The following is a 57,671-nucleotide window of genomic DNA, read 5'->3' as shown; positions in this document are numbered from 1 at the left end:
GGTTCTCGCTCCGCGAGCGGCGCGTCGGCGTCGACCGGGTCGGTTCCCTTCGAGACCGGCGTACTCTCTCCAGTGAGCGCCGCTTCGTCGACCTCCAGAGACAGACAGTCGATCAGTCGACCGTCGGCCGGAACGACGTCGCCACTTTCCAGTTCGATAACGTCGCCCGGAACGAGTTCGGTCGCGTCGACCTCGACGGACTGCCCATCGCGTCTGACTGTCGCGGTTGGGGCGGTCAGTTCCCGCAAGGATTCGAGCGTCCCCTCTGCGCGGTAGTCCTGGACGAAGCCGAACAGGCCGTTCCCGACCACGATCACGGCTATCAGGACTGCGTCGACAGCGTGTCCCGCCCACACGGACAGTATCGCGGCCGCAACGAGAACCCAGATAAGGGCGCTGTCGAACTGGGCGATAGCGATGTCGAGTGGTGTCCGTTTGCTCCCCTGCGTGATCTCGTTCTCGCCATGTCTGTCACGCCGCGTTCGGGCTTCCGACGCCGACAGCCCATCAGGCTCGCTGTCGAGCCCCGAAATGACGTCGGCAGTCGGTTGTGTGTGGGCGGCTTCGGACATGGAGGGTGATCTGCCGCTATGTTGATATGAGTTCCCTTATCCAGTACAGTGGTTCTTCTTCGAGTCGGTACTGCGGAGAACCGTCCGCCCTAGGATTCGGTCCGTCCGGTTAGCTCATTCGGTACGAGGCGGTAGAATTCGAAGTCAACCTCGCGGAGGGGGCGTTCGAAGATGTCGACCATGGGCATATCGACGTGTTCCAGTCCTTCCAGTGTTTCCGTCTCGATTCCCTCCCGTTCGACGTCTTCGAGCCGACCGTTCGCGACCACGCTTTGCCATCCCGAATCCGTCTCGTCATAAGTCACGAACGTCGCCGCGCGGTCGTCGAGTTCGCCCTTCGACCGCTCTACACCGACCGCTAGCCGGAAGTAAAATGTGGTGGTGGGCGCGTCGTACCCGTACGAAACCGGGACTGAATGCGGGGGCGCGTCGCCGGCGGCGAGCGAAAGGATGCCCGTCCCCCCGTTGTCCAGAAACGCGTCCCGTTCCTCGTCCGTCATCGTAACCGGGTTGTCCGCAGCCATAGGTAGTGTCACGACAGGAACAGTAATAAGTGCATGGTCGTGTCGGTCTGACTGCCGCCTCGCCGGGGACACGACGGGCCCCGCACGCAGTCGGACGCTGACAGACAGGAAGACGCGTGCCTGTCTTCAGGCTTCGTCACCGCGCTGGTCTCGGGCGTTGACTGCGAGGACAGGCATATCGGCGTGTCTGATGATCCGTTCTGTCGTACTTCCCACGAGGAACCGATTGAGACCGGTCCGACCGGCCGTCCCCATGGCGATCAGATCGATGTCGTTCTCGTCAGCGTACTCAAGGATATCTGCCGCCGGGAATCCACTGACGACTCGTGTGACAGTTTCCACTCCGGATTCGCGTGCCCGTGCCGCAATCCGCTCTGTCACTTTCTCCCCTTGCGACTCCAGGGACTCGATCAGGTCTTTCGGTAGCGTGTATTCGGAGCCGGTTGCGATATTGCTGAGATTGACGACGTTCAGGGCATGAACGCGGGCATCGAACTGCGCCGCAATCTCGCATGCGGGCTCGATTGCGGCCGCTGCGGGCGCGCTTCCATCTGTCGGGACAAGGATATCGTCGTAGGGAGCGGTGTCGCGACTCCGGTCGGTTGCGCGCACGGTGAGAACAGGGACGTCAGCCTGCCGAACGACGCTCTCTGTCACGCTCCCGGCGAGATATCGCCCGACGCCTGTGCGGCCGTGCGTTCCCATCGCAATCAGGTCCACATCGTGGTCGTCGCGGTATGCGCAAATCTCGTCAACTGGATCTCCCTTGCGGATAGTCGTCTGTATCGCTCCGGCGGCGTCCACCGCATCCGTGATAGCCGCGACTGTGTCTTCGGCGTCGGCCGTCATGCGGTCGAGTGTCTCGTCTTCGAGATCGTCGCCGCTGAACGGCCCGCCTGCTGTTCGCGTATCGATGACAGCGATGACGTGCAGGCTCGCGCCGAATGCACGAGCCAGCGCTGCCCCGTGCTCGGCGGCCCGGGTCGCGTGTTCGCTGCCGTCAGTCGGGACCAGTATTGAATCGAACATTGCTGTGTTTACGAATTGTTGCTGTCAGTAAATAAACTGTAGTCGCGATTCTCACACTATTAGAAATCCGGCGGCTGAGATCGGCGTCTCGAATAGTTAGACTGCGTTGCCAGCAGTCCTCGCCGGACACCCCCAAAGTATGAGGGGAGAGCGTAACAATCGTACAGTTATTACCATATTATGTCAAGGCATATTCGTTTGAAAACGACATGAGAGCTGCTACTGATTGTCCCACTGAGGGGCTTCAGCAGACTTTTGTGGACCACCGCCGGTTTGCGCCTCTTCCGCCTCGCCCCAGCCACCGGCATCGACTATGCTGAAGAGTTCGCGCCAGTTTTCTTCGTCCGCACTTTCGGGGAGTTGGCCGCGGAGGTCCTGAAAATCGGCGGCCGGGACCGCCGTATGCATCAGGTCAACAACGACGCGTGCGTGGTACGCTGCGTCCGACGGTTCAACGCCTTCTATTTCGGCGACACGGTCGACGAACTCCGTCCAGTCAAACCGCTGCCCGTGGTCGCGGACGGCGCCGGTCATATACCACTTGATTTCCATCGGGAGGGAGGCAGCGAAGTCCGCGGCGTTCTCCGCGAGTATGCGCTGTCCCAGGGGTAGCAGTGTCGCGCGGGTCGCCCGAACGGCCTCACCAGTACCGGGTAGTTCAAGCCTGTGCTGTATCTCGCCGGTGAACTCATCGAAGTCCATGTACTCTTGTTGGCAGTGCAACAATATAGCGTCCGGTGGGACTTCTCACTGGCTGAAAACCAGCAGGCATACGTACTACCGTCCGACGAGTATCGGCAGATTTCATAGATATAACAGTATCTGTGCCGTATTGTGAACAGCCACACCCTCTGAGAAGTCCGCTCTACTTTTTTTAGCGTGGGGTTGCATTCGTGATACGTAACTGGATGATCAGACGCGACCTATGACACTCGACCAATTAGAAGAGTACGGACTCGAACAGATGGACGACGAAGCGATTCGGGAATTCCTCGCCACACACTCGACCGGAGTCTTGGGGCTGCCGACGACAGACGTCCCGTACCTGCTACCACTATCGTACGGCTTTGACGACGGAGCCTGCCTCTATTTCACCTACCTCCTCGGCGAATCGAGCCGGAAAGCGGAACTGACTGAGCGAGCCGGCCGTGGCCGGTTTCTCGTCTACGACATCGACACCGCGTTCGAGTGGCAGAGCGTGATGCTCGCCGGCGATATCAGCAGTGTGCCTGAGGACGACTGGTCGGATATCACGGCGATGACACAGAACGCCTGGCGACCCAACACGCTCCAGACTGCCACCACCTCCGGCGGAGTCGCACTCTACGAGTTCGAGATAACGGATCTTGCCGGGATCCGACAGACCGGACTGGCACCCGACTTCCGGGAGAACATCGAACCGTGATTGCCACCGACTTTGGACGGGAATGACGTTTTAGCCGTTGTAAATACGATACGCGACACCTCCAAAAATCGAACGGATCGATATGTGGACGGGTACCCAATACAACAATAGATTATTAGCTTTTGATAATGGTCAGCGGATTGAAATAGGAAGCGGTGCATTCTTTTAGTATGTACGACACGATTGTGGTCGCGACCGACGGCAGTGCTGACGCGAACCGCGCAGCGACACACGCGCTCGAACAGGCCGAGCAACACGGTGCCGAGCTTCACGCCGTCTTTGTTGTCGATACGGACCGACACGCCGAGCCAGCCCTCAGTAGTATGGAACTGGAGACCATCGAAATCGAGGAATGGGGGAACGATGAACTCGCAGAGGTCGCCGAGAGGGGTGACGCGCTCGGCGTCGAGGTCACCACTCGCTGCTGTCACGGGAAACCGTACGTGGAGATCATCAGCTATGCCGACGAGGTCGACGCCGACCTGATCGTGCTCGGATACCACGGCCATTCTCACACGAAAACTGGCCAAATGGGAAGCGTGACCGACCGAGTCGTCCAGAACGCGGGACGACCGGTGCTGGTGGCTACCTGAGAGAGTTACACAGAGACCCTTTCAAACGGTCATACACCGGCGGAACTGTCTCAGAGCACTCACCTCGGCGTCAGGTACGGGCACAGCTACGACTGCGACCGAAACCGATTCCAGTGTCACCGTCTGATCTATGATCTGAGCGATGCTCCAACCGACGGCTGACTGGATTAGTCCCGGTCAATCCGCAATGTTAATCGCCGTGCTGGGACTCGCTACGCTCGGAACGCTGGCGCTGTTTTTCGTCGCGGCGGCCAGTACACACCGACGCCGGTCGCGGCCGTACGTTCTGTTGACTGTCGCTATCGGGTTGCTGGTCCTTCGGTCCGTGGTCGGCATCGGGACTGTCCTCGGGGCTGTCCCGATGGTAGTACATCACCTCACCGAACACGGGTTCGACTTCCTCATCGCGCTGCTGGTGCTGAGTGCGATCTACTCGGTCGCGCCGCCGAGCGTCCCCGACTGACCGGCGTTTCGACGGTCGCACCACGAACCATTTGGTGTCGTCTAGTGTACTATCTAGTATGTCTGACTATGCACCAGCGCTGACACGCCGGCACTTCATCGTCGGGACCGCGACAGTCGTGTCGCTCTCGGGGTGTCTGGGGACCAGTGAAGAGCTGGAACCGGTCGCCATCGAGAGCGGACAGAACTGTGACCAGTGTGGGATGGTCATCGACCAGCACCCGGGTCCAGTCGGCCAAACGTACTATCAGGACAACACGCCCGAGGGGCACGACCCACCAGCACGGTTCTGCAGTACGACCTGCACGTATCGGCATCGGTTCGCCAAAGAACAGTCGGGGTGGACGCCTGCGGAGACGTTCCTGACCGACTACAGTACAACCGACTACGATGTTCGGACTGATGGGGGCAAGACCATCATCTCCCGGCACTTGGAGTCAGAGGCGTTCGCTTCGACTGAAGAGCTCACAGTCGTCGCAAATTCGGAGATAGAGGGGGCAATGGGACCCGCTATCGTCCCGTTCAGCGACAGCACGGACGCCGAGTCGTTCGCCGAGGAGTACGGCGGCCAGACCCTCCCTGCCGAGGACATAACGCGAGAACTGGTGGGCGGGATGTAGGCGAGTTCCCGCGCAGTGAGAACGTCCGATACCCTGTTGTCCCGGAGGCTGGAAAGCCGTACTGAAGACTATGTCCACGGTTACTGAGCAAGTGCGTTCCCACGTCGAGTCCAAACCGGGGGTCCATTTCAACGCGCTTGCGGCAGATCTCGATATCGCGACTGGGCAGGCACAGTATCACCTGCGGAAACTGCGTCGTGCCGGCGACGTGGTTGCCGAGGAAATCCAGGGCAAGACGCACTATTACAGCCGGGAGTACGACCCCTGGGAGCGACGTGTGCTCGCGTTTGCCCGGCGCGAGACTGCGCGCACGATTCTCCTGCATCTGCTTGAAGCGGAGTCCCTGTCGGCAGACGAACTGACCGACCGGCTGGGAGTCGCCCGGAGTACGGTCTCCTGGCACGTTTCGGCACTGGCCGACGCGGGGATACTCGAAAAGTCGTACGGCGAACGGGGGCGTGTCGTCGTGGCCCTGGCCGACCCGGACGAGACGCGGCGGCTGCTCGCTGCAGTCCGTCCATCGCTCACGGACCGTCTCATCGACCGGTTCACGCGGCTGGTCGACGGCGGACTCGCGGCCGCAACGGACGACGGCTGAAATCAGGCCGCATCCGTCGCAAGCATCGCCCCCACGAACGTGAGTCCCCACCAGAATAGGAGCGAGAGGGCGGCGACCCACGTCGGGACGAACGCTGACCGGCCCGGAACAGCGACGTACAGGACCTGATCGAACACGAGTCCGCGATACGCACCCGCCGGAGTCATGGAGAGCGCGCCGCCGAGTGTGCCCGTCGTGACGCCGGTGTCGAGCGCTGCAAACACCGCGAGGTCACTGCCGACGGTGAGGACAAGCAGCCCGGCGAGTGCGAGCACGAGTGCTCGGCCCCGGCTTCGGGCGAGCGCCGACAACAGGAACGCGATAGTCAAGGACGTGAGCGCGTACAGGACCGTCAGTGCGATGAATCGGATGAACAGGAACGGGGAATCGACACCGCGGTGGCTCGCAAACACCGTCGTCTCCGGTCCTGCAGTCGTCGCTACGTTGATGCCCAGCGCCAGCAACGGGACGACAACAATAGTGATCAACAGCAGGGCACGGCCCGCGTACACCCCGCCGACGTACGACCACGTCGAAAGCGGGTAGGTGTCAAGTATGTCGAGTTCTCCCCGGACGGCGGGGTCGGCGATGGCGCGATAGCCGACAGCGAAGGCAAGCGTCGGTACGAGGACTTCGACGGCAACGAGTGTATCAACGACGGTGGGAACGTAGCCGCCGGCGGGGCCGCCACCGGCATGAGCGAGCCCGAACAGGACAATCCCCGTGACCAGCCCGAGCGCAAGATAGGTGCGTGTCCTGACCGCACTGCGGACTTCCCGCACGAAAACGGTCCAGAACCGGTTGCCCTCCGTCATGCCTGCTCTCCCTCCGGTGCAGCGATAGTGGCTCGGTCCTGTTCCAGAAGCGCTGTGAACGTCTCGTGGAGCGGCCCGCCGGTCTGTTCTCGCAGAGAGTCAACCGACCCGGTCCGCACGAGGCGGCCGGATTCGAGCACTACCAGTCGATCAGCTGTCTCCTCGACGAGCGGCAGTTCGTGCGAGCAAAGAACCACGGCACGACCGGCGTCGGCAATCGACTCGATGATGTCGAATATCAGTCGGCTCATTGCCGGGTCGAGACCGCTTGCCGGTTCGTCGAGCATCACGATGGGTGGGTCACCGGCCAGTGCCTGTGCGATTCCCAGGAGGCGCGTCATCCCCCCGGAGAGCCCGGACACGGGACGGCCGGCCACTTCTTCGAGGCCGACACGTTCCAGGAGCCGGTCCGGGTCGTCGTCGACGAGGTCCGCGTAGAACGCGGCGGTCTCCCGGACGCTAAAGCCCGGCCGGAAGGTCGGCCGCTGGGGCAGGTAGCCCAACTGTCGTTCGGCCTCCGGCCCGCTGTACGAGACGGTGCCGCTGGTCGGTCGCTCGACGCCCAGAAGCACGCGCAGGAGCGTCGATTTCCCGGACCCGTTCGGGCCGATGAACCCAGTCACGGCGTCGGACGGCACGTCGAGTGACACCTCCGAGACGGCTGTGACATCGCCGTACTTCTTCGTGACCTCGTCCGCCGTGAGGTACGTCTCCCCGGTCATGCTGCCTCCTCCATCGAGGTCTCGTTTCGAAGATGCCTGACGGCCCCGGGGTTAGCAGGGTCTGTCAGGGGTGCCCTGTCGACGATGCTTCCCCGGCGAAAGCCGGGCGTGGTGCCGCGGAGCGCCCGGAGCCCCCGGACACTCGGTGCCGCCCTGAGGACGACCGCAGCGTCGGTCTGGTGGAGACGGCGGTCGACAGAATCGGTGGGCGAGTAGGACTGGGCCAACACCGGGCCAGTCCCGCCAGTGAGATCGTACGCGCCGCTCCAGTAGTTCCCCCTGCCGTCGTGCGTGTACACGCGCAGCGGCCCCGGTCCCGAGACGGCGTGGCGGTCGTTGGCGATGAAATCGTTCTCGGTGACGATGTTCGACGGGACGACCGTCGATGCTCGCACGCCGATGTCGTTCCCGTAGAGCACGTTGTGCTCGTACAGGGACCGGTCGGCGTTTGTCGACATCGCCTGGTCGGTGTCGACTACCACGTTGTGCGCGATATAGCTCCGGGACCCAGCTAACATGACGCCACTGCCGGAGTGGCGCACGTCGTTGCCGACGATGGCGTTGGCCACAGGGTTCGTCATGACGACGACGCCAGCGTACTCCTGTCCCCGGGCGACGTTGTCCGCAACGAGCGACCGGGAGGTGTACATCAGGTGGACGCCGAAGCGATTGTCCCTGAACGTGTTGTTCCGGACAGCGGTCCCGTCGGCCCGGTGGAGGTAGACGCCGTCACGCCCGCCGTTGAACACCGAGTCCTGCACGACAATCGGGCCGTGCATCCCGATAACGCCCATGAACCCGTCTTGCCAGTCTGCCGTCCCGTTGACCGTGACATTCTCGACAACCGCACCGGGTGTCCGCCGCAGAACGACGCCGCTTGCGGGCGTCTCGGCGCTGAGGTTCGCGACGTACAGTCCGGACGCGTTGCGACCGGTAACGGCGGCGTCGCTGTTGCCGTAGGCGGTCGTCACGGTTGCGTCCCAGGCGCTATCGCTGGCGTTCGTCGGATCACCGACCGTCGTGTTTCCGACACCGACGATGTCGAACCCGGTGACACCGACCCGGTCGGCAGTCACGGTCACGACGGTGCCGCTCCCACCCCCGTCGAGCGTCGCTCCGGGGCCGCTGAGGGTGAGTGGCTTGTCTATCGTCACCTGCTCGTCGTAGGTCCCTGCCGGGACGACGACCGTCGTGTTCGGCGGGGCCGCATCGACGGCCGCCTGAACCGTCGGAGCGTCAGTTCCAACTTCGACCGAGACAGGCCGGTTTCGGCGTTCTCGCGCCGCCTGCACAGTGGCATCGGCATTGCTTCGGCGCGGGCCGACCTGCTTTCGGACCGCCGCCGCTTGCTTGAGGTCGAACGAACGAGTCTTGAGCGTCTCCCAGTCGATAATTCGTCCGCCGCACGTCTCCGCGAACGCCGCAGCGTCGTCCCGGTCGGCGAAGGGAACCACCGCCGGACCGGACGGCACCCTCGCTGGCCCGTCGACGACGTAGTGGGCCTGATTGGCCTCGACCCAGTCCGGCGGTGTGGCGGTCCGGAGAGAGCCGTCATCGCCACACCTGACCGGCCGGTCACTGTAGTCGGAAACGTACACCACGAGTGGATACCCGAACTGCTGCTCGTGTCCCGGCTCCGTGAGCGCTGTCACAGCCTGACTGAGGCCGACGTAGCCGACGACGTAGCGGTACTGCGAGTAGAAGACTTGCGCGCGCGGGACGCTGATACTCCGATTCCGGGCAATCTGTTCGTCGGCCGCCGTAACACCGCGTTGCACGGTGTTGTCGAACGCCACCGGTTCGGGGCGGGCGCTGGTGGTGTCGACGGCAAACGACGCAGCGAAAACCAGTGTACTGAGAACTACCGCGAGTAGCGCGAAGATTTGCACAGTCGTCAGGGCTGGTCGCATCTACTGATACTACGATCGACATCCCATTACAGTATGTGGTGTGGCTCTCGAAACTGGCGGCGCACCCGCAAGCACGGTCAGCCGCGACAGCCCGAAAACAGGTCTGGCACTGTTCCAAAAGTGAAGTTATTGACACACTAATAAACTCGCACAGGTTTTACCGGTCGGCTACTTGTATCTGCGTTCCGTTTGTTCGAAAGAGTAATGAGTGACAGTCAGGATCAAAACCCCCGGGCCGAGCAGACAGTCTGTCCGTACTGTGGCGTCGGCTGTACGATAGAATACGCGGGCAACGGGAAGGCGACCGGCACAGCGGGGCCAGTGAACACGAAAGGAGAGATCTGTCCCAAGGGCGGAGCCGCGTTCGACGTAGTCGAACACGAGGACCGACTGACCGAGCCACTGGTCCGTGAGAGCGGTCACTTCGTCACTGCTCCCTGGGAAACCGCCCTATCTCGCGTGGCCAACCGACTCGGGGAAATCATCGACCAGCACGGGCCAGACGCAGTCGAATTCTTCGCCTCGTCGAACTGCACGAACGAGGAGAACTACGTCTTTCAAAAGATTGCGCGGATGCTCGGCACCAACAACGTCGACAACTGTGCTCGCCTCTGTCATTCGTCGACGGTCGCCGCGATGAGCGGGCGCCTCGGTGCCGGGGCGATGACGAACACGCTCGATGATCTCGCAGAAACCGACTGTCTGCTCGTCACCGGCGCGAATCCGGCCGAACAGCACCCTGTCATTTTCCGTTCGTACTTTCTGCCGGCGATTCGCAACGGAGCTACGCTCATTCATATCGACCCGCGCGAGACGGACACGACCGATGCCGCCGACATCCACCTCGATGTCCGTCCCGGATACGACATCCAGCTCCTCAATTCGATGGCGAAAGTCGTCGTTGAGGAGGGACTCGTCGACGAGTCGTTCATCGAGGATCGAACGACCAGCTATACAGATCTGACAGCACATCTCGACGACGCCGACATCGAATCGGGTGCCGACGCAGCCGGTGTTGCCCCGGAAACCGTCCGGGAAGCCGCCAGAGCGTACGCCGAAGCCGACAGGGCGGCGATTGTCACCGGGATGGGGATGAGCCAGCACACGTCCGGGACCGACAACGTGCACGCGCTGTTGAATCTCGCGCTGCTGACCGGCAACGTCGGACGTCCGGGCACCGGCGTGAACCCGCTCCGCGGCCAGAACAACGTCCAGGGAGCCGGCGACGTCGGCGCGCTTCCCAACGTGCTCCCCGGATACGAGCCCGTTACTGATGCGGATGCACGACAGCGGCTCGCCGACGAATGGGGCGTCGAGCCGCCGAACGAACCCGGCCTGACGGAGACCACTGCGACACACCAGTTCGGTGACGCCGTCAAGGCTGCGGTCGTGTTCGGCGAGAACCCAGCCGTCACGGAACCGAACGCCAGTTCTGTCAGGGCCGGCTTCGGTGAACTCGATTTCTGCGTCGTCATAGACCTCTTCGAAACGGCGACCGTCGACCACGCAGACGTCGTGCTTCCGGGGAGCAGTTGGGCGGAGAAAGCGGGGACCGTGACTAACACGGACCGGCGAGTGATGCGGATGCGACCGAACGCTGACCTGCCCGGGAACGCCCGCCGTGACCTCGATATCCTCACGGACCTCGGCCGGCGGCTGGTCGGCCAGTCGGATGCGTTCGACTACGACGGCCCGGAAGCGGTGTTCGAGGAGCTAACGCGGGTCAATCCGCTGTACGCCGGCATGAGTTACGACGGCATCGGAGACAGCTACCAGCGGTGGCCGTTCCCGGCGGACGCCGATTCCGGCACCGACGTTCTCCATGCGGAGACGTTCGCCTCTGGCGAGCAGACGGCACCGCTGCTTCCGGTCTCGCCGACACCGCCGGCCGATGCCGTCGCCGAGGAGCAACTCGTTCTCACGACGGGGCGTGCGCTCCAGCACTTCAACAGCGGCGCGCTCACCCGCCGGTCGGAGACACTTATGCGAATGCGCGGAGAGGACGTGCTCGAAATCCATCCGGACGACGCTGCCGCTCGCGGTATCGAGGACGGCGATACTGTCGTCGTCGAGAACGGCCGGGGCAGCGTGACAGTGTCGGCGGCTGTGACGGCGGCCATCCGGCCCGGGGTCGTGTTCTGTACGTTCCACTATCTGGACCCGCTCGCAAACGCCCTGACCGGCGATGCTCTCGACCCCGTCGCCGAGATTCCCGAGTACAAGCACTCGGCGGTGACAGTGCGAAAGGCAGGGTAGTGGCACCAGTGAGAGACTGCTCGTACAGGTGGCCAATTCAAGCGGCTTGCGGAGCGTAGTCGACGCGCTCTAGTCACCAATAAAACAGTTTCTACGTTTCTCAATGCAGTGGATTAGTCGCAATAGTAATTCCTGTCCGACGCGTAGGTAAACGTATGTTAGATAGTCGAAACAGCCGCAAACTCAGTGCAGCAGTCGTACTTCTCCAAGGCGTCGTGACTGCGCTCTTCCCGCAGATAAGTGTCAAATTTATCAAAGCCATGATCGGGAAGAACTTCGACAATGCGTCCGAGTTGCAGGTGAAGCCAGCGTATCGCCGGCAGTTGCGCGCGGTTGGCGTTGGTATGGTCGCCGCAGCCGGTACGGATCTCCTGTTGCAGAGTGCTGGGGAGACAGACGACGACCTCCCCGCAGCTGACGGGGGCGACGAGTAACACGGTCAACAATACGGTTAAATCTGGGTAGTCGCGGTCCTAAAGACAGCAATTCAAATCCGCCACACAGCCAGGCCTCGCAACTTCTGTCTAAAGGTACTGCTGTGTACACACTGGCCGTCGCCGAAGCAGGTGTTGGCGGCTGTGACGAAACAGCCGTCAGTGGTCGTGTCCCTCCATCACCATCGGGTGTCCGGTGGCGTACGCGCCCGGGTTCGAATCGAAGGCGTCTCTGCAGGTCTGTGAGCAGAAATAATACGTCGTCCCCTCGTGGGACGCGCTCGATCCCGCCTCGTCGGTCCGCATCCCACACACCGGGTCGCGGTACTGCCCGGGCGCACCGAGGCCGCGGCGGTACACGTACAGGAGAAACCCAGAGAGCGCGAAGGCGATGAGGTTAAGGTAGAACGTGTAGTTGAGCTGGAAGTACGTCTGCTCGGTCGCCGTCTCCCCGCCGGCCAGATCCGGGACGATGCCGAAGGCGTCGAACAGCAGTTCCATGAGGAAGCCGGTGAACGCCATCGTCACGAAGAAGACACAAAGGATGTACAGCATGACCTTCCAGCCGTAGTACTTCCGGTAGACGTTCAACACGGGGATCGTGATGAGGTCGGCGTAGACGAACGCGATGACGCCGGCGAAGCTGATGCCGCCGCCCCAGAGTGCGACGGCGAAGGGGACGTTACCCATACTGCCGACGAAGCTGACGACGGCGATGGCGACGCCCATGATCGCGTTCTCGGCGGTTACGAGCAGGCCATCACCCTGGACGAACAGCGTGTTCCACACCCACTGCGGGACGAAGACGATGACGAACCCGGAGACGAGAAAGCCCGCGATGACGTCCTTCCAGATCATCGACCACTCCTTGCGGTACTGGTTCCCGATCTTGTACCAGCCGCCCCAGGACAGCAACTCCTCGCGCCACCCGCCGCGACTGGACGTCGTCTGCAGGTAGGTCTCCATACAGCCCTCCGAGCAGAACTGCAGCGTCTCCCCGCCGTCGGTCGTGAGTGTGTACTCGTCTGTGCCCTCCATCCCGCATGTGGGGTCCTCAGTTGCGCCCGACGCTCGGTCACGCTCGTTGAGCGTCGTACGCACTTCGTCGAACAGGGTCTCGGGGAGTGTGAAGTGGACGATGACGGCCATGACAGCGATGAGGATGAGGCCGCCGAGGAGTTCGGCGACGAGGAACTCCCAGCCCAGCAGAATCAGTATCATCAACCCGAGTTCGACGATGAGGTTCGTCGACGCGAACATGAACGCCAGGAAGTTCACCGCGTGAGCACCTTTCTTGAACAACCCCTTCCCGATGGCGACGGCCCCGAAACTGCACCCACTGCTCGCTGCCCCGAACGCGGTCGCTTTGGTGAGGCCGGTCAGATCACCGTCGCCCAGCACGTCTGCCATTCGCTCTTTCGAGACGTAGACCTGAACGAGACTCGTAATCGTGAGGCCCATGATGATCGCCCACGCGGCTGTCCAGAGGAATCCGACACCGATACGGAGGGCTTCAACCACCCCGTCGATCATCGTGGCCTGCATAACGGTACTATCGTAGGGGTCGTCTTTTGCAGTTTCCCTTAAGATATCGTGCCCTATAGCCGGCTTCAGCTGTGGAAACAAAAATATAGGGGTTCGATTCACATGAATCTAAGGCGCAACCGCATTGAACTATGACCACGTACGTAACAGTAGAGGCGGACCCACGGAGTGAACATATATGCCTGAAACTACGGACGACACACGGCTGGTCACGATCCTGCTCCTCATCATTGGTGCCTTCGTCATCGTTCCGATGGTCTTCATGGGCTTCGGGATGATGGGGTTCGGGCCGATGATGGGCGGTATGTGGGGCAGTGGAATGTGGGGCGGCGGAACGATGCCGGGCTGGATGTTCGTCGTCGGAATCGTGATGCGACTCCTGTTCCTAGCCGCCATTATCGGCGGTGGTTACCTCGTTTACAGGGCCGTAGTCGGCAGTGAGAATGACTCGGACCAAGCGTTCGAAGAACTCAAGCTCGCCTACGCCCGCGGAGAGCTGACTGACGAGGAATACGAACAGCGACGGGCGACACTCGAACGCGATACGGAGTGATTTACCGTCTCTTTTTGATGCCCTCGATAGGCAGCTAGCCTGTCCAGTCGTTGCTATCAGTTCAGTCGTCACTGTCGACAGTTGCTTCGGTGCCGGCGTCGCGGACCTGTGTGGCTTCACTCTCCACGTTGACGCCTTCCCAGTCGTGGTCCGTGTGGAACCCCTCGCGTTCTTTCGCGCTCTGGGCGACACGGATGAACTCCGCCTTGTCGCGGGCCGCAGCGATGGTGTGCCCGCCACAGTAGGAGAGCCCGGAACGGATGCCGGCACAGAACTCCTCGGCCACGGCAGCCACAGAGCCTTTGTACGGGGTCAGTGCTTCGACTCCTTCGTCGGCGCTGACGTTGTTCTGTTTGTCATCACGGTCCTCGGCCGCGGCGGTGGTCGCCATCCCTCGTGATCGCTTGTACCGCGTGCCATCGACTTCGACGACTGCACCGGGGGCCTCCTCCGTACCGGCAAAGAGGCTCCCGAGCATCACGGTGTCTGCCCCAGCCATCAGGGCTTTCACCGCATCACCGGACGTGCGAATGCCGCCATCCGCGCAGATAGTGACGTCCAGATCCTCGGCGGCTGTAGCACAGTCATCGACAGCGGTCAACTGGGGGACGCCGGCACCCGCCACTTTCCGGGTGGTGCAGTGCGACCCCGGCCCGATACCGACTTTGACACAGTCGGCCCCGGCGGCGGCGAGGTCTTCGACACCTGCGGGCGTCGCGACGTTGCCGGCGATGATGTCGGTGTCGGGGAATTCGTCGGCGAGGGTTTCGACGGCATTGAGCGTCCGGTCCAGGTGTCCGTGGGCCACGTCGACGACGAGCGCATCGACACCGGCCGCAATCACGGAAGCGCTCCGTGCGACGTAATCTTCGTTGATGCCGACGGCCGCACCGACCTGTTCGTCCGCTGCTTTCACCTGCTTTACTTGCTCGGCCTGTTCTTCGGGCGTAAGGAACCGGTGCAGCACCCCGAACCCACCTGAGCGCGCAAGCTCGGTTGCCAGTTCTGCCTCCGTGACGGTGTCCATCGCGGCGGAGACGAGCGGCGTGTCTAGCTCAACAGCGGGAGTAAGCGGCGTCGAGAGGTCGATGTCGCTCCGACTGTCGACCGGTGATCGTTTCGGGACGAGAAGAACGTCGCCGTAACTCAACCCAGTACGTAAGTCGTTCATACCCCGCTAACGGAGCCCCTCCTAGCACAAAAGCATCTCGGATTGTAGATGCCCTGCACGTGCGCGGCCACGACTCGTTCCGCGTGGCTGGGTTGCCATTATTTTTAGGCTGGGCTAAAAATCGAAGGTTATTTGTTACTTTAGGCTGGGCTAAAATCCATGGCGAAGACAGATCCGGACGAAACGTGGTCGACACGGAGGGAGTGCGTAAAGTACGGGACCACGCTGCTGACCGCTGGCTCGCTCGCGGGTTGTTCTGGGGCTTCGAGTGAGGCCACCGAGTCAGGGGAAACCAAGGCAGGACCCGACCGGTCTTTTTCAGGGACGATGGCACCGGTCGGCGAACTCAGACTCGAGTCGAACCCGGAGACTATCGTCGGCGGGTGGGGATTCGAGGAGGACATCCTGACTGCACTGGGGGAGGCCGACAAACTCATCGCCGCCGAAGGCAACCAGTTCTGGTTTACCGGGTTTTACGACCAGCTTCCCGGCGTAGACGTGCCCGACCCCGAGTCACTGGAGTTGGTCCGGACAGACGACTGGTCGCTCCGAACGGAGATGCTCTACGAACTCGACCCGGACCTGTTCGCTACTGACCCGAACCGGTTCATTTCGTACTACGGTGCTGACGAGGGCGATATCTCCGAAATTACCGATTCGATTGGGCCGTTCTTTGGGAACGCCAGCCGCCGCAAGCGCGGCGACGACTGGCCCACATGGCCCAGTGGTGAGTCCTATCCCTACTACGATATCCCCGAATTCGTCAGCAGGTACGGGGCACTGCTCGGAAAGCCCGAGACAGCCGCTGCTATCAACACTCTCTACGAGCAGGCGCTACAGGAAATGCGGTCCCGGGTTCCACCGGAGTCCGACCGTCCGAGCGTCGGATTGCTCAACGCACAGATAAACCCCGACAACGAGGGGTTCTTCCGTGCCTACAACCCCAGAACCGAGATCGACAAGGCGTACGGGAAAAAACAGTACAGAGATCTCGGCGTTGTCGACGCGTTCGAGGGCGAGTACGGTGGCCAGTCCGGGATTCAGGTCGACTACGAGGCGCTACTCGACATCGATCCCGACGTGCTGGTGTTCCACTTCGGCGTCAATTACCGCGACTGGAACGGCGAGGATGCGCTGAGAAAGACGGTCGAGGGGATGCGTGATAGCTCGCTGGGGCAGGAACTCACCGCCGTTCAGGAGGACGAACTGTACGTCGGCGGGTCAGCCTATCAGGGCCCGATCATCAATCTCTTCCAGACGGAGATGCTTGGAAAACAGCTCTATCCCGACGAGTTCGGGGAGTGGCCGGGCGAGATCACCGCTGGCGAGCTCCCGGCCATTCCCGAGGACGAACAGCTGTTTGACCGCGATGAACTCGCCGACATCCTCGCCGAATCGAGCTGAGGTGCCGACTCACAGTGACGGAGTAACGTGTTGTACCGTTGCCGTCGGTGCTCAAAAACAGTGATCGAGGTACGCAACTGACGAGCGGGACGTTCCTGTTGAAGCTGTCACCACCTGCTCAGCGGTGCTGAAACGGTGCGCTGACTGACGCGGCACACGCTTCTGCGAGAAGTTACTTACCATCGGTAGCGGCCACGACAGAGACAGCAGTTTCACGCTTTCGTAAGCAAGTACGGCCAAACAGGTTTTGGGCTCCTGCGGGAAAGCGGACGGCGGGTGGCAATGGGCACCTTGTGTGCCACCCACTGCAGTCAGAGGCACGGTGGGTTCTGGACCCGTGGGGTGGGGCGAGTGGCTCAAAGTAGGAAAGGCCCAAAACGGGGATCAGAACCCATGTCGATGTAATGCGCCGTTCGGCATATTTTTTGTGGTAACTCCTAACATAGTGGAAATTCCACGGAATACAGTCGTCAACGGGACGCACAACTCAGTCAATCACACGAAAGAATGGTACGTTGCTATGGGGGTGGGAGAAATGGGGTGCAACGTACCATCGGAAGTCGTCGATTTCGACGACGGATTCCAGCCCGAAGCAATCGTGTGGGCGAATCCAACGCGATTGGACAGGGCCCAGAACCCACCTAGCACCGATACGAGTGTATATAAAACGTTTGTGAAATCCCCACGCCGTCTGTTGGTTTTTATCGCAAGCCACTCATTTTTCACTAACTATTCAACCACGCGCGAGACACATCTGCGTTCCAGCAGCAAAGGAATGGTGGGCAGCCGGGGGGAGTGGCGTGCAACGGCACCATTTGGAGTCGTCAACCACGACGACGGGTTCTGGACCCGGACCGTTTGACGAACGTGATCGGATTCAATGGGGGAGCGGATGCGGGGACCAGAACCCTATCGAATGGAACGGACTTGGTATGAAAAATCGTTGTGACGTTTTATCCCATTTCATTAGCTCTGCGATGACTGAGCTTCCGCAATCGCGGCATCGAGAGGTGGACGATACTCCCACACAGCCAGGGAGGAGCCGTTACAATCACCGAAGCGACCGCCGGTTGTTGGCTGTAGCGTTGCGGAGGACCACGGCACTGGCCGTGTTAGCGGAGATCACACGACGGAAACTACCCACTGCCCATGTGTCGTGGGGTCAAGTACAGATCGGACCCGACAGGTAACCCACTGCTAGTCGGGCTGGCATTCGTACTGTCGGCTGTAAGTCTGTGAAGCATTTCGCCACCTCGGGGTGGCGAATATCTTGAAATAGTTACAATCGACAGTATCAGCTAAGCTCCGGATCATTCCGCTTTGCTACAACGGACTATATCACCTCTGCAATCCTACCGAGAGACATGGAACAACAGTTCGTTCTCGTCCCCGGAGCATGGCTCGGTGGATGGTGCTGGAAGTACCTTCACCCACTGCTCCGTGAGGAGGGACACGAAGTATATACACCGACACTCACTGGCCTTGGTGAGCGAGAACACCTTTCACACTGTGAGGTCGACTTAGAAACACATATTACGGACATTGTAAATGTCCTCGAATACAACGACCTCACAGATGTTGTCCTCCTCGGGCATAGCTATGCGGGCCTTGTTGTGACGGGAGTGGCAGAGCGAGTTCCCGAGCGGCTCAAACACATGGTCTACTTGGATGCGCTGATTCCAATGAACGACGATCCGGTTTCAGCAGCTGAATTCTATCCACTGGACGAGTGGAAAACGATGGAGGCAGCGGCCGAAGATCATGCTGGCGGCTGGCCTCTCCCAGATGACCATTCGGGCTGGGTGGGTATCTCGGACGAGGACACAGAGTGGATGCGAGAAAAAGCCGTCCCGCATCCACTGGATACGTTCAGACAGCAAGTGAACGTCGGTACCCCCGACGTATCGTTACCCACCAGCTATATACTTTGTACCCAGAGCGGGATGGACGGCTCCACCCTCGATATGATTCGGCAGTTGTGTGAGCAACGGGAGTGGCAACTCGGTGAACTGGACACGGGTCATTGGCCGATGGTGTCGATACCCCAGCAACTGTCTCATCAGCTTCTTGAGGTTCATTAGCGAGCAAAGAGGCCCACATATGTTCCTGTGTAAGGTAAGGGTAGATTCGTATCAGCATCGCATGGCAAAGAAATGAGGAATCGTACCCACCCTGGCCGAGCCAAGAAATCTCGTCGAGGCGGGTACTCCAAACTGCAAGGAGACCGGTGCCGATGCGAAACAGTGAGTCATTCGATGATTTCGAGGCCAGTAATCTCAAATCGTGTCCCACCCATCGAGCTCTCGGTTACGCGAATATCCCAGCCATGTGCGTCAGCGACTCGTTTGACGATATTGAGGCCCAGACCAGTCCCCGATTCGGAAGTCGAGTAGCCAGCCTCAAACACCTTTTCGCGGTCCTCGACGGGGATTCCAGGGCCGTCGTCTTCGATGTAGAATCCGTTGGTGTCATCGAAGATACCGCCGACAACGACAGTGACATCCAGCCCAGCGTGATCGATCGTGTTCCTGAACAGGTTTTCCAGCAGATGCCGGAATTGGTCGGTATCCGCTTTTATCAGTGGCTGGGTATCGGCCTCGCAATCGCAGTGCAGTTCGGCTTCATCTGCAGGATCAGATACAAGTTTCCACGCCGCCTCGGCAGCGACTTCGATCGCAACAGGTTCCAGTGACCCGATTTCCCGTTGCTCCCGCGCTAGCCAGAGGAGGTCCTCCACAATGCGTTCCATCCGTTCAGTCGCTGTCTCGATCACAGCAAGGTGATCGCTCGAATGCGTTTCCTGAACGAGATCCAGCCGACCTCGGATGACGTTTAGCGGGTTCCGAAGGTCGTGGCTGACAGTAGCGGCAAACTGCTCTAGCTGTTCTTTTTGATCCTGCAGTTCCCGTTCACGCTTTGTCCGTGCGGATATATTTCGACCGGTGCCGACAAGCCCTATCAGGTTACCGTCCTGATCAGTCAAGCGGTCACCGGTGAACTCGTGGGGAATACGCTTCCCCGCTCCGGTAAGGAACTCCGCTTCGATGGTCGAGTGGCCCGTTGTGAGCGCCTCCTCAATCGCCTCGGAGACTCCCTCTCGTTCTTCTTCCGGAAAAAGACTGAGTGCGTCGAGATCAGAGATCTCCTCGTCGGCGTACCCGGCCAGCCTTTCGAATTGTTCGTTACAGCGCTGGACGTTGCCTTCGGAATCGAGCACGTAGAATATGTCGGCAAGCGAATCGAGCGCCTGATCGATAAATGTCCGCTCTGCACGCAGTTCGTCTCGGATCTTCAGCGAGTGCATGGCGTGTGAGATGCTATCCCCGAGTTCGTCGAGTAACTCCTGTTCGTCCTCACTAAAGGCAAACGAACGGGACGAATAGACGCACAGGAGACCGTACAGAGTGCTATTGTATTCCAGCGGAACCGCAGCGGTGCTTCGATAGCCGCGGTCGAGTGCCTCCTCTCGCCAGACCTCGAACGCCGGGTCATCTTGAATATTCTGTGACGTCGCAATACGTCGTTCTCGAACGGCCGTGCCCGCGGGACCTCGTCCGGTCGGGGAGTCGTCCGCAGTGACAACGATAGTATCGAGGTACTCGTCCTCGACGCCGGCCCAGGCCTGTGGCTCGATTCGGTCTGTGTCAGGCTCCTGCTCGCCGATCCATGCGAACAGGTAGGGCTCAGAGTCGCTAATGATCTCACAGACACGAGTTTTGATCTCCGAGAGCGAACTCGCCCGGATGAGCGCCTGGTCGATACTGCTTACGAGGTCGCGAACCCGTTCAAGTTCAGCAGCGCGCTGATTGGTGCGGTATTGTTCGACGGCGTTTTCGACACGGTTTGCGAGGAGTTCGTATCGTTCCATGCCGTGCCCTTTCCGCAGATAATCGGTTGCACCGGCGGCGATGGCGTCGCTAGCGACCGCTTCGCTCCCCTCACCGGTAAAAAGAATAAACGGGAGATCAGGGTACTCCTCACGGACGGTTTTGAGGAGTTCAATACCGTCTTTCCCGGGCATTCGGTAGTCGCTGATAAGACAGTCAACGCGAGTTGTAGCAAGGCAGTCGAGCGCTTCAGTAGCACTTGCTGCAGTTATAACATTGAGTTTACTGGATTGCTGTTCGAGTATTTCGGTTGCTACATCTAGAAAATCCGGTTCGTCATCGACATGCAGCACAGCAATACTCGACATCTCTGGCACAATATCGGATCTACCTAATTTCGGTTCATAAAGTTGCGGACCCAAATCTCAGAATATATACTCCGATACCGGCGGTGCCTGATTTGTGGTACCCGATGAACGAATAGGTGGCATCTGTGCCATCTAAAATCTGATTGGGATCTGCATCAGAAAGCCGGCTGTATCGTACTCGGGATATCACAGATAAGAACTGGTGCGCTCGATTCTTAAAAGCACGCTGCGTAGGTGTGATAATGACTTATACAGGTGGTGAGACGTCCGATTGTATTCACGTTCTGTATGTAAACGACGATAGTGACTTTGCTGAGTTGGCGGAGACGAAACTCGTGAATATCTCATCGGGCTTTGAAGTCACAGCTGTCGGGGCTGTGGAGGCTGCGCTCGACTTGCTTGTAACTTCGACTGTCGATTGTGTAGTCACGTCGTACTCGCTGCCGGACGGGACGGGAATTGATCTCTTAGATCGGCTCCAAGCTGAACAATACGAAATACCGACAATACTATTCACTGGCCGGGGAAGCGAGCGAATCGCGAGCGAGGCAACGCAGGCGGGCGTCTCCGATTACATTCCGCTCCATGCGGGCGAGAACAGTTTCGAGTTGCTCGGGCGCCGCATACAGACGCTCGTCGAGGCCGCTCGCAAACAAGCGGTCGCCGAACGACTGTCCGACCGCTTCCAGCGAACGCTGGAACGGGCAACTGACGGGATCTACGCCGTCAACGACGAGTGGCGTATCGAATACATAAACGAGAAGATGGCCAGACGTGTCGACCGCAATCCCGACGATATCATCGGTGCCAGTATCTGGGAAGAATTCCCCTCGATAGTTGGGACGGAACTCGAAGACAAATACCGAACCGCGATGGAGACCGGGGAACCGGTGTCGTTCGAACAGTACCTTGGCGAGCCGTTCGATTATTGGGTCGAAGTGCGAGTGTTCCCGGACGATGACGGTCTCACCATTTTTTCACGCGAAACTACAGCCGAGCGGGAGCGAGAGCTGGAACTGGAGCGCAGTGAGACGATCCTCGAAAACATCCACGACGCCGTGTTCGTCCTCGACGATGAAGGGACGATCGAATTCGCGAATGCGGCTTCGAAACGGCTGATCGCCGGGGACCAGTCAACGCAGATCGCAGGGCAGCAGTTGGAGACAGTTGTGGGCAACCGTATTTCTACGTCTGATACAGAGCAGTTTACATCTGCGGTCCGTTCGACGCTCAATGACATAGAAGGCGACGGAGGCGTCACGGGATTGTACGACGCGGACCTGCAACTCGATATCACGGCCGAGGGCGATAAACGGACGTTTGATGTTCGAGTGACACCGTTTCAGAGCAACAAGAGCAATCAAGCGCTCGTCGTTGCTCGGGACATCACGGAACAAAGCGACGTCAAGCGACAGTTGGAGCGCGAGCGTGACGCGCTCCGGGAACTCCAGACTGTCATGGCAAAGAGTGATGTCTCGGCCGAGACACGGCTTCAGGAACTGCTTGAGCTGGGGTGTCGAATGCTCGATCTCGAGATCGGAATCGTCTCACGCGTTCAGGGCGACGATTACACGGTCAAGGCGGTGCACGCACCGGAGTCCGAAATCGAATCCGGTGATCAGTTCGATCTCGAATCGACGTACTGCGAGGCAGTTATCGGGACAGACTCGGTCTGTTCGTTCGCAGACGCAGTTGCCGATGGGAGAGAAACCCACCCGGCATATCGTGAGTTCGAGTTAGAGTCGTACATCGGCGTGCCACTCGTTGTCGACGGGACCCGGTACGGGACGGTCAATTTTTCGAGTCCGACGACGCGAGTCGATTCCTTTGGAGCGCTAGAGCGAACGTTCGTGAAACTACTCTCAGAGCTCGTGAGTGCCGAGATATCGCGGGGGCGGGACCACGCCGACCTCCAGCGCCAGGAGTTCCTGTTCGAACGCGTGCAGGACATCGCAGACATCGGCGTCTGGGAGTACTTCCCGTCGACCGGGGCCCTCGACTGGTCTGACGGGGTCCGCCGGATTCACGGTGTTGACGACGATTACGACCCGGTGCTCGACGACGCGATCGAGTTCTACCATCCTGACGACAGGGAGACGATTACGACTGCCGTCGAGCGGGCAATTGCGGACCGAGAACCGTACGATCTCGATCTCCGAATCGTCCGGACTGGCGGTGACGTGCGCGATGTTCGGGCGTGGGGGGAACGCGTCGACGAGCCGCAGGATGACGAGCCAGTGATTCGGGGCGTATTTCAGGATATCACCGAGCGAAAAGCCGAGGAGCGCGCACACCGAGAGCTCGCCGAGGAGTACGAGGCACTGCTCGACACCTCCGGTGACGCCATCTTCATGCTAGATGTCGATACAGCCGGTGACGAGCTAGCGTTCGAGTTTGCTCGACTCAGTCCCGGCTACGAGTCACAGACCGGACTCACTACCGACGAAGTTCGTGGCCAGACGCCACGGGAAGTATTCGGTGCCGAGCGTGGTGCTGAGCTCGCAGCGAACTACACTCGCTGTGTCGAACAGCGTGCGCCAATCTCGTATCAGGAAGAGTTGGACATCGCTCCCGACGCACGGTTCTGGGACACTAGCCTCGCGCCAGTTATGTTGGGTGACGAAATCGTCCGGATCGTCGGCATCGCCCGCAACGTAACTGAACAGGTCAAGCGGGAACGCGAACTCGAAACGACGAACCAGCGACTCGAATCACTCATCGAGGCGACGCCACTCACCGTCATGGAAATCGACACGGACGGAACCGTCATCCGCTGGAACGACGGGGCCGAGAACATGTTCGGCTGGTCTCGGGAGGAGGTGCTCGGCGAGTTCAATCCGATGGTCCCGGACGAGCAGCAGGCTGAATTCGAATCCCACCGACAGCGCGCACTGAGCGGCGAGCCGATTCGCGGCAAGGAGATACGGCGGGAAACGAAAGGTGGTGAGGTACTGGATCTACTTCTGTCGGTTGCCCCAATCACTGCACCGGATGGGGAAATAACGAGCATACTGGCCGTTCTGGAGGATATCACTGACCAGAAGCAGTTAGAGTCGAAGCTCCGATCACTGCAGGCGACTGCGCAGCGGCTCAGCGGCGCACAGTCGAGTGCCGAAATCGGCGACATCGCTGTCGAGGCTGCCGTCGATATTCTCGGGTTCGAGCTCACCGGGATCTGGGAGTCTGCCAACCAAGCCGACGAGCTCGTCCCGCTGACGGCGAGTGCGGCCACGAGAGAACTGCTCGGTGAGCTCCCGCGGCTGGAGTCCGGAGAGGCGCTTGCGTGGGAGGCGTTCGAGGCGTCGGAGTTGCGTAAATACGACGATCTCCAGTCCGAAGTAACACTCGGCAAGGCCGACGCACAACTCAGGAGCGGCCTGTTCGTTCCTCTGGGCGAGTTTGGGCTTATCGGCGTCGGAACGACACAGGAACAGACGTTCTCTGATACAGACGTGGACCTGTTCCAGATACTGGGTGCGACTGTCGAGGCGGCATTCACACGCGCAAGCCGGGAAACCGAACTGCAGCGGCAAAACGAGCGGCTCGACGAATTTGCCAGTGTCGTCGCCCACGACCTCCGGAACCCGCTGTCCATCGCCATCGGGTTTCTCGACATCGTCGAGGAGACGGGCGACCTCAGTTACCTAGAGCGGATCGAGGCGGCACACGACCGCATGGAGCAGTTGATCGACGACCTCCTGACGCTGGCACGCGGTGAGACCACAATCACGGATACGAAACAAATCGATCTCAAGACCGTGACGACGGAGGCGTGGGGGTACGTCGACACCGCTGACGCAACGCTGACAGTTGCTGAGGCGGTCCCGACAGTGGCTGGTGACGCCGGCCGGTTGACGCAACTGTTCGAGAACCTCTTCAGGAACGCTATCGAGCATGGTGGGGACGCCGTCACCGTAACCGTCGGGCAGCTAGACAGCCCTGACGGGTTCTACGTCGCGGACGACGGCGACGGGATTCCGCCGGCAAAGCGTGAGGAAGTACTGGAACACGGCGTGACGTCTACCAAAGGAGGGACTGGCTTCGGACTTTCAATCGTGGCGGACATCGCCAAAGCGCACGGCTGGACCGTCCGTGTGACGGAGAGCACTGCTGGTGGGGCACAGTTCGAGTTCCGCTACTGAGGGAAGCGGTGGTCGCGGTTTCTCGGCATCGACAGTGGTGGAACCCGTAATGGAACCGACAGAACCAGTGCTACGGCCAGAGCCCACGCGCTTCGTGGGCCTCCGCGATACGGGACAGGGCAACGATGTACGCCGCATCGCGCCACGTAATGTCGCGGTTTTCGAACTCCGTCCGGACGGCGTCCCAGGCCGCCCGCATCTCTTCGTCGAGTTCGTCGTTCACGCGCTCGAGTGACCACGACCGACGGTTGATGTCCTGTAGCCACTCGAAGTAGCTCACCGTGACGCCACCGGCGTTCGCCAGGATATCCGGAATCACCATGACATCTCGGTCAGCGAGGATGGAGTCAGCGGTGGACGTGGTCGGGCCGTTTGCCCCTTCCACGACGAAATCCGCGGCGATGTCGTCCGCGTTGGCCTCGGTGATGACGTTCCCGAGTGCAGCCGGGATGAGGACGTCGACGTCCAGCGTCAGCAGCTCGTCGTTCGAAATCACGGTGTCGGCGTACTCGGTGACCGCTTCCGGTTCCTCGTCGTGTGACGGCACTGACGCCGTATCGATTCCGGCGGGGTCGTACATCGCCCCGTTCACGTCGCTGATCGCGACGACAGTCGCGCCCCGTTCGTCGAGTAACCGTGCTGCGTTCGCACCGACACTGCCGTAGCCCTGTACTGCGACCGTGGTCTCTGACAGCGGCTGGTCGTAGTACTCACAGACCAACTGTGTGATAATCGCCACGCTCCGACCGGGCGCGTCCTCGCGTCCCTTGCTCCCACCGACAATCGGCGGCTTTCCGGTGACGACACCCGGAATCGTCTCGCCTTCTTGCATGGAGTAGGCGTCCATCAGCCAGGCCATCGTCTGTGGGTCCGTTCCCATGTCCGGGGCGGGAATGTCCAGGTTCGGGCCGATGACTTTGCGGAGTTCCTGTGCGAACCTACGGGTGAGCCGTTCTTTCTCGTCTCGGCTCAACGTTTTCGGGTTGACGGCGATACCCCCTTTGGCGCCGCCGAATGGGAGGTCCATCACCGCGCATTTCCAGGTCATCCAGATCCCGAGTCCGACGCATTCGTCCCTCGTCACGTCAGGGTGATAGCGAAGCCCGCCCTTGTACGGCCCCCTGACGCTATCGTGCTGGGCTCGATACCCGGTGAACACTTCGACTGTGCCATCGTCCCGCTCAATCGGAACGGTGACTTCGTGGACGTTTCGCGGGTGGTTCAGTCGCTCGACGATGTTCGGGTCGATATCGAGGTGGTCCGCGGCTCGGTGGAGTTGTAGACGGGCTGTTTCCAGCGCTGATTCGGGCTCGGACGGCGTCGACGAGTCTTCCGAAGGAGAAGCGGGGCTCAGTTCCGATCCCATCGTTATTCCAACGGTGTCAGTCGGTTGCGCATTTCACCGCCACAGTCCTGACAGTTCTCCGGTTGGCTCTCTGCAGTGATGACTTTGCCACACGCAAAGCACTCGTACGGTGTCGCCTCGTCGTGGTCTTGCTCTACATCTCTCATGTGTATTCACGAGTGACGGTGTCCGACCGCCAGTACTCGATTAAGGAATAGAAGGACATCAAAGGAATATTCAGAGGTTAAACAAAGAAGCAGGAGTTGATTAGGTTGTTTATTATTGAACCCCGTTCACGACTCCAGACCCGAGACACTCCGGTCTTCGAACAGTGTGGTGAACAGCTTCCGCTGGACAGTCCGGACGTGCTGGTAGAACGCCGGCGGAGAGATTTCGAGCATCGTCGCGATGTCCTCGCCGGACTTCGTGCGCGGTGACTCGAAATAGCCACTGTAGTAGGCGGTCTGAATCACTTCGAGCTGGCGCTCCGTGAGGTCCGTGAGGAACTCCGAACTCCGGTCCTGCTCGATACCCCGTTCGAGCGTCTCCTTGCGCTTGAGTTCGACGCCGGAGAACGTGCTATCGACCAACTGTGCGATGTTTCGAACGTCGACGCTCTGTGGCACATCGACGACGAGTGTCGTCCCGTCCGGATCGGCGGTCGCTTCCCGGAAGATAGCACCATGGTCGGCCAGTTCTAAGGCGAGGAACGGCTGTGACAACTCCAGCCGCAGGACGCCGCTCTCGGTGTCGTCGTCACTGATCTGTGTCACGTCGTCAATCGACGTCATGTCCGCCGCAGCCGCCGCGACCGTTTGCACGTCAGCGTCTTCGACCGTGACGAACACGCTGTTACCAGCCGGCGCGTGCTGGATGCCGCCCTCGTAGGAGAGGGTACACCCCGCCGACCGGGCGAGTCTCGACAGGAGGAATCGCTCGTCATCGATGTCGAACTCGACGCGGGTCACTGACGTCGTGAGCAGCGCGTGTTTCCGTTCGATAGCACTGAGCGCCGAGGCGATTGTCTCGCCGAGTTCGCGCAACACTGTGCGCGTTGTCTCGTCGAACGCGTCTTTCGTGTCCGCGTAGATGGTGAGGATGCCGTGCCTGAGATCGTTGTACACCAGCGGGATGCTCAGCACCGAGAGGAAGTCACGCGTGAGCGCGTCCGACCGCCACGGCGCGTTCCGGAGGTCAGCGGCGACGTTGGGGATCATCGTCACCTCGCCGGTCGCAGCCGTCCGGCCGGCGGGCTCGGTCTCGGAGTCCGCGACGGTGATTGGCTGACTGTCGAGATACCCCTGTTCGTTGCCTGCCCACGCTCGCGTTTCGACGGTATTACCGCCCGGATCGACGCTCCCGATCCACGCGAACTTGAATCGGTCCGTGTCAGTCAGCCGTTCGCAGACGGTGTGGTTGATCTCTTCCTGTGTTTCGGCGCTGACGATCGTCTGGTCGATCTCCCGAATCGTGTTGTTGATGTGATTCAGGGCGGTCAGTTGCTCGTTTTGCCGCTGGAGTTCGCGATCCTGTTCCCGGAGCTGGGATTCCCTTACCACTCGATCGAGGGCAGCCTCGGCGGTCGCCGCGAGCAGGTCGGTGAGTTCCTGTGTGACGTCGTCGAACACCCCGACGGCTGTCGAGCCGCTGACGAACACGCCGTGGTTGCCCAGCGGAATGAACATGACGCTCCGGAGGTCGGTCGCCCGGTTTTCCAGTCGGTCCGACGTGTGGACGTCGTCGAACACGAATGTCTCGTCGTTGACGAAGCTGTGGCTCGGAAGCGTGTCGTCGTTCGTGCGGACGGCCGGCAGCGGCCCGTGGTGTTCGGTCATCGCCTGTGACTGTGTGACAGGCTGGAGTTCGTTCGTCTCGACGTCGTGCAGGTAGATGGCACTCGCGGAGACGTCGAACACACTGAGCACGTCATCGACGATGTGGTGGGCAATCTCCTGATCGGTCTCCGTGTAAAGGAACTTCCGTGCGGTTTCCTGCAGCGTCGCCAGCGCTTCCTCGCGCTGTTTCCGTTTCGTGATGTCCCGACAGCTGTACAGCAGTGTCCCGCCCTGAATCTCGACTTCGCGGACGTTGACCAGCAGCGTGTGCTCGTGGCCCGCTTTGTCGGTGACGGTACACTCGATGTTCTTGAGAACGCCCTTCTCGGCGAGTTCAGCACGGTCGAACAGGTCCTCGCCGAGGAGCGTGTCGATCGTTTCCTGCTCGCGGATCTCGTCGTCGGTGTAGCCGAAGATGAAGTGGACGTTCGGGCAGACGTAGGTGTACTCACCGTCCTCGTTCGTCATGAGGACGGTGTCGGTCATGTTGCTGAGCGTGACCCGGTGGAGTTCCTCGGACTGGCGGAGGTCACGGTCGAGGGTGACCTGCTCCGTGATGTCTATCCCTTCGATCACGATCGAGGTGACGTCGCCGAAGTCGTTCTCGACCGGCCGAACCGAAAGCTCGATAACGCGGTCCGTGGCCGTGGTCGGCCGGTGAACGACCGCGTTCCCGAACTGCCCGTCGCGTGCGGCCTCCACGAGCTGCCGGATATCGCGTTCGGTCGCCGCGGACTGTGCCCACCACGGCAGCGTCCAGAACAGGTCACCGATGACCGCGTCCACGTCCTCGTCGATCATCGCCCGTCCCGTCTGATTCACACGGGCGAGCGAGCCATCCGGGTCGAGGACCCAGGTGGCCGTCTGTGTGTCGTGAAAGACGGCGTCGAACTGCCGCGCCCGTTCGCGCTGTGTGATCGCTCGCCGAGCGGACTGGAGCGCGTTCCCGGTTCGCTGGATCAACTCGTCTATCCGCAGGCCCTCCGGCCCTGTGAGGGGAACGTAGTCGGAAACGCCGGCCTGGATTGCCTCGCTCGCCAGGGCCTCGCTGCCGTCCGTGGTTCCGAGGACGACCGGGAGATCCGGAGCCGAATCCCGGAGCTGTCGGACCAGATCAGTGCCACTCCCGTCGTCGAGTGTCTCGCCCGTGACGAGACAGTCGACCGAGCGCTGCCGAACCGTATCCAGAGCGTCCGATGGCGTCCCAGCGGTGAGAATAGTGGCCTCGGTGCTCGCGCTGAGAGCGTCTGAGAACCGCTCGGTCCAATTCGCCGAACCGACGACGAGAACCTGGGCCGTGTGGAGTGGACTCCCGGCGTCGCTCATCTGATTCTCCCAGGCACAGAGCTATCACTGAGACCACTGGCGCTATGCGTAGACGCTCGTTCGAGTTGTCGCCACCCGTCGGGAACGGGATGTTTCGGTTGCCGTGTTCTGTATGGAGGGTTCAATAGTAAACACCTGGTGTCTGGAGGGCTTCGTTGCTAAACAATTTAGTATTTGCTCATTCCCGCGGTCGTTCCGATAGAGTGCCATCGGTCGACGGCCGGTACTCGGGAGACACATGACGGACATCACACAGACGCCGACACGGTCGGTCCCTGCCCGTCGTCCGGGCAGTCGCGAGCCAATAGCTCCCGCCGATTCAGCTCAGCTATGATGGACGTACAACGTCGCTTGACGGAGAAGAGAGCTATCAGGCACGTCGAAGCGCCGACGTCGATGCCAGTGTTCCGTTCCGTGACGCGGGTCTGGCACTTCCCCAGCGGAGACGTCCTGCTCGAACGTGCCGAACGTCGTGACTGTCTGATCCCGGACGTCGACCGGGTCAACGTTCCAGTACGTGGAACGGAACAGGTTGCGGACGCTGTGGCACTCGATACGAACACCGCTGTTCGGGTGACGGACAATACAGGAAACGTAGTTGTGTCAGAATTTGATAAGAATGTGAAGATAGGATAAGTGATTCGGAGCCAAGCGCGGTTGTAAGCCCCTCTTTTAGTGTTTACTATACCGAGTGATATAGTAATTTTCCTGGTAGAAATAGATAGCTTTTGGTATCTCGATGAATCCCGTGGATATATGTCTGATGTAAATCCGTACCAGAGTCTACGGACACAGATAGATGCAGCAGCACAATATTTAGACATTTCAGAGGGACAGCTGGAACGGCTGAAAACTCCCGAGCGGATACTGGAGACGAACCTGTCTGTCGAGATGGACGACGGGTCGGTCGAGGTGTTCCGTGCGTACCGGTCACAGTTCAACGGTGACCGCGGCCCATACAAGGGCGGAATCCGCTATCACCCGCAGGTAGACCGGGACGAGGTCAAGGCGCTCTCCGGCTGGATGGTCTACAAGACGGCGACGGGCGATATCCCGCTCGGCGGCGGGAAAGGCGGCATCGTCATCGACCCGAGTGACTATTCCGAGAGCGAACTCGAACGGGTCACGCGCTCGTTCGCGAAGGAACTGACGCCGCTGATTGGGGCCGACCGCGACGTGCCCGCACCCGACGTCAACACGGGCCAGCGCGAGATGAACTGGATCAAGGACACCTACGAGACACTCGAAAACACGACCGAACCCGGCGTCATCACCGGGAAGGACCTCGCAAGCGGTGGCAGCGAAGGCCGCGTCGAAGCGACCGGGCGTTCGACGGTCGTCGCAGCGCGTGAAGCCTTCGAGTATCTCGACAAGGACCTCGAAGGCGCGACGGTCGCAGTCCAGGGCTACGGGAACGCCGGCTGGATCGCGGCGAAACTCATTCACCAGATGGGTGCCAACGTCGTCGCCGTGTCCGATTCGAGCGGGGCTATCTACAGCGAAGCGTCGTTCGACCCCGTCGCAGTCAAGGACTACAAACGCGAAACCGGGAGCGTCGTCGGATATCCGGACGCAGCGGAGGAACTCACGAACGAGGAACTGCTCACGCTTGATGTCGACTTGTTGATCCCGGCCGCACTCGAGAACGCCATCGACGAGTCCCTGGCACAGGACATCTCCGCCGACGTCATCTCTGAGGCCGCAAACGGCCCGATTACCCCCGCAGCGGACGACGTTCTCAGCGACCGCGAGACGCTGGTCATTCCGGATATCCTCGCGAACGCAGGCGGCGTCATCGTGTCGTACTTCGAGTGGGTCCAGAACCGACAGCGCTTCTACTGGTCCGAAGAGCGCGTGAACGAGGAACTGGACTCGATTATCGTCGACCAGTTCGGGAACCTCGTCGACGCCTACGAGGAGCGGAACCTCCCGTCGCTCCGAACCGCCGCGTACGTCGTCGCACTCCAGCGGGTCATGAACGCTGGCGAGCAGCGCGGCACCTGGCCATAGGCGAGTCCCAGACCACGGTCAGTCGCGCATCGCTGCCATGTTTGAGAGTCCTCTGTCACCAAACGACACGATATTAAGGCCGTCCAGCGACGAGGGGCACTATGCCAACCGACCGCGTCACCGTCTCTCTCGACGAGGAGACCAAGGAGACGTTAGAGGATCTGACCGACCGAACTGGGGAAAGTCAAAGCCAACTGATCCGCGAGGCAATCGCGTTCTACGCGGCGAACTTCGACTCGGCGCACGCGAGCGACAGCGACCACCTCCAGACGTACTACGAGATGCTCTCGACGGGCGAACATGTGCTTCTGGATATCGACTTGCTGCACGCACTCCTGAGCCAGTTTAGTGATCCAGCACAACGTGACGAGGGGGTTCTCGAAATGATCGATCAGGTAGCCCAATACCACGCACAGGAGTACGCCGAGCGGTTCGATTCACTCGAAGACGTTCTCGAATGGCTCTCGCTGTGTGGGTTCCTGACCGTTCGACGGGACGAAAAAGGGAGTTTCCACGTTGTTTTCCCATCCGAGTCGGTGCGATGGTTGATGATCCGGTTCATCCGCGGTAGCATCACCGACCTCCCGTTCGAAATCGAAATCGAAGAGAGCGTTTCGAAGGTGCTGTTGCGAGAACGCTAGCAGTGAATACCCCCGCCCGGGACGCAAACCGACTCGAATCCGGAGATAGGGTATTTCGTACTCGTTCACACATCTGGTGACACGTACACAGTGTTCATACGACCGATGTGCCGACTACACACAGGTCTTAACAATGTTTTTTATTACCTGCTGGGACCGTGACAGTGGCTATCAAAACTAACAATCATGAGCATTACAAAACGACTCAAAGCCGTCGGTCCAGGAGCGATGGTCGCGGCCGCGTTCATCGGCCCAGGCACGGTCACGACTGCGAGCGTCACCGGGGCGGAGTTCGGCTATGCGCTCCTGTGGACAATGGTCTTCTCGATTGGGGCAACGATCGTTCTCCAGGAGATGAGCGCGCGACTGGGCCTTGTCTCGGGCGAAGGACTTGGTGAAGCACTTCGAGAGCGGTTCGACAATCAGATCGTCGAGTACGTGAGTATATTCCTCGTTGTCGGCGCGATCGGCATCGGGACCGCCGCCTACGAGGCCGGGAACATCCTCGGCGGTGCCGCAGGGCTCGCAACGATCACGGGTATCGACTCCACGGTGTGGGGCGTCGTGATGGGGCTCGTCGCCGGACTCCTGCTCTACACTGGGCGCTATAAGCTGATCGAGAAAGCGCTCATTGGGCTGGTCGCCGTGATGGCGGTCTCGTTCGTGGCGTCGGCGATCCTCATTGGTCCCGATCCCGGTGCGATTGCGATGGGGTTCGTCCCCGGTATCCCCTCGGGGTCGCTGTACCTCATCACCGGCCTCATCGGCACGACCATCGTCGGGTACAACCTGTTCCTGCACGCGAGTAACGTTCAGGAGCGGTGGAGCGGTCCCGAGGATATCGGCCACTCGCGTATCGACACGGTGCTGTCTATCGTCGCAGGCGGCGTCATCACGATTACGATCATGGTGACCGCGGCCGCAGCGTTCGAGCCCGGAACGCAGATCAGCGATATCGGCCGGATGGCCGAACAGCTCCGACCCATCGCCGGGCCGTACGCCGAACTGTTCTTCAGCATCGGCATCTTCGCCGCTGGGTTCACGAGCGCAACGACAGCACCGCTTGCGGGCGCGTGGGCGACCACAGGTGCGTTAGGCTGGGATTCAGATATGCAGAGCACACAGTTCCGTGCCGTCTGGGGGACCATCCTCGGTGTCGGAGTGCTTTCGGTGTTGCTGGGTGGCAGTCCCGTCCAGATCATCGTGTTCGCACAGGTGGTCAACGGGATTTTATTGCCGATCGTCGCGGTGTTCCTGATATACGCGATGAACCAGCGGGACCTCCTCGGTGAGTACACGAACGGGTCGATAGCGAACGCCCTCGGCGCTATCGTGACGCTCATCGTCGTGTGGCTCGGGGTTCGGACGCTGCTCAGCGTCGCGGGGGTACTGTAGATGGGAGATCGGAGAATCGGTGTCGACGTCGGTGGAACCTTCACCGACGTGACGCTGTCGCTCGACAGCACGCTCGTGACCGCGAAAGTCCCGAGCACCGAAGACCAGAGCGAGGGCGTAATCGCCGGGATCGAGAAGGCCTGCGAAGCGGCCGACATCGACCCGGAGAGCGTGACCGAGTTCTCTCACGCGATGACCGTCTCGGTCAACGCACTCCTCGAAGAGGACGGCGCAAAGACCGCGCTCGTCACGACCGACGGGTTCCGGGACGTGCTGGAAATCGGCCGCCAGGATCGCCCGTCGCTGTATGACCTGTCCGCGGAAAAGCCGACACCGCTGGTTCCCAGACGCCGACGCTTCGAAGTGTCCGAACGGACGACCACCGACGGTATCGAAGAGCCCGTCGACGAGGCCGAAGTCCGGGCAATCGCCGCGCAGTTACGCGAGCTGGATGTCGAGTCCGTCGCCGTCTCGCTCTTGCACGCGTACGCGCACCCTGAAAACGAAACGCACGTCGCAGACATCCTGCGGGACGAACTCGACGTTCCCGTCTCGGCTTCCCACGAAGTCCTCGCCGAGTTCCGCGAGTACGAACGAACCTCGACGACGGCCGTCGACGCGTACGTACGGCCGGCGATTGACCACTACGTCAGTCACCTCACCGACCGGGCCCGAGAGCTCGGGGTTCCACAGCCCCGTATCATGCAAGCCAACGGCGGCATCACCGACGCCGATACCGTCAGGCGGAACGCTGTGACGACGGTTCTCTCGGGCCCTGCCGCCGGCGTCGTGGGGGCAGGGTCGATGGCGGCCGACGAACAGGACGGGCTGGTCACGTTCGACATGGGCGGGACCTCTAGCGACGTGAGTCTCGTCCGCGACGGCGAGGCCGAACGGACCACGGAGGGCGTCATCAACGAGCGGCCGATCAAGACGCCGATGGTCGATGTCGAAACAGTCGGAGCCGGCGGCGGGTCCATCGCCTGGGTCGACGCCGGGGGGGCACTCCGGATCGGACCACGTTCCGCCGGGGCCGACCCCGGCCCCGCCTGCTACGGGAAGGGCGGGACTGAGCCGACCGTCACCGACGCCAACCTCGTGCTGGGCTACATCGGTGCAAGCACCAGCCTGGGTGGGGAACTATCGCTCGACGAGGACGCGGCATACGATGCACTCGCGGACCTTGCCGACGAGGCAGGACTCGGCGGTCCACTGGAAGCCGCCCGGGGCGTCTATCGCGTCGCGAACGCGAACATGACCCGCGCCATCCGCTCTGTCACCGTCGAGCGTGGGTACGACCCGCGGAAGTTCGGCCTCGCCGCATTCGGGGGTGCCGGGCCGATGCACGCGGCGTCCATCGCGGACAGCCTCGATATCGACCGGGTCGTGATTCCGCGCGCCTCAGGCGTGTTGTCGGCATATGGCCTGCTCGCAGCCGACGAGAAGCGCGACGCAGTACGGACGTATCAGCGCTCGCTCGGCGCGGTCGACCCCGACGATGTCGACGCGGTCTACGAGGAATTATCCGAAGAACTGCTGGCTGAAGTCAGCGACCGCGAGGCGGCGACAGTGCGACACTCAGCCGACCTCCGGTATGCCGGCCAGAGCTTCGAACTCACCGTGGACGTCGACCGGCCGTTCGACACCGCAGACGCCCGCGAGCGGTTCGGAGCAGCCCACGAGTCCGCGTACGGGTATCGGGCAGACGAATCCGTCGAACTGGTGAACTGTCGCGTGACGACGACCGTCGAGCGGAGCGCACCGACGGTCGAGTACGATGCCGATGGCGACCCACAGAAGGGCTCTCGTGAGGCGGTGTTCGCCGATGAGGTCCGCGAAACCCCGGTTTACGAGCGGCCGAAGTTGCCACCACGGGACGAAATCGACGGCCCCGCGATTGTCGAGGGCGATGAGAGCACAATCGTCATCCCACCGGCCTGGAATGTCCGGGTTCGCGATGACGGGACGCTGACAGCAGAGGTGAGCGACGAATGAATGACGAAGCCACCACATCGAGTGCCGAACAGGAGACGATCGACCCCGTAACGCTGGAGATCCTCAGGAACCAGCTAGAAAGCGTTGCAACAGAGATGGGACATGTGCTCATCCGTGGGGCCTACTCCCCGAATATCAAGGAGCGACAGGACTGTTCGACGGCGCTCTTCGACGCGTCGGGTCGGATGGTCGCACAGGCGGAGCATATTCCGGTCCACCTCGGCGCGATGCCCGACGCGGTGGATATTGTCCTCCAGAAGGACCCGAAACCGGGCGACGTCTTCATCGTCAACGACCCGTTCGCTGGCGGGACACACCTCCCGGACATCACGCTCGTCTCGACGATCGCGCCCAACGACGAGATAGTCGGGTACGCCGTCTCGCGAGCCCATCACGCCGACGTGGGCGGGAGTTCGCCGGGAAGTATGCCACCGGGTGCACAGGAGATTTACGAGGAAGGGCTTCGACTGCCCGCGGTTCGACTCGTCGACGGCGGCGAGCCCAACGAGGCGGTCCACGACCTCATCCGTGCCAACGTCCGGACACCGGACGAGCGCGAGGCGGATCTGCGAGCCCAGCGCGCCGCGAACGCCCGGGCCGAGGAACGCATCGGTGAACTCCTCGAAGAACACGGGGCGACCCTGCTCGACGCGTTCGATGCTGTCATCGAGTACTCCCGCGAGCGGGTCGAAGCTGAACTCGACGGGCTCCCGGACGGGACGTATCGAGCGCAGGATATCCTCGAAGGCGACGGCGTGACCGATACCGACATCCCGATTGAGGTGGCCGTCACCATCGATGGGGCCTCGATAGCTGTCGACTTCGATGGGACCGCCGACCAAGTGGCGGGCAACCTGAACGCGCCGCTTTCGGTCGCGAAGAGCGCGGTCTACTTCGTCGTCCGAGCGATAACCGACCCGGAGATTCCGCCGAACCACGGCTGTTACGAGCCGGTATCCGTGTCCGTACCTGAAGGGTCGATACTCGACCCGAAGCCGCCAGCAGCGGTCGTCGGTGGCAACGTCGAGACCAGCCAGCGCGTCATGGACGTCACGCTGGCGGCGCTTGCCGAAGCAGTCCCCAACAAGGTTCCTGCCGGTGGACAGGGAACGATGAACAACCTCATCATCGGCGACCGAACCGGCGATTTCACGTATTACGAGACAATCGGCGGCGGGTTCGGTGCCAGGCCCGAGAAGGACGGGATGGACGGCGTCCAGGTTGGAATGACAAACACGCTCAACACGCCCGTCGAAGCGATGGAGACCGAGTATCCGCTCCGGGTCGAGCGGTACGCGCTGCGTCCGTCGAGCGGCGGCGACGGCCGATACCGTGGCGGCCTGGGCCTCGAACGAACCGTCACCGTCGAGACAGACGCCACCGTGTCCCTACTGACGGAGCGCCGGCGGACGGCCCCCGCTGGAATCGACGGCGGCGAAGACGGCGCGACAGGGGAGAATCTGGTCGACGGCGAACCGGTCCCCGCGAAGGCCTCCGTTGACGTCGAGGCCGGGACGACCGTCTCAGTCCGAACGCCCGGTGGCGGCGGGCACGGTGACCCAGCAGAGCGGGACCCGGCAGCGAGGGAACGTGACCGACGCGACGGAAAGGTAGACGACGAGTGACGCTGGTTCGGTCGCTCCCTACCAGAACGCGACCGACCCGTGAAGTGGGTATTGCGAGTGCTACACTCATATGCGGGCGGCACTGGTGTATCTCCCACAGTGCAAGCTGACTGTCCACTCGGTCTGAAACGCGTCGTGAAGAGGTGCCACCGACGGTTAGCTATCTGCCGTGCCGATTGCCTTCTGTACACCGAGCCAGTTCGTGATGGAGCCGTCGGGACCGGTGAGTGGAACTATCGTCACTCGGTTTTTGAAGCGTGTGCCGTCCGCCCGGTAGTTCCATAGTTCGACGGTCCGCTGTTCCCAGATGTCGATACCCTCCTGAAGGGTTGCGACCGCCTCGAGGTCTGTTGCTGGCCCTTGCAGGAGGCGGAGATTCTTGCCGTGGAGTGCGGTCAGCGAGTAGCCCGTCATTTCTCTGAACGTCTGTGTCGCATATCTGAGCGGATTATCTTGGTACGCAGGTCCCGTGAGTGTCAGGCCCAGCGGTGCCGTCCCAAGTCGCACCATTTTCCTGATAATCTTTCGCTCGAAGGCAGTCACAGAGCCGAGCTTGAGCGCATCGAGGTTCTGAAAAATGTCTGCCGGCGACTCGTCGGCAGGGTGTGGATCGACAGTCCGGAGCTGGTGTGTTTCGACAAGACCCGGAAGCCGCTGGCGAAACCGCTCGTCGTCAAGCAACATGGTTTCGATAAGTGCGTCCCTCAGTTCGGCCATGATCGCAGTCGCCAGTTCTAGCTGCCGGGAACACAAACACCCGTCGATATCCGGGTTTGTAGCCGATCAGCCGTGCCATTCATGCTGGTATAGCCCCTGTTTCAGAGACACACGGCACCTACGAAATCAATGTCTAAACCCGAGTACCCAGTGGCCAGCCTTCCGACGCCCAGTGAGACGTACGGTCCCAGTGATGCTGTAGCTCTCCAACTCGAAGCGCTGGAAACGAACGACGACCCGTTTGAAAACGCGGGTATCATGACGGCGTACAATTTCGCCTCCCCAGCCAACCGCCGCTCGACTGGGCCACTGGACCGATTTATAGCCATGGTCGAGTCACCGCAGTACCGTCCGATGATCGACTTCGGAGAGGTCATGTGAGGCCCTGTCGAGCGAAACGAGAACTACGCTGAACAGCGGGTGACGATTACGGGGCCGGATGGACGAACGACCACGTACGAGTTCGGTCTATCAGTGCAGTCCGTCGGCAAGTTCCGAGGCTGCTGGCAGACTGACCGTGTGGTAGTGGTCTGAACTTCCCTAACGAGAGGCCCTAGCGTTACAGAACATCGTGAACTGCGCTTCAGTGGTTAATCGCCCCCCAGTTCCGGGTGTTCAGCCGTTTCGATGTGACAGTCGTACGCCCCCATGCAGGGATTTTCGCATCCATGCCCCCCAGCGTCGACAAGAGTATGCACCCAGGATTGGGTTGAATAACCTTGTATTGATAGTTATTTTCGATAGTTTTGTAATATACGTATATAAATAGGTATCTTTATATTTGTGATTGGATTTTTAAAGGTACTTACCGCCTATTTCGGTTGAGATATCCGAAGACGTCGATATTTGTCACCAATGAGTGAGTATATCCGGTTCGGTGGACTCGAATGGTGCCTGTGATTCCGAATCGCAGTGAGGTCCGGGGTACTTACCCGCTATCGCCGGGCAGTGCGCTCAGTCACTATCTGCCGGCGCAGCCACATTACTCGGAGTCTGGCTGTCAGTCTCGGTCTCGGTATACGTGATTTGCCAGCCGGTAACTCCCATGAGAATGAGGATAAGCGGCGAAAGGAAGCCCAAGAAGTAGTAGGGGGCGTACTGGAACGTACTGACGCCAAGCGTTCCGGCCATGAACACCGCGCCGCTATTCCACGGAATGAGCGCGCTCGTGACGGTGCCAGAGGACTCAATTGCCCGGGAGAGGTTTTCGGTCTTGAGGCCCTTCTCTTCGTAGAGGCTCCCGAGCGTCACGCCGGGAACAACGATACTGATATACTGTTCTGCCGCAAGGACATTCATCGAGACTGATGACAGGACCGTGATTCCAGTGAGGCTACCGACGCTGTCACTGAGCTGGCCGAGGTGATGTGCCAGGACAGCGATAATCCCAGTGCATTCGAACAGACCACCCAGTGCGAGTGCGGCGATGGCAATTGTTACGGCCCATGCACCGCCGACCATCCCACCGCTTGCGAGGAGGCCGTTCACGAGCTCCATCCCCGTTTCCGGGCTTGTTCCGCTCTGTGCGACGGTCCAGACCGATGTGAACGAGTTCCCCTGAAGCACGGCCGATGTTATCGCACCAGCAAAGACACCAGCACCAAGAGCTGGAATCGCGGAGATACCGTATATCGCCAGCCCAAATGTGACGAGAAGCGGGAAGAAAGCGAGCGGAGAGATAGTGAACGAACCCGTGAGCGCCGTCTGTATCTCGGCGATGCGGTCCACGGGAATCGCTCCTGACGCGCGGATGCCGAGACCGGCGTACAGGACAACAGCAATGGAGAAGGCAAGGAAAGTGCCTGCCCGCATTGCGTTAATGTGGTCGTACAGGTCAGTGTTTGTCACCGCCGAAGCGAGGTTTGTCGTGTCCGAGAGTGGTGACTGTTTGTCTCCCGTGTATGCACCTGTGAGGATTGCGCCCGCGGTCATCGGTTCAGGGAGTCCAAGTCCCGATCCGATGCCTATGAAGGCAACACCGAGCGTCCCCGCTGCGGTCCATGATGAGCCGATGGCAAACGTTATCGCTGCAGTAATGATCGCCGTGAGCGGCAGGAACACTATCGGGTGCAGCAGGTCAAGCCCGTAGTACATGAGCGTCGGAATCGTTCCGGCCTGTATCCAGGTCGAGATGAGAGCGTAGACGATAAACAGGATAAACACGACCTGAATGCCCATTAGCAGCGTATGTGTAATCCCGGAGTACATCTCGTCCCAGGATATATCGAACCGGTAGTAACTGAACAGCCCAGTGAATGCAATGCCCCAGAGGAGTGGGAACTGCGGGTCAAGTCCATAGATGCCGATACCAATGCCCAGCGCGGTTAGCATCCCGATAATAGGGATCAGCGCTTCTCCCAGAGAGGGTCGGTCTTCGGGATCAATATCGTCGTACAACTTGATGTCGAATTCGGAGCTCATTCTTATTGAGTCGATTACTTATTGTCTGTATCGTTTTCTTCCCAGCAGTGTGCGTGTGCATTCAGTTTTCCGACGTGTATGCTTTGAAGCGACTTCTCAGTCGCTATACGGCTAGCTTGGCGACTAAGCCGACTTGTCCAACAGCGCATATCGTTTGCTCCATTGACAGCGTCATTAATAAAAGTTCATGTAGAGAGCGGTCGCGAAACTGTTTCTGGGTCAGATTGTGCTGGACTGCGGAGTCCACCTTACTGAGCGATCATACCGGTCGGATCAGTATGTGCTGTCGAAAGCGGTCGCACCGACAAACTGTACGTTCGATATACCAAAATCATATAACCTGATAAACGAGACTCAACATATGACTGAACGCGAACCGCCGACTGCAACTCGACAGATCAAGTCGATTCAGACTGCGAGCGATATCCTGCGCGAGATTCAGTCACAGTCTGAAGTGACACTTGCGGACCTCTGTGATGACGTAGACGTTGCCAAAAGTACATTGCATACGTATCTACAGACACTTGTTGCAGAGGGTTTTATTGACAAATCAGACGGCGTATATCGGTTGGGGCTGCGGTTCGTCCCACTCGGTGAAAGCGTCCGGAATCGGGTCGACCTCTATCAAATCGGAAAGGAGGAAGTAGAACGGTTAGCCGAAGAGACCAGTGAATGGGTTCACCTCACAGTTGCGTACCGGAACAGGGAGGTAACACTGTACGAGCATAATGGAGGAGAAACAGTAGCCATGGATTATCAACGGCGTACCAGGGAGTCCCCACAATATCTCCACTGTACTGCGACGGGAAAAGCGCTGCTGGCACATTTCGATGAAGCCCAAGTCACTGATATACTGGCCAGTGAAGAACTCGTTCAGCAGACAGAAAAAACGATTACTGATCCAGACGAACTGCGCGAGAGACTCGCAGAAATTCGAAGGAAGGGGTACGCCATAAACGATGAGGAGGAAATCCGGGGTATGCGCTCCGTGGGCGCTCCGATACAGGACGTGGACGGAGCAGTTTGTGGTGCGATCAGTGTAACCGCACCGAAAATGCGACTGTCCGGTGAATACCTCAATAGTGACCTTCCGGAGCTAGTGATGGAGGCAGCAAACATCATCGAGGTCAATTTAGAGTCTGCGGCCGCCCGGAGTAAATAGTGTTCACATATATCGAAGGCTACCATCGCTACTGCACTACGTCGTGAAGATATAGTTGAGTCCAGAAATGGCACAAGAAGGCATTAATCCGGAACTGTAGTTCAGATGCGCTCTATCTGAATACTCGAGCGGTGACGGGCATCCAGTCCTTCTCAGGGACACCCTGTGATACGCTCCCTTCTGTAGCAATCTGAATGGCTGGATAGCTTGACGCTCGTGTCGAGTTCGCCTATCAGATTCCGTTATTAGAGTGGCTAATGCATCGGTTTGAGGCCCCTTCGATCAGCGGTCCTTCTCCGCTTGTGAACCATACGCCCAGTTTCAATCGCTGTTGTACCGTCTTGGAGCGTTTTAGTCGGCTCGAATTCCAGTCTTATTTGTTTATTCCGAACTAAGTCTGCTTGCTGACGCCAGAGGCGCTACATCGCCGTCGGCAAACTTTGTCTCCTCTGTGTGTGCGCTTCGGTCGCGCATCAACCAGTGCAGCGGGAGAGTAAGGCAACTGAGATTCCATTCGGTATAGTCAAAGTATCGCCAGGGCTCAGGAGGCAACCAGATCTGCTGCATGGGCTGTATATTCACTTCCATTCCCAGCCAGCGGGTCAGACGGTCATGACCTGATCGGTCAGCCGAGACTCACACGCCGAGATCGTCATTGTTTGTCAGCAGTCCCGATCCTACTCATCAAATGCTACACCCTGACTCAGGGGAGCCGATGTATGCGGTCAAATTGATAGAGTGACGTGATGCGTGGCTAAGCATTCGGAACGGTCAGAGGTACCCGTTCCTGAGCACAATAACACAGGTACAATCGTTATATATTCTCACACGACACGCGGAATTTGATTAACGGGGTTCGACCCTCTTGTTATTAATTAACACTATTAACTATATCTTAGTTAACTATATCTTAGATAGCCGAACACCAATCCAAGTGTGGATTGACAAATTGAAAGTCAAAATGTGCAATTATACAAATCGTTTGGAGAGTGTACAATGACTTTTTCAAATTTGATGGAGATAATTGACTTTAGTGGCTATATAAGCCCTTTTCTATAGATAGAACGTCGCTTCTTGAACAATATCTGTTTAATCTACTTAGAGTAATCGGAAAGACGACGCTGAATCACCAATCTGGAGTCACGGCCGGTCCACATCGCCGGTGATGCCATCGGACTGGCGAACCCCCTGACTGGCTTCGGAATGGGACACGCGGCGCGGTCCGGCCGAGCGGCCGTAACGCCTTCGTACAGCAGGAGTCGTATAGACGCAGGTTGTTGTGCCAGAACTTCTGGACGAAAGCTGTCACTGGTGTGGCCTCACTCATTCATGACACATCGGACTGGAGGGAATAGCCAGTCTATCGAAGGTGGACATCGAGTATCAGGAGAGTTTCGAACCGCAGCAGCCCGGGGATATCGTAAGCGCTGTTCGGGCATTATCTAGCGCACTGAGCCAGGTATAGACGCATTTGGGTGGACACACCTGTTCGATTCGGAAACCGCTAGTGCCGGTTTGACCTATCGGTGGTAACTCTCGAAAGCACTTGACGCCCGCCACCGGCAGATCTATAATTGTCTTTGGGAGAAGGGGCGAACCGTCCGACAGGTATCGGCCACAGCGATTGTTGTCGTAGGAACAGTCGAGATATCTCGAAGAGAGAACTATACGTATTAGCTCGCCTCAGTACGTACAGCCGCTAATCGAACTCATCAGCTATTCGACCTATCGACACCCCATAGCCATTCCGCATGGCTAATCGAATTGGCCATACTGTATACCCACACAATATGGCTAATCGGTATAGTTATACGGTATAGCCCTTCCGCATATTCAAAAGAGATAGTTAGTTGGGATAGTTATATGAGCTAGCGGGTGAAGGTAGGCAGTTGACACAGTTAGCAGTCCAGTTTCGTTCGGTTAGGTATCGAGAAAGGACTGCAAAAGCAAAAGACAAAGCCGGGACAGAACGCGATGGTATGCGCTCAATAGCTATTGTGGACTTAGCGAGACGCGGCCGACTGCTCCCAGTCGTACCCCCACTCACGGAGCTTTTCAGCGACAAGGTCCGGATTGTCCATGGCAACGACGAGAGCCGCTTCCAGCGCGTCGGTCTTGTACACATCCTCACCGACTGCGTCTTCTAGATTACGGAGGAAAGTGGATTCGCGCTCCTCGACCTCGGGGCGAATGAAGATCGGCCGTTGCTTGCGGTCTTGCTTGACTGAGTCACGCCGGAATTTGTATGGGATGTCTGGTTGGGTCGCCGTTTCTACGTCGGCGGGTTCAGTTTCAACATCCATCACCTCATCCTGCTGCTCGTCCGATTCTGGCCCTGGATCCGAATCGGTCTCCGCAAACGGATCGTCGCCGGAGCCGGATTTCATGCTGTTGCCTCCTGTTCGCGAGTCTGTCGGAGATGCGCAGCTAGCTCTTCGAACTGCTCCAGCGTTTCGATTTCGTAGTCACGTTCCCGACTCCGGTGTTCTTCAATGTATTTGAACGCTGAACACTGTTTGCGCCAACAGCCTTCAAGCAAGGACGTCCGCTCCCGGAACACGACAGGTATATCGTACGACTCCGCACGGAGCCGTTTGAGCATCTCCTCTTGATCGTTGGTCCCTTTGAACCGATTCGGTACAGCAGCTAACACGCCCACGTTGATATCTAGCGTGTCTTCAAGCCCGGTCACGAGGTCTGCGAGGCCCTCGACGGACTGTTGGCCTTTCCCGCTGGGTTCAAACGGGATAACGAGGTTCCGCGTCGCGTGCAATGCGTTGTACAGTTTCACGTCCGCGGTCGCAGGCGGGTCGATGATGACAGTGTCGTACTCAGACGGAACGCCCGCGTCCTTTAGCACACGAAGGAGCTGGACGTTCGGGTTCCAGTTCTCACCGAAGTCCGCCGCTTCCTCCTCACGACGCCGCAGATGTTTCGAAAGGACCTCCAGAGAGTTGTGTGCGGGAAGGACATCGACACCCTCTGAGGTCTCAATGAGGTCAGTGAACGGCCCGCGTGGCCGTTCGACGAGGTGTCGTACTAAACTGTCGGCCTCCGAGTCCGTTCGGCGGTCCGCGACGTCGAACAGGAACGAGAGGCTCCCCTCCTGTGGATCCATATCGATTGCCAGTACGTCGTGACCAGCACGGGCGTCGGCTACGGCGAGGTTCGCCGCCATCGTTGTCTTGCCGACACCGCCGGCCTCACTGTACACGGTGTAGGTCAGCATACCGTATCGGATTCACCGCACAGATATAAAGATTAGTCAGACGGTATAGCTATACGGTATAGCCAGCTGGCATCTCTACAGCGGTCTCGCAAAACGCGGGCTACTCGACGAACAGCCCTGCGAGCGTCTCGCGCATCTCCGCCCGCCGGTGAGACCGGGCTTCAGACTCCGAGAGGTAGTTATCGAGTACGACTTGTGCAGACGCCGAGCCCTGCTCCGCTGCGACGTCTTCGAACCGTTCCGCAACCCGCCTGACAGCAGCGCCGTACGTAGTGTACCAGAATCGACGGCCGGTTTTTGGCGTTGGCGTGTCGCCGTCGACAGTGACATCTGCGGCCTCAGCCACTGATTTGAACCGTCGTCGGACGGTTTCGGCGGTTAGATGGCCAGTGGCTGCGGACGGAGAGGGCAAGAGGTAGCCACTCCACTCTGGATCGGCAAGCGTCTCTATACGGCGTTCTACCGTCTCCAGACCGGCCAGGAGAGCCACGGTCCCAGGACCATTTTTCCGCTCGCCGTCACCGAACTCTATGTACGGATGCGAGTCATCGTCCGGATCGAGGTTGAGCTGTCGAATATGTAGCGATGCGACTTCACTCGGGCGAAGCCCCCAACCGCAGCATGCGACCACGATGAATCGATCCCGTAGCTCACTCGCTGCTCCATACAAGCGTTGGACGGCGGTTCTATCGAGTGCTTTGTTGTCCCAGGACGGGGTTCTATCCCATCCAAACCGGATTTCGAGGTCAGCCAGTGGATTGTACGCGGCGTTTCCGAACATCACCAGGTGTTTGTAGAACTGCCGCGTGTCCTGAACGTATTTACGCCGTGACGCAAGCGTCGTCAGGGCATCGTCCAGTTGGTCCAGCGCATCAAACGTCGCCGCTACCCGATCCATCTCTGCAACGCGTTCGTCGGGATTCTCCAGCGGTGCGAGCAAATCTTTCGTATCGTGGATATTGGTATATACTTTCGCGTAGCGTCGTAGAATCGACCGCCGTGTGTCGATTGTCGCGTCAGCACGCCCACGTCGAGTCGAAAGTTCCTCGAGGTACCCCTCGATGGCCCGCTGGGTGTTGACAGAGAGGAAGTCAAATGATCCTGATGTCGTCGTGGCTTCTGGGACTCCGATCTCGTCGTAGAACTGCCCCGGGGACAGGTCGAATCGCCGTTGGAGATGCTTTACGAATCCCGGGAACTGTCCGTTCAGCCAGGTGTACGTGGGGGTTTCAGCGGTCGGGTCCAGCCCGTCGGTTTCCATCGTCGGTACGACGGTTTCGTGATAGAAAGACTCGCAGTCGGCTAAGTCCATCGTTGAGTAGCGAGTTTCAGTCATTGGATTTTGGGTGTGAACTGCAGTAACCGACGAACTGCTCTAGCTGGTTCGTCTGAATCACCGAGTTTTCGTATGTAGCGTATTTCCATCGTACGACTAATAGTTTGTCTTGTATTGTTTTCTCATGCAGAAACCCATAACAAGACAGATACAGATGGTCGCATTACCGCAGAACATAAACTATATAACGCTATATCAAATTCTGTGCTGTACAGGCTCGGTAGAAGTGTTCCACTGCGGTTTTATGCGGTTTAGGGCTCATCTCCACTCAAATTCCGTATACTCTGTGGCGGAGTCAAGCACAGGTTTCTCGTCTGTACTGAGAACAACCCCTTCATCGCTCTTCCAAAAGCACCAATGAGCAGGTAAGACCGACTACAGGATAGGGTATTCCGAGCGTGCGGTAGCTCCCGTAACTGTCACCGTCGGCTATTTGTGAAGGATTTCACAACACGGGGTGGGATATCGTGTAATGGCCAGACCAGCAGTATAGGACAGACTCAGCGGTTCTGAAATGTGGCTTACTCAAGGACCAAGCTCTCAGTTGTCACTCATCGGGACCGAACTCCTGGCAACCAAATCGGTCAATGTTCTCTGGCTGTGCACAGAGATAATCGAGCCGTTTTTCCATTTCAGACCGTGACATGCCCGCTTGGTTTTCTCGGGACTCCGCGAGCCGGGCTTGGCTGGCATTTAACATCTTTTCCTTCCTTTCTAGTTCCGAAACAAGTGTGTCTACGTCCTCGTTGCGTGTTTCTAACTGTTTGTTGAGGTCTGCAGCACGGGATTTTTCGGCCTTTCGGTCTTCTCGGGTCTCGTTCAGTTGTTCACGCAATTCCTCGTTTTCAGCGTGGAGGGCTTCGTTCTCTGTTTGTATGTCCTGTGCAGAATCCTGAAATGCAACTGTTGTCCCGACTATCCCACTGGTGGCCACCACAGTAGCGATGAGTAGCCAGGAACTGATATTGCGTGCAAGCGTAGTCACCGGTGAACCACCTCTGCTGTAGCCTGAATACTGTACTGGCGCCTCTCCCGGTGCAGCAGTAAAGGTTGAGTCATCATGTCCCAGCCTGATTGGTATGTGCTACTAATCGTAGTTCCCAGTTGGTTACATTTGGATAGCGATGAATCTCCAATAGTGCATCGACACTGGTGTAGAACCTAGACGAACTGACCGATTATTTCGTGTCCGTGATCGATGTGACCCACAGCATGCACCATCGCTACATAATTTCCGTGGGACTTCGGTGAATTCCAGTCAATACCTATTGGCGGAGATCTTCGGACCGAAGCTCTCCTTTTGCGTGCCATGTTCTGGGGCGGACGGCGACTACGATTGCAGTGGCGTATAGTAGTCCGACAGTGCCGATGACGACGACGCCGGGAAGCATACCGATAGCAGCGCTATCTGTCCACGAACCGGAACTGAACACGGTAATTCGTATGAGCCAGGCGGTTAGTAAGACAGTGAAAAGCGGCAGGTACACTCGTCGGAGTCGGTGCGCGATAGCTTCTTCCGTGCTAATTTTGATCGTCGGCTGTCGGTAATCGGCACTCAGTGACTTGCGCCAGTCCGGGTCGGCCACGCCTGCAGCGGGGTCTAACCCGTAGGCGAAGACGTTTGCTTGCAGTGTTCTAACTCGGCTGCGCCAGATATCGTAACCTCGGTATCGCCTGGCCTCGATGAACAGAAACACTGCAAGCGTGGCCGTTCCGATCAAGAGGATGTAATGCGGAATGTCCGGCCGCGAAAAGGCCCACGTAAGGATTGCAGAGATTACCAACACTGCCCAGTTGGTTGTCCGGTCGAGGCGCTCGCGCCAGAACTTCATCCGATGGATCTCGCCGCGGTAAAGATGGGCCATGGCTGAACTCGGACCCATATCCTCTTCTAGCAGGCCCTCGCCGACTTCCCGATGTGTCGAGTCGGTCGCGTCGACGTCCTTGTTTGAGACCCGTGTCATGAGTGGAAGATGAGCGACTGGAGATTCGAGTCGGTCGTGTGCTGGGCGGCCAGCGCCGAGTCGACACTATTGTCAGAATTTCTCCAGTCATAGTCAGGTAGTATATCTGCCGTAGCCGCCTGTTGAGGTCCCGTAGTCATCGTTGTGCGGACGTAGTGCTTGAGAACGTCCGTGCTCGCTTTTTCACCCGACGATAGCTCGTCAATGGTTTGTTTCGCCTTGACGACCGGCATCGGACAGTTCTCCCCGGTGACACCCAGCATCTGAGTAGGTTCGTGGTTGGCCATAGTATTGTTTCTTACTCTCAATACTACAGCCACATATAAAAACACAACGGTAGTGTCTCAGAAGGATATATACAATATACAAGCTTCCTTGGAGGGGGTTGCGGGATAGGTTTTGAAGTTTTGGAACGATAGAATTGTGCAATAATGGAAAGATACTGAATACTGTAGAGCGGTGCTCACTCAGGCACAGAGGAAGAACCGTCCACCTTCTCAACGTCCCGGTTACTTATTTTGATGAGAGAATCGGAATCCGTAGGATGACAGTCGTTCCCGTCGTCTCACTCGACTCGATATCGACGGTCCCACCTGCGATATCAGTTCCCCACACAACCAGTGCAAGCCCGAATCCGCTCCCGTGCTTTAGCGGCGTTTCCGAGCCATGTTCTACGAGAGCGAGCTCGTTGGAGTCAATACCGGGCCCGTTGTCTTGGACAGTGACCTGAACGTATTCGCCGTCCCGTTCGACCTCGATTGACACAACAGGGTCGGGAGAGGTATTGTGTTGAGCGGCGTTTTGAATGATATTCAGACAGACGACATCAAACAGGCAATCCACCGCGAAATCGGCCTGCCCGGAAGCATACTCGAACGTGACCTCGGGATACGCTTCGCTGGTCGAGTCGAGACACTCGTCGAGAATAGAGTTCAGGCTGAGAGTATCTCGTTCCTCCCGGCTTTGTTCAAAGATATCGATAACCGAACGGACTTTTTCCCCGAGTTCATTGATTTCGACGGCGTGTTCTTGCAGGGTTGCGGCCTTCGACTCACTATTGTGCGTGGCTAGATACGCAGCGTTACCGAGGATGACTTGCACGTTCGTTCGGATGTTGTGCCGGAAGACCCGGTGGAGAACCTCTAGCCGTTGCTGGTCACGGAGAAGGTTACTCACATCGTGTAAGGTAATGACCCGGCCGATAGTCCGATCATGGATATCTGTTACGAGACTTTCGGAGACGTCGTACGACTGGGACACCCCATTGGGACGGTAAATCGTTTGCCCGGCCTGTGTTGCGCTACCGAGCGCCGATAGATCCGGACTGATTTGTTCAAGTGGTCGGCCGAGGGCTTCGTTGGGCGTCGTCTGCAGGGCAGTGGTAGCTTGGTCATTCATATCGACGATATGGTCGTGCGTATCCAACACGAGAGCCCCTTGCTGCATCTGCTGAAACAGCGAATTGCGAGCATGGCGTATCGGCGTCGGATTTGCACCGAAGAGCTGGAACCTGGTGAGTGCGCCCAGATACGCGAGACCGGACACGGCAAAGGCAATCGGTGTCGGATCGACACCGGCAGATGGGAGTGAGCCCATCAAAAAGAGGACGTTCGTCACCCAGGGTGCCAGAAGACCGAGAAGGAGCGCTAAGCTCTGGCCGCGGAACGGGTCCACTTGACTCGTAACGAGTTTCAACAGCGGAAGTGCCCCGAGAAGGCCCAGCAGATACGTATAGCCGGCTATAATCCAAAACCAGACACCCGGCGTTCTGTTCAACGTCGCAATTCCATGTTCCTGAATGATGACCGAATTAGTGTACAGTAACTGGTGGGAGTGGCTCGTGAGTCCCAGAAAGACGGTAATTGCAGGGACGATCGAGTAGAGCAGGATGTGCTTGCGGGCCGTATACTCGGTATAGCCAGCATATTCGAGCGAAAAAAGCAGCCACGCTATCGGAATGATTGCAACACCGATCCAAGAGACATCGACCCAGAAAACCTTCGAGCTCAGCGTCGCTGCATCAATCCGGAAGATCAACGTGGCCGACCACCAGCACTGGCCTGCCAGGAGCAGAATAAGTGGGTCAGCGCCGGGTTCTGGGCGCTCTTTCCAGGCAAGGAGGCCGCCCGTAACGCCGACCGCAATCGTGGCGACCAACACCATCTTCATCAGCGTCAGTGAGAACACAACTATGTTGAAGATTAATCGGGCGCCATCGTTATAACCTATTTGCCTTCGAAAGTATCTAAGGTTGACAGAATCGCCATCAGAGGGCCGAATACTTGCGGAAGAGAGTTGCTTTACAAATAAAGGTAATTTATATGATAGTGCTACTGGCCGAGCAGTGGGAAGACCACAACAACAAACGCTGGTAAGCGAGTACACTCTGCTGCGACCGTAAGTGCACTCTCGTTTTCGGTTCGGTTAAGACAGAAGATGACGCCATTCAGGAAGAGCAAACTAACTAAGAGAACGACCGCTTCCCTGAGATTAATGATGTTTGCAACAAACGCAACACCGAGCAGAACCGCTGTTAGACCCGTGATTCCGTAGAGGATATACTTAGTCCAGCGAACACCGACCACAACCGGGAGCGTCCGGACGCCGATTTCGCTGTCACCCTCCTTATCGCGCACATTCGGGATTTCTGTATTGACGAACGTCGCCAATACGAAAAACAGGAACACGACACCGACCGCCGGAGAAGCGGGCGCACCAACGTACGTTAGCGGCAGACACACAATGACGAGCGCCCAGACTACAGCGACGAGAGTTGAATTGAGAAGGAAGACCTCTTTCAGTCGCTGGGTACCGCTCGGAAGGGTAGGGATCCAGTCACAGGCGTAGAGAATCCAGCACATACCCGGTAACAGCGATAGACCAAAGCTGATGGGCCCACCCAATGCAGACAGGGCCACAGCAAGGCCGTATGCGATAGCCGCCAGAACGTAGAAGCCGTTCTGATATCGGCGCACGAAGGCAGTCCGTGCGGGGGACGTTTTCGCATCAGTTTCTAAGTCTGCCAACCGGTCGTTGCCATACACTGCGAACGTGAGCAGTCCTGCCACAATCGGAGCCGGCGTTAGAGGGAGCGCCAGTAGTTCACTCACAAGGACTGCTTCCGCCATCGCAATAACTGCGAGATACACGGAACTGTAGAGAAATATATTCCTGACTGGTCTCGTCAGCGTAGCTAGTTTTGTAATCAAAGAGCGATTCCTCACGGACTCTATGTCAGGCTGCTTGCCTGGGTTTTGTGCATCAGTCGGCATAGCTGCAGTAGAATATCGGCGAACTATACAGTAAAGTCCTACCCTATATTAAATATCTTCAAAAGTCGAAGTAAGTTTGGTTTGGCTTCGTCGTGGATGAGAATATAGTCAAACGTGCGGAACATCTTCGTATCTATCCAAGCGCTGTCTGAGCAAGCGACCATGGAATAGATTGAGTGTAGACGGGTTGGACGATACTATCAATGGCCAGGTGGATACCACTCCGTGAGCAGTTCACCACGGGAGGCTCTGTTCGCTCTCGGACAGACTCACTGCGCGTCGATATCAATCTCGATCCCAACAATAGCGATAGTAGCCATTGAAAATCAATGCACACCTGATCGCACGATTGTAGTGCGATCAGTGTGTAACTCGTTTCAATTGTTACTATAGTCCAGAGAACCAGCGGCCGTCCCACATTGTGTGTTCGTCGTCCGACAGTACAGAGATCCAAAGTAAGCTTTTTCTACATTGTTCATCATCCAGATATGTGACTTCGACATCGACGCTTCGAGCGGTGAGTCGGGCTGCGAGCAAGTACTTCGTTGTCTGGGTAATCCTTCTGGCAGGGATCGCTCTCGTCAGGCCGGACCCGTTCGTCCCAGTGTTGGACTACGTGTCCCCACTGCTCGGGCTAATCATGCTCGGGATGGGGTTGACGCTCCAACCGGCGGACTTTCACCGGCTAATCGAGGAACCGGTCGATATCGGTATCGGCGCTGTCACGCAGTGGCTGGTGATGCCTGCCGCTGCGTACGGGCTGTATGTCCTCCTTGATCTTCCGGACGCTGTCGGTATCGGTCTCATTCTGGTCGGTGCCGCTCCCGGTGGGACCGCGTCGAACGTGATGGCGTATCTCGGTCGGGGTGACGTGGCGCTGTCCGTCGCGATCACGACGCTTACCACCCTTGCAGCGCCGATCGTGATGCCGGCCTGGGTAGTGTTTACCCTCGGCGAACAGATCAACGTCACCTTTGCGGAGATGTTTCAGAGCATCATTCAGATCGTCATCATTCCGGTGTTGCTCGGGTTCACAATCCGGTATTTGCTGGACCGCTATTCGCCCAAAGCCGCTGAAATCGGCACCGACGTGTTCCCAGTTATCAGTGTCGCCGCGATTGTTGCGATTGTCGCTGGCGTCGTTGGCGCGAACGTGGACAACATCCTCACGGCTGGTCTGCTTGTGCTCGTGGCGGTCGTCGCCCACAACGCGATCGGGCTTGGCTCGGGATACGGTGTCGGGCGGGCAACTGGAATGCCGAAAGACCGCGTTCGGACCTGTACATTCGAAGTGGGGCTGCAAAACAGCGGTCTAGCCGTCGCGCTGGCGACAACGCTATTCGAGCCTGCAGCCGCACTCATTCCGGCGCTGTTCAGCGTCTGGCACAACATCACCGGGCCGGCGCTGGCAAGCTTCTTTAGCTGGCAGGACGACGGACAGAAATCCGTCGAGGCTGTGCCAAGCGACGACTGAGGCTCGCTCCCCACGGTAACCCGATTTTCGGTGGTATCAAATCCGCTCATCCAGTGGTGAGCGACCGGGCCGTACGGACATGGAGGAGCCGGAAAGCGGGGGACCCGTTCGGCTCTCTCAACAAACAGAGTAATCGTACCCCCCGAACCGTCTGACGACTAGATCAGTGATGTCGATTCTGACGAATTCTGGATGTCTGAGTGGTGCTGCCACCGGTCACGGTTCCCGATCAGTATCCGGAACGTCCTCGGGAACAGGACCAACAGTGGTGTGTGCCGCCTGCGCGTCGGTGACCGGGTCAATTGGAATCACCTGAAGCCCATACTCGGTTTCCAGAACCGCCGCTTCGATCTCGAAGACGTCAGCAAGCAACTGTTTCGTGACCACCTCCTCTGGCGGGCCGCGGGCGTACATCGAGCCGTCCTTGAGTGCGACGATGTTGTCGGCGTACCGCGCTGCCTGTGCGATATCGTGGAGTACGAGGACGACCGTTATCTGACTCTCATCCCGGAGCGTTTCGACTATCTGCATCACTTCCAGCTGGTGCTGTGGGTCGAGGAACGTCGTCGGCTCGTCCAACAGCAACACGTCCGTGTCCTGAGCGATTGCCATCGCAATCCAGACGAGTTGCTTCTGGCCGCCGCTCAGGCTGTCGACATCGCGGTCACGGAGGTTCTCAATGCCGGCAAGTTGAATCGCGTCGTCGACGGCGGCTCGGTCCTCGTCGGACAGCGACTCGAAGAACCCAGTATGTGGGTACCGTCCGCGCTCGACCAGATCACCCACCGAGATACCGGTCGGAACGACGTTCTCCTGGGAGAGCAAGCCGAGTTTGCGTGCGAGTTCCTTGGACCCGAACTCGTCGATCGTCTGGCCATCGACAAAGACGGTTCCGTCGTCGGGCGAAATCTTGTCCGCCATCGCTTTCAGGAGCGTGCTCTTCCCGCTCCCGTTGGGGCCGATGAGCGCGGTCACTTCGTCCGGTGGGACGGCGATCGACTCGCCGTCGATGACAGGCTCGTCCCGTCCAGAGTACCCGACAACGAGATCGGTCCCGTCGATTTCTGCGGCCGACTCCGATGTCGTTTCACCGGCGCTATCGACGGCTCGTGTTCCGGCCTCGGACCTGTGTTCGACTGTCTCTCCGTCCATCTGTGAGGGCCGACCGTCAGCCATCAGACTTCACCCAGGTCGGTTTTCTTCCGCATCAGGTAGAGGAAGTACGGGCCGCCCACGATGCCGGTGATGACGCCCACCGGCAACTGGACGGGGCTCAAGGCGAGCCGTGCACCCACGTCTGCACTGACCAGCAGCGCCGGTCCGAGGAACAGACACCCCGCAAGCAGCAGCTTCGAATCGCTACCGACGAGATTACGGACCATATGGGGAACAATGAGCCCAACGAACCCGATGAGGCCGGCGACAGCGATGGCAGCCGCCGTCGAGAGAACGCCGATCCCCGCGATAGCGAACCGGACTTTCTCGACCGGCATCCCCAGTGAGTCCGCTCGGTCCTCGCCGAGTGCCAGTACATCCAGTTCCTGCGTAACGGCGAACGCGAGCGCCATCGCAAGGACGGTGAACGGCAACGCGATTCGTACCTCGGCCCACCCAGCGTTCATCAGAGTCCCGGAGAGCCACGCCTGCGCGGACATCGCAACGCCGAGATCGTCGATGAAGAAAAACAGCGCACGCTGGACGGACCCGAAGACGGTGCCTACCACAACACCTGCAAGCACCAGTCGGACGGGACTGGTACCGTTCTTCCACGCGATAGCATACACGAGCAGGAACGCGAGTCCGCCACCGGCAGCCGCAAATATCGGTAGGAACGGCACCAGTCCGGTGAGGAGTGTTAGCGTGAGCAACACGACTAATCCAGCCCCGTCGCTGACGCCGAGGATGTACGGGCTCGCGAGTTCGTTGCGCGTAATTATCTGAAAAAGCGCTCCCGATACTGCGAGGTTTGCGCCGACCAGGACGCCGACGAGGATACGGGGCAGCCTGAGGTTCCAGACGATGAGTTGCTGGCGGGTCAACCACTCCGGGACCGCTGCACCGAGAAACGCCCACCGCCAGACTTCGAGGCTGGACAGTACCGTCGGGTCGAAGACCGTCTGCCACGCCTCGACCAGCGTCAACGGGTACGCGCCGAAGCTCACCTGCAGTATCGTCGACCCGAGCAGGACGGCGAGGCTGCCGGCGATAATGAGGGCGAGCTTTGAGACCTCGTACCTGTCGGTAGTTCCTGCGCGTAGGTTCGTGAGTCGGTCGAATACCTTCGCCATCGCGTTAGATGTTTCCGTTGATGATGTCACTGACCGCCTGGCGATCGAACAGTTTCTCTTCGTCAGGGACGTCGCGGACAGGACCTGGCCACTCGCCGAAGCGATCGGGCCAGACTTGCTTGGCGGCGGCCTCCGTGGCGAAAAGATCGACGATAGGACCCTGGTATTGGCCGCCGATGCGGATGATGTTACCTTCCTGAACGGCGGTGAGGTCCTGACCGTTCGGGTTGTTTTCGAACGGCTCGACGACGTTGGTCACGAACTCGTCGTGAGTTGCGGTTGTGAGCCGGCCCACGGCAGCGATGTAATCTGGATCGTGGTTGAGGAGTTCCTCGTAACCGACGGTACCACCGCCAGGGATCTCAGCATCGTAACCGTCCCTGAGCCCGAGCCGTGAGAGGGGCTTGGTCTGATTGTGGTATTTGTGGATATCAGAGAGATAGAACTGGCCGGAAGTCGGGTCTACGCCGCGCCACACCGCAATGACGGAGGGGCGTTCGTCTTCAGGGGGGAGATCAGACCTGATGTTCGCCATGAACTCGTCGTGCAGCGACTCCCAGGCCCGGTACCGGGCCTGGCGCTGGAAGACCGCCGCCATCTTCTCGAAAACGTCGTAGAGTTCGTGGTAGGTTTCCTGCTCGTACCCAAAGGGATGTTCGGGGCCGAAGCGGATCGAGGAGGCGACGAACGGACCGGTGGCCTCCTCGATCTCCTGAATATCGGAGTCCGCCCAGTCGGTGAAACGTCGTAATCCCCGAGGGTCGATGAGATTGACAGCGGGGCCGGCAGCGTAGAAGTTCTCCTTGTCGTAGCCGGACTCGGAGCCGGCCGCCAGCGCCATGATGTCGTCCTCGTTGAACGTAACGTCGGGGAGGATGTCGTAGAACTTCCGTGGCGCCCGTGCCATGTCGGTCGCGGCGGTAGGCTGGATGCCGAGCGCCATCCCGATATCGAGGTAGACACTGGGAATGACCGAGTACGACTCGGGAATTTCTTCGAACGTGAACTCGCCGTGGGGCTCAATTTCGACGGTGTACGGCGTTGAATTTTCCGGAGTCGATTGCTCGGTATCTGCCGTGGCTTCGGCCTGGTCTGTTTGGGCACTCGCGGCCCCATCCCCGGTGGTTCCTCCATCATCGGAGCTCCCGCTGGAACAACCGGCGAGGGAAGCCACCAATCCAACACTACCTGCAAGTACTTCGCGTCTACGTGTCATCGCTTTTCAGGTGGGCCTAAAACAGATTAGTGATTCCTCCCTTTCGACGTAACACGGTGTGTACGATGTTCAGACCGTGAAATATCGAGCCGCTATGCGTCGCCCGTACTGCTCAGGCGTCACCGGCGATTGGAAACGCTGAACGAGTGCTGGCACTGCGGGCAGTGATAGCTTGTCGCATATCCGGTGCTCGAAACGTCCCAGTCGCCCCCGATCATACCACTCTCAAAATCACAGTCCGGACAGAACAGTACCATTTTCGAGGGTGTCCCAATAGTGTCTGTAGTTTCCTTACGAGCCATTTGCATTGATAGCATAACATGATGAATGGAGGGCAATATATGCTACCCCCCGGTTTTCAGCATTTGATATCGCAGTCAGCAATCAGAGACCTCGTGCTGTTTCCGGACAAAGTACAGCCGTGTGTCACACCCAGTCAGGTGATCGGGGTATCACCGATGTAACTACCAGACATCGGTGTCCGCGAGCACTTTTGTACTAGCTACGCCTTCATGTTGACGCTGATACACCTACCGCGAAACAATATGTCTCAACAGAAATCAGAGTACGCAGACGACGCCGATATTGACGAATCACTGGACGAACTGGCCTCGGAAGAGACCATTGAGCAGACCGTCGAGAACCTCGAGGCAAACGGGTTCGATGTCATCGTCGTTGACTCGACTGATGATGCGCTCGCAGAACTTCAGTCACTCATCCCTACAGAGGCGTCTGTGATGAACGGCCACTCGACGACGCTCGAAGAGATCGGGTTCGTCGAGTACCTGAGTGACGGGGACCACGAGTGGGAGAGCCTCCCCGACGAGATCTGGAGTATCGACGACGACGCAGAGCGGCAGGCCGCCCGCCGGAAGTCGCAAACGGCCGACTACTTCCTCGGTGGCATCAACGGTATTTCCCAGACCGGCGAACTCGTCGCGGCAGACCGCTCGGGGAGCCGTATCGGTGCGTATCCGTTCGCTGCCAGTAACGTGGTCATCGTCAGCGGCGTGAACAAGATCGTGCCGACACTCGAAGACGCGCTCGACCGACTGGAAAACGTCGCGTACCCACTCGAAAACGAGCGCGCGAAGGAGGCCTACGGCGTCGACTCCGCGATTGCCAAACAGCTCATCCTCCGCCAGGAGCTCGAAGAGGATCGCACTACCGTTGTGCTCATCCGCGAGCACCTCGGCTACTGACTGCAGTACAACAGAGGGTGGTAATCGGTCCCGCCGCCTTGCGTTGCCGATCTAAGCACAGTATCGGAGAACTATAGTAACCATTGAAAATCAATGCATACCTGATCGCACGACGGCAGTCCGATCAGTGTGTAACTCGTTTCAATTGTACTATAGCAGCCCGGGGTACGTTTCTGTGCTCCGCACTCCGCCGGAAAGAGCTATTGACCGGCTTGGTCCAAGCCGTGTGAGAGAGGAAATTCGGCGACGACCATGGCGACAGGCGCTA

Annotated in this window: 47 protein-coding genes and 1 pseudogene (2 of these 48 only partly in view); 21 read left to right on the top strand and 27 right to left on the bottom strand. The window is 59.1% G+C overall.

Going from position 1 to position 57,671, the window contains the following annotated elements:
- The 4 genes from Har1131_RS16650 to Har1131_RS16635 all read right to left on the bottom strand — a co-directional run.
- Nucleotides 1-572, bottom strand: the start of a protein-coding gene (locus Har1131_RS16650; RefSeq protein ID WP_050038365.1) for a calcium-translocating P-type ATPase, PMCA-type. The gene continues 2,014 nt to the left of window position 1, outside the view; the window shows 572 of its 2,586 coding nt (coding positions 1-572); it begins with the start codon at nt 570-572; the stop codon falls past the left edge of the window.
- Nucleotides 573-661: 89 nt separating this feature from the next.
- Entirely contained in the window at nt 662-1,096 is a 435-nt protein-coding gene (locus tag Har1131_RS16645; RefSeq protein WP_014031046.1) for a pyridoxamine 5'-phosphate oxidase family protein, read from the bottom strand.
- 126 nt (nt 1,097-1,222) lie between these two features.
- On the bottom strand, nt 1,223-2,125 hold the full coding sequence (locus Har1131_RS16640) for a universal stress protein (protein ID WP_050038366.1): 903 nt from the start codon (nt 2,123-2,125) through the stop codon (nt 1,223-1,225).
- A gap of 219 nt (nt 2,126-2,344) precedes the next feature.
- Nucleotides 2,345-2,827, bottom strand: a complete 483-nt coding sequence (locus Har1131_RS16635; protein WP_050038367.1) for a DUF2267 domain-containing protein — start codon at nt 2,825-2,827, stop codon at nt 2,345-2,347.
- A 223-nt stretch (nt 2,828-3,050) separates the two neighbouring features.
- Here Har1131_RS16635 and Har1131_RS16630 point away from each other — a divergent pair, with 223 nt between their 5' ends.
- The 5 genes from Har1131_RS16630 (at nt 3,051) to Har1131_RS16610 (ending at nt 5,803) form a co-directional block, all read left to right on the top strand.
- Nucleotides 3,051-3,530, top strand: coding sequence for a pyridoxamine 5'-phosphate oxidase family protein (locus tag Har1131_RS16630; RefSeq protein ID WP_014031043.1), 480 nt, complete (start codon nt 3,051-3,053; stop codon nt 3,528-3,530).
- A gap of 170 nt (nt 3,531-3,700) precedes the next feature.
- Nucleotides 3,701-4,123: a universal stress protein gene (locus tag Har1131_RS16625; protein ID WP_008311793.1), complete on the top strand. Its 423-nt coding sequence runs from the start codon at nt 3,701-3,703 to the stop codon at nt 4,121-4,123.
- Nucleotides 4,124-4,310: 187 nt separating this feature from the next.
- Nucleotides 4,311-4,586: a hypothetical protein gene (locus tag Har1131_RS16620; RefSeq protein WP_004595131.1), complete on the top strand. Its 276-nt coding sequence runs from the start codon at nt 4,311-4,313 to the stop codon at nt 4,584-4,586.
- Nucleotides 4,587-4,644: 58 nt separating this feature from the next.
- Entirely contained in the window at nt 4,645-5,205 is a 561-nt protein-coding gene (locus Har1131_RS16615) for a nitrous oxide reductase accessory protein NosL (RefSeq protein WP_050038368.1), read from the top strand.
- 70 nt (nt 5,206-5,275) lie between these two features.
- Entirely contained in the window at nt 5,276-5,803 is a 528-nt protein-coding gene (locus Har1131_RS16610) for a helix-turn-helix domain-containing protein (protein ID WP_023842989.1), read from the top strand.
- Nucleotides 5,804-5,805: 2 nt separating this feature from the next.
- On the opposite strand, the gene Har1131_RS16605 is transcribed toward Har1131_RS16610, so the two are convergent.
- Genes Har1131_RS16605 through Har1131_RS16595 form a run of 3 tightly spaced genes read right to left on the bottom strand, consistent with a single transcriptional unit; the run spans nt 5,806 to nt 9,250 of the window.
- The gene (locus Har1131_RS16605; RefSeq protein WP_050038370.1) at nt 5,806-6,618 is read right to left on the bottom strand and encodes an ABC transporter permease; all 813 of its coding nucleotides are present in this window, start codon (nt 6,616-6,618) and stop codon (nt 5,806-5,808) included.
- Complete coding sequence (locus Har1131_RS16600; RefSeq protein ID WP_050038371.1) at nt 6,615-7,340, bottom strand: ABC transporter ATP-binding protein; 726 nt, start codon at nt 7,338-7,340, stop codon at nt 6,615-6,617. Before Har1131_RS16600 ends, Har1131_RS16605 begins: the two co-directional genes overlap by 4 nt.
- Nucleotides 7,337-9,250: a NosD domain-containing protein gene (locus Har1131_RS16595; RefSeq protein WP_064289073.1), complete on the bottom strand. Its 1,914-nt coding sequence runs from the start codon at nt 9,248-9,250 to the stop codon at nt 7,337-7,339. Before Har1131_RS16595 ends, Har1131_RS16600 begins: the two co-directional genes overlap by 4 nt.
- Before the next feature lie 204 nt (nt 9,251-9,454).
- Between Har1131_RS16595 and fdhF the strand changes: the two genes are divergently transcribed.
- On the top strand, nt 9,455-11,506 hold the full coding sequence (gene fdhF / locus Har1131_RS16590) for a formate dehydrogenase subunit alpha (RefSeq protein WP_151104205.1): 2,052 nt from the start codon (nt 9,455-9,457) through the stop codon (nt 11,504-11,506).
- A 155-nt stretch (nt 11,507-11,661) separates the two neighbouring features.
- Nucleotides 11,662-11,940 carry a hypothetical protein gene (locus Har1131_RS16585; RefSeq protein WP_007188438.1) on the top strand — a complete coding sequence of 93 codons (279 nt, stop codon included), beginning with the start codon at nt 11,662-11,664 and terminating at the stop codon, nt 11,938-11,940.
- Nucleotides 11,941-12,099: 159 nt separating this feature from the next.
- Here Har1131_RS16585 and Har1131_RS16580 read toward each other — a convergent pair whose 3' ends face one another.
- Entirely contained in the window at nt 12,100-13,485 is a 1,386-nt protein-coding gene (locus Har1131_RS16580; protein WP_050038375.1) for a permease, read from the bottom strand.
- 178 nt (nt 13,486-13,663) lie between these two features.
- On the opposite strand from Har1131_RS16580, the gene Har1131_RS16575 reads away from it, so the two are divergent.
- Nucleotides 13,664-14,038 (top strand): SHOCT domain-containing protein, encoded by a 375-nt coding sequence (locus tag Har1131_RS16575; RefSeq protein ID WP_007188436.1) that lies wholly within the window; start codon nt 13,664-13,666, stop codon nt 14,036-14,038.
- Nucleotides 14,039-14,099: 61 nt separating this feature from the next.
- Here Har1131_RS16575 and Har1131_RS16570 read toward each other — a convergent pair whose 3' ends face one another.
- The gene (locus tag Har1131_RS16570) at nt 14,100-15,209 is read right to left on the bottom strand and encodes a guanosine monophosphate reductase (protein ID WP_151104206.1); all 1,110 of its coding nucleotides are present in this window, start codon (nt 15,207-15,209) and stop codon (nt 14,100-14,102) included.
- Between the two features lie 159 nt (nt 15,210-15,368).
- Here Har1131_RS16570 and Har1131_RS16565 point away from each other — a divergent pair, with 159 nt between their 5' ends.
- Nucleotides 15,369-16,613 (top strand): ABC transporter substrate-binding protein, encoded by a 1,245-nt coding sequence (locus Har1131_RS16565; RefSeq protein ID WP_014031033.1) that lies wholly within the window; start codon nt 15,369-15,371, stop codon nt 16,611-16,613.
- Between the two features lie 1,364 nt (nt 16,614-17,977).
- On the top strand, nt 17,978-18,694 hold the full coding sequence (locus tag Har1131_RS16560; RefSeq protein WP_014031032.1) for an alpha/beta fold hydrolase: 717 nt from the start codon (nt 17,978-17,980) through the stop codon (nt 18,692-18,694).
- Nucleotides 18,695-18,861: 167 nt separating this feature from the next.
- Here Har1131_RS16560 and Har1131_RS16555 read toward each other — a convergent pair whose 3' ends face one another.
- Nucleotides 18,862-20,808 (bottom strand): response regulator, encoded by a 1,947-nt coding sequence (locus Har1131_RS16555; protein ID WP_050038458.1) that lies wholly within the window; start codon nt 20,806-20,808, stop codon nt 18,862-18,864.
- Between the two features lie 242 nt (nt 20,809-21,050).
- Here Har1131_RS16555 and Har1131_RS16550 point away from each other — a divergent pair, with 242 nt between their 5' ends.
- The gene (locus Har1131_RS16550; protein ID WP_151147536.1) at nt 21,051-24,950 is read left to right on the top strand and encodes a PAS domain-containing protein; all 3,900 of its coding nucleotides are present in this window, start codon (nt 21,051-21,053) and stop codon (nt 24,948-24,950) included.
- Between the two features lie 70 nt (nt 24,951-25,020).
- On the opposite strand, the gene gdhB is transcribed toward Har1131_RS16550, so the two are convergent.
- The 3 genes from gdhB to Har1131_RS16535 all read right to left on the bottom strand — a co-directional run bounded on the left by gdhB (nt 25,021) and on the right by Har1131_RS16535 (nt 29,456).
- Nucleotides 25,021-26,316: a glutamate dehydrogenase GdhB gene (gdhB, locus tag Har1131_RS16545; protein ID WP_129756267.1), complete on the bottom strand. Its 1,296-nt coding sequence runs from the start codon at nt 26,314-26,316 to the stop codon at nt 25,021-25,023.
- A gap of 2 nt (nt 26,317-26,318) precedes the next feature.
- On the bottom strand, nt 26,319-26,462 hold the full coding sequence (locus Har1131_RS16540) for a rubrerythrin-like domain-containing protein (RefSeq protein WP_014031028.1): 144 nt from the start codon (nt 26,460-26,462) through the stop codon (nt 26,319-26,321).
- Between the two features lie 126 nt (nt 26,463-26,588).
- Nucleotides 26,589-29,456 (bottom strand): bacterio-opsin activator domain-containing protein, encoded by a 2,868-nt coding sequence (locus tag Har1131_RS16535; protein WP_151147533.1) that lies wholly within the window; start codon nt 29,454-29,456, stop codon nt 26,589-26,591.
- A 333-nt stretch (nt 29,457-29,789) separates the two neighbouring features.
- Between Har1131_RS16535 and Har1131_RS16530 the strand changes: the two genes are divergently transcribed.
- The 6 genes from Har1131_RS16530 (at nt 29,790) to Har1131_RS16505 (ending at nt 37,122) form a co-directional block, all read left to right on the top strand.
- Entirely contained in the window at nt 29,790-30,092 is a 303-nt protein-coding gene (locus Har1131_RS16530; protein ID WP_225306799.1) for a hypothetical protein, read from the top strand.
- A 120-nt stretch (nt 30,093-30,212) separates the two neighbouring features.
- Nucleotides 30,213-31,466, top strand: coding sequence for a Glu/Leu/Phe/Val dehydrogenase (locus Har1131_RS16525; RefSeq protein ID WP_050038380.1), 1,254 nt, complete (start codon nt 30,213-30,215; stop codon nt 31,464-31,466).
- A gap of 101 nt (nt 31,467-31,567) precedes the next feature.
- Nucleotides 31,568-32,107, top strand: coding sequence for a ribbon-helix-helix protein, CopG family (locus Har1131_RS16520; RefSeq protein ID WP_014031024.1), 540 nt, complete (start codon nt 31,568-31,570; stop codon nt 32,105-32,107).
- 186 nt (nt 32,108-32,293) lie between these two features.
- Complete coding sequence (locus tag Har1131_RS16515; RefSeq protein WP_151147525.1) at nt 32,294-33,502, top strand: Nramp family divalent metal transporter; 1,209 nt, start codon at nt 32,294-32,296, stop codon at nt 33,500-33,502.
- Nucleotides 33,503-35,497 carry a hydantoinase/oxoprolinase family protein gene (locus Har1131_RS16510; RefSeq protein ID WP_151147512.1) on the top strand — a complete coding sequence of 665 codons (1,995 nt, stop codon included), beginning with the start codon at nt 33,503-33,505 and terminating at the stop codon, nt 35,495-35,497.
- On the top strand, nt 35,494-37,122 hold the full coding sequence (locus tag Har1131_RS16505) for a hydantoinase B/oxoprolinase family protein (protein ID WP_151147504.1): 1,629 nt from the start codon (nt 35,494-35,496) through the stop codon (nt 37,120-37,122). The genes Har1131_RS16510 and Har1131_RS16505 overlap by 4 nt, the downstream gene beginning before the upstream one ends.
- A 156-nt stretch (nt 37,123-37,278) precedes the next feature.
- Here the strand turns inward: Har1131_RS16505 and Har1131_RS16500 are convergent, their stop codons facing one another.
- Nucleotides 37,279-37,839, bottom strand: a complete 561-nt coding sequence (locus Har1131_RS16500) for a PAS domain-containing protein (RefSeq protein ID WP_151147499.1) — start codon at nt 37,837-37,839, stop codon at nt 37,279-37,281.
- A 129-nt stretch (nt 37,840-37,968) separates the two neighbouring features.
- Here Har1131_RS16500 and Har1131_RS22755 point away from each other — a divergent pair.
- A pseudogene (locus tag Har1131_RS22755) lies at nt 37,969-38,373 on the top strand (DUF4864 domain-containing protein).
- Between the two features lie 420 nt (nt 38,374-38,793).
- Here Har1131_RS22755 and nhaC read toward each other — a convergent pair.
- Nucleotides 38,794-40,260, bottom strand: a complete 1,467-nt coding sequence (gene nhaC, locus Har1131_RS16490; protein WP_014031017.1) for a Na+/H+ antiporter NhaC — start codon at nt 40,258-40,260, stop codon at nt 38,794-38,796.
- A 361-nt stretch (nt 40,261-40,621) separates the two neighbouring features.
- On the opposite strand from nhaC, the gene Har1131_RS16485 reads away from it, so the two are divergent.
- The gene (locus Har1131_RS16485; protein WP_008311746.1) at nt 40,622-41,422 is read left to right on the top strand and encodes an IclR family transcriptional regulator; all 801 of its coding nucleotides are present in this window, start codon (nt 40,622-40,624) and stop codon (nt 41,420-41,422) included.
- 2,003 nt (nt 41,423-43,425) lie between these two features.
- On the opposite strand, the gene Har1131_RS16475 is transcribed toward Har1131_RS16485, so the two are convergent.
- From Har1131_RS16475 to Har1131_RS16440, 8 genes are all read right to left on the bottom strand, one after another.
- Nucleotides 43,426-43,809, bottom strand: a complete 384-nt coding sequence (locus Har1131_RS16475; protein ID WP_014031015.1) for a hypothetical protein — start codon at nt 43,807-43,809, stop codon at nt 43,426-43,428.
- Entirely contained in the window at nt 43,806-44,651 is an 846-nt protein-coding gene (locus tag Har1131_RS16470) for a ParA family protein (RefSeq protein WP_050038384.1), read from the bottom strand. Before Har1131_RS16470 ends, Har1131_RS16475 begins: the two co-directional genes overlap by 4 nt.
- Nucleotides 44,652-44,751: 100 nt before the next feature.
- Nucleotides 44,752-45,987, bottom strand: a complete 1,236-nt coding sequence (locus Har1131_RS16465) for a tyrosine-type recombinase/integrase (RefSeq protein WP_023842984.1) — start codon at nt 45,985-45,987, stop codon at nt 44,752-44,754.
- Nucleotides 45,988-46,534: 547 nt separating this feature from the next.
- A complete protein-coding gene (locus Har1131_RS16460; protein ID WP_175055173.1) occupies nt 46,535-46,972 on the bottom strand; it encodes a hypothetical protein in 438 nt (145 codons plus the stop codon).
- A gap of 280 nt (nt 46,973-47,252) precedes the next feature.
- Nucleotides 47,253-47,951, bottom strand: coding sequence for a DUF2270 domain-containing protein (locus Har1131_RS16455; RefSeq protein ID WP_151147488.1), 699 nt, complete (start codon nt 47,949-47,951; stop codon nt 47,253-47,255).
- Complete coding sequence (locus Har1131_RS16450) at nt 47,948-48,238, bottom strand: sulfurtransferase TusA family protein (RefSeq protein ID WP_023842982.1); 291 nt, start codon at nt 48,236-48,238, stop codon at nt 47,948-47,950. Before Har1131_RS16450 ends, Har1131_RS16455 begins: the two co-directional genes overlap by 4 nt.
- Before the next feature lie 226 nt (nt 48,239-48,464).
- Complete coding sequence (locus Har1131_RS16445) at nt 48,465-50,114, bottom strand: histidine kinase N-terminal 7TM domain-containing protein (protein ID WP_225308153.1); 1,650 nt, start codon at nt 50,112-50,114, stop codon at nt 48,465-48,467.
- 167 nt (nt 50,115-50,281) lie between these two features.
- Nucleotides 50,282-51,223, bottom strand: coding sequence for a UbiA family prenyltransferase (locus Har1131_RS16440; protein ID WP_064289058.1), 942 nt, complete (start codon nt 51,221-51,223; stop codon nt 50,282-50,284).
- A 517-nt stretch (nt 51,224-51,740) separates the two neighbouring features.
- Between Har1131_RS16440 and Har1131_RS16435 the strand changes: the two genes are divergently transcribed.
- Nucleotides 51,741-52,697: a bile acid:sodium symporter family protein gene (locus Har1131_RS16435; RefSeq protein ID WP_050038460.1), complete on the top strand. Its 957-nt coding sequence runs from the start codon at nt 51,741-51,743 to the stop codon at nt 52,695-52,697.
- Nucleotides 52,698-52,913: 216 nt separating this feature from the next.
- Here the strand turns inward: Har1131_RS16435 and Har1131_RS16430 are convergent, their stop codons facing one another.
- From Har1131_RS16430 to Har1131_RS16420, 3 genes are read right to left on the bottom strand one after another with little or no spacing between them, the layout of a single operon-like run.
- Nucleotides 52,914-53,873 carry an ABC transporter ATP-binding protein gene (locus Har1131_RS16430; RefSeq protein WP_014031007.1) on the bottom strand — a complete coding sequence of 320 codons (960 nt, stop codon included), beginning with the start codon at nt 53,871-53,873 and terminating at the stop codon, nt 52,914-52,916.
- Entirely contained in the window at nt 53,873-54,985 is a 1,113-nt protein-coding gene (locus Har1131_RS16425) for an iron ABC transporter permease (RefSeq protein ID WP_014031006.1), read from the bottom strand. Before Har1131_RS16425 ends, Har1131_RS16430 begins: the two co-directional genes overlap by 1 nt.
- A 4-nt stretch (nt 54,986-54,989) precedes the next feature.
- Nucleotides 54,990-56,201: an ABC transporter substrate-binding protein gene (locus Har1131_RS16420; RefSeq protein WP_050038386.1), complete on the bottom strand. Its 1,212-nt coding sequence runs from the start codon at nt 56,199-56,201 to the stop codon at nt 54,990-54,992.
- A gap of 545 nt (nt 56,202-56,746) precedes the next feature.
- Between Har1131_RS16420 and Har1131_RS16415 the strand changes: the two genes are divergently transcribed.
- Nucleotides 56,747-57,403 (top strand): lactate utilization protein, encoded by a 657-nt coding sequence (locus Har1131_RS16415; protein WP_008311726.1) that lies wholly within the window; start codon nt 56,747-56,749, stop codon nt 57,401-57,403.
- Nucleotides 57,404-57,668: 265 nt separating this feature from the next.
- On the opposite strand, the gene Har1131_RS16410 is transcribed toward Har1131_RS16415, so the two are convergent.
- Nucleotides 57,669-57,671: the 3' end of a TetR/AcrR family transcriptional regulator gene (locus Har1131_RS16410; RefSeq protein ID WP_014031003.1), read on the bottom strand. Its footprint extends 594 nt past the window's final position; 3 of the gene's 597 nt are visible here — the last part of the coding sequence; its start codon lies beyond the right edge, outside the window; it ends in the stop codon at nt 57,669-57,671.

It is taken from the genome of Haloarcula sp. CBA1131 (assembly GCF_008728975.1).
GTDB classification, from domain to species: domain Archaea; phylum Halobacteriota; class Halobacteria; order Halobacteriales; family Haloarculaceae; genus Haloarcula; species Haloarcula hispanica.
The sequence above is the reverse complement of the archived record's forward strand: the minus strand, read 5'-3'. Positions and strand labels throughout refer to the sequence as shown.

What these genes read in the sequence shown, in the direction of transcription:
- Har1131_RS16645 (WP_014031046.1), bottom strand. Translation starts at nt 1,096, where the DNA reads ATGGCTGCGGACAACCCGGTTACGATGACGGACGAGGAACGGGACGCG.
- Har1131_RS16640 (WP_050038366.1), bottom strand. Translation starts at nt 2,125, where the DNA reads ATGTTCGATTCAATACTGGTCCCGACTGACGGCAGCGAACACGCGACC.
- Har1131_RS16635 (WP_050038367.1), bottom strand. Translation starts at nt 2,827, where the DNA reads ATGGACTTCGATGAGTTCACCGGCGAGATACAGCACAGGCTTGAACTA.
- Har1131_RS16630 (WP_014031043.1), top strand. Translation starts at nt 3,051, where the DNA reads ATGACACTCGACCAATTAGAAGAGTACGGACTCGAACAGATGGACGAC.
- Har1131_RS16625 (WP_008311793.1), top strand. Translation starts at nt 3,701, where the DNA reads ATGTACGACACGATTGTGGTCGCGACCGACGGCAGTGCTGACGCGAAC.
- Har1131_RS16620 (WP_004595131.1), top strand. Translation starts at nt 4,311, where the DNA reads ATGTTAATCGCCGTGCTGGGACTCGCTACGCTCGGAACGCTGGCGCTG.
- Har1131_RS16615 (WP_050038368.1), top strand. Translation starts at nt 4,645, where the DNA reads ATGTCTGACTATGCACCAGCGCTGACACGCCGGCACTTCATCGTCGGG.
- Har1131_RS16610 (WP_023842989.1), top strand. Translation starts at nt 5,276, where the DNA reads ATGTCCACGGTTACTGAGCAAGTGCGTTCCCACGTCGAGTCCAAACCG.
- Har1131_RS16605 (WP_050038370.1), bottom strand. Translation starts at nt 6,618, where the DNA reads ATGACGGAGGGCAACCGGTTCTGGACCGTTTTCGTGCGGGAAGTCCGC.
- Har1131_RS16600 (WP_050038371.1), bottom strand. Translation starts at nt 7,340, where the DNA reads ATGACCGGGGAGACGTACCTCACGGCGGACGAGGTCACGAAGAAGTAC.
- Har1131_RS16595 (WP_064289073.1), bottom strand. Translation starts at nt 9,250, where the DNA reads ATGCGACCAGCCCTGACGACTGTGCAAATCTTCGCGCTACTCGCGGTA.
- fdhF (WP_151104205.1), top strand. Translation starts at nt 9,455, where the DNA reads ATGAGTGACAGTCAGGATCAAAACCCCCGGGCCGAGCAGACAGTCTGT.
- Har1131_RS16585 (WP_007188438.1), top strand. Translation starts at nt 11,662, where the DNA reads ATGTTAGATAGTCGAAACAGCCGCAAACTCAGTGCAGCAGTCGTACTT.
- Har1131_RS16580 (WP_050038375.1), bottom strand. Translation starts at nt 13,485, where the DNA reads ATGCAGGCCACGATGATCGACGGGGTGGTTGAAGCCCTCCGTATCGGT.
- Har1131_RS16575 (WP_007188436.1), top strand. Translation starts at nt 13,664, where the DNA reads ATGCCTGAAACTACGGACGACACACGGCTGGTCACGATCCTGCTCCTC.
- Har1131_RS16570 (WP_151104206.1), bottom strand. Translation starts at nt 15,209, where the DNA reads ATGAACGACTTACGTACTGGGTTGAGTTACGGCGACGTTCTTCTCGTC.
- Har1131_RS16565 (WP_014031033.1), top strand. Translation starts at nt 15,369, where the DNA reads ATGGCGAAGACAGATCCGGACGAAACGTGGTCGACACGGAGGGAGTGC.
- Har1131_RS16560 (WP_014031032.1), top strand. Translation starts at nt 17,978, where the DNA reads ATGGAACAACAGTTCGTTCTCGTCCCCGGAGCATGGCTCGGTGGATGG.
- Har1131_RS16555 (WP_050038458.1), bottom strand. Translation starts at nt 20,808, where the DNA reads ATGTCGAGTATTGCTGTGCTGCATGTCGATGACGAACCGGATTTTCTA.
- Har1131_RS16550 (WP_151147536.1), top strand. Translation starts at nt 21,051, where the DNA reads ATGACTTATACAGGTGGTGAGACGTCCGATTGTATTCACGTTCTGTAT.
- gdhB (WP_129756267.1), bottom strand. Translation starts at nt 26,316, where the DNA reads ATGGGATCGGAACTGAGCCCCGCTTCTCCTTCGGAAGACTCGTCGACG.
- Har1131_RS16540 (WP_014031028.1), bottom strand. Translation starts at nt 26,462, where the DNA reads ATGAGAGATGTAGAGCAAGACCACGACGAGGCGACACCGTACGAGTGC.
- Har1131_RS16535 (WP_151147533.1), bottom strand. Translation starts at nt 29,456, where the DNA reads ATGAGCGACGCCGGGAGTCCACTCCACACGGCCCAGGTTCTCGTCGTC.
- Har1131_RS16530 (WP_225306799.1), top strand. Translation starts at nt 29,790, where the DNA reads ATGGACGTACAACGTCGCTTGACGGAGAAGAGAGCTATCAGGCACGTC.
- Har1131_RS16525 (WP_050038380.1), top strand. Translation starts at nt 30,213, where the DNA reads ATGTCTGATGTAAATCCGTACCAGAGTCTACGGACACAGATAGATGCA.
- Har1131_RS16520 (WP_014031024.1), top strand. Translation starts at nt 31,568, where the DNA reads ATGCCAACCGACCGCGTCACCGTCTCTCTCGACGAGGAGACCAAGGAG.
- Har1131_RS16515 (WP_151147525.1), top strand. Translation starts at nt 32,294, where the DNA reads ATGAGCATTACAAAACGACTCAAAGCCGTCGGTCCAGGAGCGATGGTC.
- Har1131_RS16510 (WP_151147512.1), top strand. Translation starts at nt 33,503, where the DNA reads ATGGGAGATCGGAGAATCGGTGTCGACGTCGGTGGAACCTTCACCGAC.
- Har1131_RS16505 (WP_151147504.1), top strand. Translation starts at nt 35,494, where the DNA reads ATGAATGACGAAGCCACCACATCGAGTGCCGAACAGGAGACGATCGAC.
- Har1131_RS16500 (WP_151147499.1), bottom strand. Translation starts at nt 37,839, where the DNA reads ATGGCCGAACTGAGGGACGCACTTATCGAAACCATGTTGCTTGACGAC.
- nhaC (WP_014031017.1), bottom strand. Translation starts at nt 40,260, where the DNA reads ATGAGCTCCGAATTCGACATCAAGTTGTACGACGATATTGATCCCGAA.
- Har1131_RS16485 (WP_008311746.1), top strand. Translation starts at nt 40,622, where the DNA reads ATGACTGAACGCGAACCGCCGACTGCAACTCGACAGATCAAGTCGATT.
- Har1131_RS16475 (WP_014031015.1), bottom strand. Translation starts at nt 43,809, where the DNA reads ATGAAATCCGGCTCCGGCGACGATCCGTTTGCGGAGACCGATTCGGAT.
- Har1131_RS16470 (WP_050038384.1), bottom strand. Translation starts at nt 44,651, where the DNA reads ATGCTGACCTACACCGTGTACAGTGAGGCCGGCGGTGTCGGCAAGACA.
- Har1131_RS16465 (WP_023842984.1), bottom strand. Translation starts at nt 45,987, where the DNA reads ATGACTGAAACTCGCTACTCAACGATGGACTTAGCCGACTGCGAGTCT.
- Har1131_RS16455 (WP_151147488.1), bottom strand. Translation starts at nt 47,951, where the DNA reads ATGACACGGGTCTCAAACAAGGACGTCGACGCGACCGACTCGACACAT.
- Har1131_RS16450 (WP_023842982.1), bottom strand. Translation starts at nt 48,238, where the DNA reads ATGGCCAACCACGAACCTACTCAGATGCTGGGTGTCACCGGGGAGAAC.
- Har1131_RS16445 (WP_225308153.1), bottom strand. Translation starts at nt 50,114, where the DNA reads ATGGTGTTGGTCGCCACGATTGCGGTCGGCGTTACGGGCGGCCTCCTT.
- Har1131_RS16440 (WP_064289058.1), bottom strand. Translation starts at nt 51,223, where the DNA reads ATGCCGACTGATGCACAAAACCCAGGCAAGCAGCCTGACATAGAGTCC.
- Har1131_RS16430 (WP_014031007.1), bottom strand. Translation starts at nt 53,873, where the DNA reads ATGGCTGACGGTCGGCCCTCACAGATGGACGGAGAGACAGTCGAACAC.
- Har1131_RS16425 (WP_014031006.1), bottom strand. Translation starts at nt 54,985, where the DNA reads ATGGCGAAGGTATTCGACCGACTCACGAACCTACGCGCAGGAACTACC.
- Har1131_RS16420 (WP_050038386.1), bottom strand. Translation starts at nt 56,201, where the DNA reads ATGACACGTAGACGCGAAGTACTTGCAGGTAGTGTTGGATTGGTGGCT.
- Har1131_RS16415 (WP_008311726.1), top strand. Translation starts at nt 56,747, where the DNA reads ATGTCTCAACAGAAATCAGAGTACGCAGACGACGCCGATATTGACGAA.